This window comes from Chelativorans multitrophicus (genome assembly GCF_011317445.1).
GTDB classification, from domain to species: Bacteria; Pseudomonadota; Alphaproteobacteria; order Rhizobiales; family Rhizobiaceae; genus Chelativorans; species Chelativorans multitrophicus.
Genome location: NZ_JAAAPL010000002.1, coordinates 1 through 57,671 on the forward strand (window position 1 = coordinate 1; position 57,671 = coordinate 57,671).

Sequence of the window (57,671 nt, forward strand, 5' to 3'; positions counted from 1 at the left end):
CCCGGATCGTGAACGGCGCCTGCTCGCCGCGCCGGATGGCGCGCAGATTGGCGATCTTCGCAATCGAGATATTGCTCGCCGCAGCCGGAAGCGTCACCGTCGCTTCGCTACCTTCGGATTCGACCTTGGTGCCCGTGACCTGATCGCCGTTGACGTAGCCGATCGCTTTCGCTTCGTTCTCGACGGCATCCTCAACGCCCGCGCCGTTGTCGATATCGGATTGGCCGAGCGTGTAGGTCGCCGTGAACGCCTGTTCCTCGCCCGGCTCGAGCCTCGCACTTTCCGGGGTGAACTCGGAAAGTTTGTTCTCGGCGGTCTTGCCAGCGAAAGTCGGGCCGGCATCCTCCGGCACCACGTCGTTGACCGGAACATTGCCCGTATTGGTCACCGTGAAGGTGTAGCGGATCGTGTCGCCCGCATTGGCGAAGCCGTTGCCGTCGGTGTCCTCGTATTCACCTTCCTTAACAAGGGTCAGAGAGGGCGCCTGCGGCTCGGTAATGGCGCACTGGTTTGGCCGGGCGGTGCAGTCCGGCTCCGGTTCGCCCTGCCTGAAGGCGATGTTGCGGATCTCCGTCACATCTTCGGGGATCGTGTCGGCGACCGTGACCTGGTAGACCACGTCCAGCGTGCCGTTCGCCGGCACGACAAGATCGTTCCACACCAGCGGATCGCCCGCGGTGTCCGGCTCCTGGGCCGCGCCGCCGACCGTCGCCGAGCCGGCCACATAGGTGGTGTTGTCGTCGATGTTGTCGGCCAGGTCGTAAAGCGTCGGATTGGCGCTGCTGTTGGTAATCGTCACCGTGTAGGTGAGGGTTTCCCCCGGCTCGGCCACATTGTCCGCCTCACCGCTTTCGTCCGTCAGAGCCTTTGAAGGCATGGCCTTGCTCGGAACGGGAAGGATCACGCATTCCGGCGGCGTCGGCGTTACCTTACAATCGGGCTCGGGTTCACCGATCCTGTAGACGACATTCCCGATCTCCTCGACGCCGTCGGGAATAGGATCGACCACCTGCACCTGGTAGACGACCTGGAGTGTGCCGTTCGCAGGCACGATAAGACCCCTCCACTCCAGCGGATCCGTGCCGGTCGGCTCCTGCGCCGCGCCGCCAACCGCCGCCGAGCCGGCCACATAGGTCGTGTTGTCGTCGATATTGTCGGCAAGGTCTTCGAGCGCGTCATCAGCATCGTTGTTGATCAGCGTCACCGTGTAGGTGAGCGTCTCGCCCGGCTCGGCGACGCCGGCGATCGTGCCGGTCTCGCCCGTAAGCTGCTTCACATGGGTGGCCGAGCCGGGTGTCGGCGTCGTGACGCAGGCATCCGGATTGGCCTGGCAGTCGTCCGTCGCTTCGTTACGGATCTCCGTCACGCCGTCGGGCAGCGGGTTTGCAACCGTAACCTGATAGACAACCTCCACCGTGCCGTTTCCGGGAACCGGAAGGTCGTTCCAGACGAGCGGGTCGGTTGCCGTATCCGGCTCCTGCGCTGCGCCGTTCACCGTGGCCGAGCCCGCCACGTAAGTGGTGTTGTCGTCGATATTGTCGATGAGATCGTGAAGGGCGTCGCCCGCGCGGGAATTGGTGAGCGTCACCGTGTAGGTGAGCGTCTCGCCCGCTTCCGCCACCCCGTCGATGACGCCGTCCTCGTCCGTCAGAGCCTTCGACGGAGTCACGATGCCGGGCGTGGGCATGACCACACATGCTTCCGGAGCAGCCGCGCAATCCTGGGTCGCCGCGTTGCGGATCTCCTCCACGTCGGCCGGAAGCTGGGGGTCGACCAGCACGTCATAGGTGATGGTGAGCGTGGTGTTCGCCGCTATTGAAACACCGTTCCAGAGGAGCGGATCGGTCGTCTGATCGGGCTCCTGTGCTGTGCCGCCGACCTCGGACGAACCGGCCACGTAGCTGGTGTTGTCATCGATATTGTCAAAAACGTTGTACTGGACGTCGGAGCCTTGCTCATTGACGAGCGTCAATGTGTAGGTGAGCGTCTCGCCTGGCTCGGCAACATCGTCGATGTCGCCGTCCTCGCCTGTCAGAGCCTTGCTGATGCGCACCAGCGGATAGACGTCGCGGTCCCTCGCCGTGTTGTTGTCGAGGTTGGTGTCGGGCGAGCCGTCGGGCGTAGTAACCGTGACCACGTTGATGATTTCGCCCTCTTTGCCCGGCGGCACCGACATCGTCAGCGTGAAGGTGACCGTTGCTCCCACCGGCAGGTTTACCGGCACGTCCACGATGGCGCCGGTACCGTTGGCCTCGCCGCACACGCCGCCTCCGGTCTCCGAATCGCAGGTCCAGCTCGCCGTGGTTATGTCAGCGGGCAGGGCATCGTTCACCAGCGCGTTCTGCACACCGAACGGGCCGTTGTTCGAGACGACGATCTCGTAGAAGATGTTGCCGCCAGGCAGATAAGTCTCGCTGCCGTCGTCCTTGGTGACGACGACATCAACGGGAAGCGTAACGGGCGAGTTGGGACACTTGGCGCCGTCGCCGCCGCCCGCAGGCGCATCGGATATTTCCGTCGCCGCGCCCGTCGTGGTATCGAACTGGTAGAACGCGCCGGAATTGAGACGCCCAAAAATGCCATTGCTGGCGCTGATCATCGACCCGAAGGCATCGCTAGTGATACCCGTCTGCCCGATCTGGGACACTGTTCCCGTGCCGGGGTCGATCGAGTAAAGCCATCCATCGACATGGTTGTGCGTGTAAATCGTTCCGTTGTGCCAGGCAAAATCTGCCTGCTGAATAGCCTGGCTGAGCGGAATCGCGGTCGCCGCCCGGGTTGTCACATCCACGCGCCACATCATGTCTGTAAGGTGGTTGTGCTTGATATAGAGGTAACCATCTGACCCGATCACGCCGGAGGCGATCTGGGACTGATAATCGGTGCCGTTGATGCCTCCGCCAGTGATGTCGCCGCGCACCTGGACGCTGCCATCGCTGCCGATGCGCAGGAGTTGGTGCACCGACCGATTTGGATTCCAGCGCGGCGCATAGATATAGTTGTCGTCGGGGCTATAGCCGATGCCGTTGTAGCCGCTGCCCGAGGCCGGCCACGGATCGCCGATAGGGGGGAAGGTGAACGGGTTGGTGCTCGTGTCGACACTGTGGAGCTGAGTCGGAGCGCCGCCGATCGCGAGATACATGGTCGACGTGCAGGAACCGAAGCTCGGCTGCTCGTTCGAAATCGTCACCTGGTAGTCTTCGACCTCGCCCGAGGAAGCCGGCCCGGTCGCCCCCAGGCCGGATTCTTCTGCGATTCGGAAGCGGGCGAAAGTGGTGCCCGAGACCGCGTCCACCGGAACGGTGACATCGAAGGTGTTCAGGCCGTCAGTAACCGCCTGGTCGATGAAGATCTGATCGCCCGCCTCGGCGAAGCTGCCGTCGCGGCCCCAATCGATCCACGCCTGCAGCCGGGTTCCCGCGCTGACATTGCCGACATTGACCTCGATCTGCGTCGTGGCACCGCGGTCAAGCACCGGGATGGTGACGCCATCCTCGTCGTCTGTGCCGGTGCCGTTGTCCCCGGTGGCAGTGGCATTGGGTTGGCCGTCCACTTCGAAATCTGGCTGGCCCGATCCGAAATACGAGCCGCCGGTGACGATCGCGTGATACGCTCCGCCGCCCGCACGCTGCGTTCCGTAGCTGTTGGGCGCGTCACCGTAGTCGTAGAAACAGCTCGGCAACACCGGGCCACCCACCCGGGCCATGTCGCCTGGACCGCCATTGTAGAACTCACTCTCCCTATTCGGCGGGTCATACTGTGTGGCTTCCCTGTAGGCGATCGCAGGACTGGCGAAAAACGGGTCGTTGACGTGCCCCAGTTCATCATCGCCGCGGTTCTCGGCGATGTTCAACCGGCAGGAATCGGCGGCAGCATTTCCACTTCGCGCAGACAGATTGCTCGTAAAACCGACACCCACGATTGCATAGGGTGGCGTAAGGCTGCTGTCGAAACCATTATTCTGCGTTGAAATCGGAACATCCGCAATCCAGCCGGCATCCGGATCAAAGGTGCGGAATGCCAACCCGCTATAACCGATGATGCCGATGCCATTGGCGGCAAAGTCCAGGTCGACTGCGAATGAAAACGTGCCGCCAGTCCCGCTCGCAATTGGGCTGCCTACGATCGCTCCGGTGGCAGGATTGATCTGGATTATTTCCTCGGCAACACAGTCGATGGCCCAAAGACGGCCCTGACCGTCGAAGCCCGCACCTGAGATGTGGCGGCCAGCTAGCCAAGAACCTCCAACATAGGTCATCTCGGCGGTGCTGGTGTTGATGGAGACCAGCCGCGAGCGAATATTGGCGGAACAGTAGTCGTCAGAGGCCAGCGGGACGAATCCGGCGGTGGAAGCGTTATCGATGGCGAAGCCATAAAGGGTGCCGGACAGATTGGTCGCTAAGCCATCGACGGCAATCAGCGTGCCGTCGGACAGATGCAGATAGCTGCCATCGCCGCCAATTTGAGTTTGCGTGTTCGAAGCATCGTTCCACAGGAACAGCCCCGTTGCGCTTTGCTCTGAGTCAGCAAGTGCCCGCATGCGGCTGAAGTAGAATGAATCAGCAAAAGCCGGCGCGGCTACGGAGAAAAAGGCAAGGCACACCAGCATGAGAGCCGGCAGATTGCATCTAAAGCGCGGAAGTCCTGACGCTTTTTGGAAAAATCCAGGAAAGCGGCGCCGAAACCACTTGCCTTTAGCTCGAAGGGCCGGCACTCCAGCGGCGGCGGAAATGTTTGCGACGATCTCTGTCGATTTTTCGCAAGAAAAACGCGACGCAGCGGAGTTGAATACCGGCTTGTGCATGAACGCCCCCTCGAAAGTAAACCGTCCGTCGCGGGCGACCGTTGCTGCCTCAGCATCGTGGAAAATCCCTCTCGGATTCCCGCGCGCCGTATGCAAAACCGGGCAGCCCCCCCACACCGGACGATTCCATCGGGGAAGTGAGAGCGCCTAATGTAAGCGCCTGTATTTCGAAATCCTGCCCCTAGTATCAGGATATTGCTCAAGGGGTCGCTTTTCAGAATGTGTTGCAAAATTGCTGCAATCTGATCGTGTACTATCGCAATTATTCAACAATGCTGAGTATACTTCTAGAGATCTTTGCCGCGCCGCCTTATATCTGCTGGTGTTTCTTTCCGGGATCGCTTCATGGCTGCAGTCAGGTGGCTCTGGCTTGAGAACCCGGCGAGATAGGCGATCTCAGCGATTTTTATATTGCCTTCCAACAGAAGTTTCTCGGCAAAGTTCAGCCGTAGATTAAGGATATACTGGTGCGGCGACTGACCGAATGTCTTGTTAAACGCGCGAATGAAATAAAATGGCGAAAGGCCGGCAATATCCGCAAGCTCTGGTATGGACAGTTTACGGGTGAAGTTTTCGTCCAGAAACTCGCGCACTCTTTTTGCGTCGCCGAGGGAAAGACCGGATCTGGGTCTAGGCGACGTGTGTGCCCCCACATAGTTTCGCAGCAAGTGGAGGGCAAAGATTGTGACCAGCGAATCGACATAAAGCTCGATGGCTTCCTCCTGCCGCACCAATTCCACCTTCAGGAGCTCGGCAATGTGGAGCGCTTGAAAATCGACAGTCCCCAATGCGGGGGGCTGGAGAGTGACATCTCCGAGATCAAGTTCCTTCGCCGCCAGTTCGAGCAGGCTCGCGGGCTTGATGACGATGATCAGGCTCTCTTTGAAATGAGACCAGACCGGAGGCCCTTCGACATTAGCAGGCTGAATCGCAAGCGATCCGGCAGGGGCATCGTGCGTTCGAAACTTTTCGCATTGCAACGACGACTGATTATTTGGCGTCGACGGCAGGTTCACGGCCGCAAAATGGGCCTCCGCCGTCAGGCTTCGCAGGCTAGGCTGATGGCGAGCGTAGATCGCGCAACCTTTTGAGGTCGCCACGCGCGGACCGGTGTTCTCGGGGATCACGTGGAGAAACTGGTGGTCTCTTCTGCGTGAGAGCGAATGGCGGGTGCTGCGCTTCAATGTCGCGATATGCTGCATCATTGCCAAAGAAGTTCAGTGCGCGTCACCGGTCGGCCGTATTCCCCGCGAACCCCTGGAAGGTTCGCGATAGAATCGCTCGATGGGATTCTGTTAAGCGGCGGAAGCCGACTTACTAGATTGTCGGGCAAGGGCGATGCAAGCGCCCTCGAAATTAACCGACACGCATGCACAGAGCCGCCCATGGCGACACCGCGGGCAAGCGAAAATGCCGGCGCCATGGTTCTCTGGCACGGCGACGACGCAAAAACGTGCGCTGCTGGCAGCAGCACAGTAAAATAGTGCATGAACGGCCCCCTCGGTTGAACGATCATCCGATGGTCGAGCCGCCTCGCGTGTGGCATCCCCGCCATGAACGCGGATTCCAAGAGAATCCGCCATGCCCACCTCGAACGTGAACGCAAGGTGCCCGCGCACCTGACAGTCCAGCAGCGAAGCTAATAACAATTGTACTCGCGGTATTATAAAATATTGCCCATATTGCCAGAAAATTGCTTTAAAATGACGCTTTAGCGAAAAGACTGCTTCTTTTTGCCTGCGTCACTCCATCAGGGTACCTGACCTGGCTATAGTCCCAAATGCCAGGATACGTTTCGATGCTGGAGCAGAGTCTTGTCGAATTCACGCAGGCTCACATCGAACCGGAACTAAGCCAGGCGGCGCGGGCATTGATCGAGAACTCGCGTTTCTGACCCAGCTCCGGTCGTCAGAACTTTATATTTGTGGAGGACTGCGGCGCTTCCGACGGGCCGGCGGCGCGGCTTTCGAATAGGCGCTTGGCGTAGCCGCGGTGGTCGCTTAGCCAGGTGAGGACCTCATCGGCCATGCTCTCCGAGCCGGGGGCGACCGGATAAGTCGCATATCTTACGCCGAGAATCGGCGGACAGAAGGTCGACAGCGCCTTGTTTTCTCCGGACACCCCCGGTTCGAAATCATACGCGCTTCCCAGCGCCGGGTAGGTGTGTCCCGACAGGAAGGGTGGCGGCGGAATCCCCGTGCCTTGCTGGCCCCGCCAGGGCGATCCATGGTCCAGCCGCTGCAAATTCCAGCAATCGTTCCTATCGGGGGCTGCATCCCACCACGCAAAAACCACTCCCTTGTCCGTGCCGGTCGGGGATACGTCCTTCACCGCGCTCGGCTCTCCGTAGCGCTGCGTCAGCGTGGCTTTGAGACCAGCCGCGTTGACGGATCCCTGCGGGACGCGCAACAGACGCCAGATGCCGAGAACCACACCGGGAGCGGCCGGGGGCTCATCGTAGATCGCAATCAGCTCCCTTTGGTCCCGAGACATGAAGAGCTTGCCCGATGTGTAGGGCAATAGCTTGCCGGTGGCTACTTCCAACTGGCCTGCGCGGTCGGCGGTCATCACGTGGCCGACATCCATATGCTCGCGGATCAGCCCCTCAGCTTCCTCGAACGAGTTCCCCAGCCGGATGCCGAGCACATCAAGATTGAGGATGCGCGAGAGCGGAGCCTGAAGAAGCTCGTCCGGAAGCGGGGCCGGCGTCAGGAGAGGCGGCTCGAGCACGACCTTGCCCGCCTGAACGTCAACGAGGCGGGCGGCAAGAGCCGTCGCATCGAGGAGCATCGCCGTCGCTTCCAGCGGCCTGTCATCCGGTGGGACAACAAGGCCAAGACCGTGTTCCTCGTCGAACGGCTCGGCCTTCCGGCGCGCAGCTTTCCAGATGCTGTCGGGCCACTTCTTCGCCAGGATTGCAGCTTTCGGCGCGACCTCAATCTCTAACCTCAACTTCCCGCCGAGCTCCCGAGCCGCTTCGTCAAGCACCGGCAGGCGGTCCAGGCGGATCAGGTCGAGGATGGACAACTGCGTGTCCATTTCCAGCTCGCTCATCGCGTCATCTATCGCTTCGCAATAGGGATCGGAATTGCACCAGGACCTCGGCCCGCGTGCGGCGGAATGCGGGTAGTCCTGCGGCTGGCTGTAAGTTCCGATGAACAGGATCGGCTCGGGCGTCGCCCAGGCAGCGTCGAGATATTCGCAAAGTGTTGCGCTCAGCACCGTTTTCTCGGTGCGCTCGGCCTGGCGTTCGCCGGATGGCCTGGCGCTGTCGCAGCCGTTCCGGTGCGGCCCCTGGCCAGACCATTCGAACGGAGCGGCGCCGTTGTTCAGTTCGAGCGAAATGGTCAGGTTTGCAGGCACGGCCTCGGCCCTGGCTTCGCTCCAGGCTCTGAACTCCGCGAGCCGGCCCGCCCGCGCGGCTGCGTCGGGATATGTTGAAACATCGGGGAAGAAACGGCCCCACAGGGGTTCCTGGCCGCGCTTCTCCATCGCCGCCTCGTAGGCGAAACGCGAAATCATCATCCGTTCAATGAAAGCATCATCAACGCTTTCGGGAACGAAACGCAGTTGCAGCAGATCGACCATCTCGGCTCCGAGGGGCGCTCCGGCGGGCGCTGCAACCATGTTCCCGGCGGAGGCGGGCTTCGGCAGGGCAGCGGCCACGGCAGCCCTTATGCCAGCGACAGTCGGCAGCGCATCGGCCTCGATCGTGGCAAGGGGCGCGTCATCCGAAGCCCAGCGGAACGACAGCCGCTTCAAACGCGCGCTGATCACCGGCTGGTTGTTCTCCATGCGCGCGCCGAGAAGCTCCATTTCCCAATGGCCGATGATCTCGTCGCGGTTGCTTCCAAATCCGGTGAGCCTCCGCGCCGCCGCCTCTTCAAGGCTGATCGGAATCGGGTCATGCTGCAAAAGCCGGTCGAGTTCCAGATCATAGTAGAAATGAGTCTGTGAAACGATCATGGCCCGGAAGCTGGCAGCTGCCCGGTCGACTTCCAGCTTCCCCTGATAAAGAGGCAGATCCTGGGAGGACAGCTTCACGCCACGCAACGGATCCTCGCCGGGAACGGGGGTGGAGAAGGCCTCCAAGGTGATCCCGGTCCCTTCGCGGTAATAGGCCGTATAACGCCTGTCAGCGGTGACGGTGAGCGGAACTTGCGGAGTGTTCTCGCGCAGCGCCGCGCGCAGGCGCTCCTGGTTGCGGCCGACAACGACCTCGGGCGCGACGCCGCGGATTGCCTCCATCGGGAGCGGCGATCCGGGCGGCGGGTTGCCTTTGTCGATATCATGTGAATGCTGCTGGAAATATGAGAGCGCCGCCTGGTTGAACTTTTCCCTCGCGAGCGCGGGCTCGATGACCGGGCCCAGCAGCGCCGCCTTCAACTCCCCGTCCCATGCCGCGGCAGGGCCGGCAGCCGCCTCGGTTGCGCCGCCGGAACCCTCCTGGCTGATCTCGAACGCGTGCAAGAGCTCGCCGGATGCCGGATCGTGCGCGGAAGCCGCCAGGATCCGGCCCACGAGCGGTCCGCGTCCATGCGGCCGCGGCTCAACGATAAGCCTGGCCTTCACCAGCACCTCGTTGTGGCCCGCCGCCCGGAATGCGCGCGCCCTGTCGGTGCTCATCGGGATGAAATCGGCCCCCGGCACGCCGTTATGTTGCGCGCCCAGACCTGTGAAGCCGGGCGCGGTGTTGTAGTCGATACCGAAAAGGCCCCAATCATTGCCGGCGCAGAAACTCGGGCGCACGCCGCCGGGCAGTCTGACGATCCCTGGTTCAAGGATCCAATTTTCCGGCTTCTGATAGCTCGCAAAGGGAAATCCCTGGCGGTCGAAGTCATATTCGTCGAGCCGGTAGCGCGCCTCGATTGGAATTTCGAAGCGGCGCGGCAGGCTGGGCAGCCTCTCCGCCAAGTCCCGCAGGCGCCGCGCCGCTTCGGCAAGCAACTCGCGCCGGGCGAACTCATCTGTCTGCTGGACGCGGTAGATCCGCTGGCACTCCTTCTCGTCCGCGACCGCCTTCATGTAGGCCAGGCCCGCTACCTCCGCTTGTGCCAGATAGGCTTCCAAGTCGGACATCAGGGCGAGGTGGACGAAATCCGCATGGGTCGGCTCGTATCCGGGGGCTGCGGGATTGCCGGCGATATCTGCGCTTTCCGGCGCAATGGGGAAGCTGTGGAGCAGATCGCCTGTCGAGGCATCCCGGACGGCAAGGGAAAGAATCCGGCCGCGAAGCGGACCGAAAGCCTCTTCCGGAGGCTCCAGCCGCAACTGGGCCACCAATTCCACGTTGCGCTTCGAGTTGCGGCTCTCGAAGGCGCGTGCGGCTTCTTCGCCCAGCGGCAGCAACGGCGCGGCCGGCGCGCCGGTCAGCTCGGCCGAGAGCGAACCGAGGCCGATGCGGACGATGTCCATGGCGTTCTGCGGCAGGGCATGGTGGAGCGGCAGGCCGGCGTCGCATGGCGGTGCGGACTGCCGGTCCCACAATTCGAGACGTCCTCCCCGGGCAAGGGGAATGCCGGGAAGGGGATACCCCTTGGACTGAAAATCGTAGGGACCGAGTGTGACCTCACGGGAAAGCCGCACCTGCAACGTCCGGCGCGCCGGGTCCAGTCCGGCCAGGGCCCTGTCAAATTGATCTGCCGATTCGACGACAAAATCCCGCGCCGCGAAAACGTCTCGCGACAAGCCGCCAAGCCGGGCCGACAGCTCGCGGCAAGCCGCCTGATCGGTCGTCGCCAGGCGGTAGGCCACGCCTGCCACTTCCCGCTGGGCTGCATAGGCGGCCGGGCCGGCAAGAAGCGCGAGATGGACGAAATCGACATAAGTGGGTTCGGGGCCGGCCGCGACGGTGCTCTGGCCCGCTGATTGGCGAGGCTGAGAGCCTGCCCCCTTGATTCCGGATACGGCGCCCCCGAAGAGGGTGGGCTCAGGCACCGAATTCTTCAATATGCAGACCTGCGCTTGCCGGTTGTAGGTGAAGGCTTGACACAGGCCGTCCGCGGCGCAGGCCCGCTGACACTCGACGGTCGAAATGCCCCTCAAGGTCGGGTCGCTCAATCCGGAACGATAGTCGCTGTAGGGAAGGTCATAGCCTTCCATGATGGTGAAGCCGGTTTCGGGTCCTTGCCCTGCGGCCACTTGCGCGGGTGGCCTGCTTCCGGCCGTTGCGCCGTTTCCCCTCGCGTGCACGCCACGCAGAACGGCCAGGAGAACCGGGTCCGGCTGTCCGGTGACGGCTTGGCCCGTCTCGCGCTGAAAATTGGCGATGGCCTGGCGTGTCTTGGAGCCCATTTGCCCGTCAACCGGCCCGGCGGGATAGCCGAGCTCGTTGAGGAGCCGCTGGATCTCCGCGATTTGCGCCCTGTCTTGTGCGGGCGCGCGAGGCTGCTTCTTGACGGGAGGCGCCGCCTGCCTTTCCGGAGCGCGCCTTGGCGCGGCCGGCGGTGGCTGAGTCCCCTGTTGAAGCAGTTGTATGCCGAGGCGAAAGAGATCCTCGCCCCTGACCTGCGCCAGAGCCGAGAAGGAGGTCCAAAAACTGAGTGCCAGGACGGTGACCGCCCCAATCGGTACCTTTCCCATAAGAAAACGATACCAGACTTGATCGGCCCGGCAATTCAGCCGAATAGCGTAGCGCTTCGAACCAGCATAACCCGGATCCACGTCAACGTGGGGGATATTGTCGCGGTGTTAGTGCGTGAACGGCCCATGCGGACGGGCAGGTCAGGTGCGGCCTAGGGATTGCTCCGCGTGATGGTCAGCAGGAAGTCGACGAAGACCCGCACTTTAGCAGGAACGCGGCGATTGGCCGGAAACACGATGGAGATCGGGTCAGCCTCGACCTCGTATTCCTCAAGTACGGGAACCAGCCGCCCGCGCTGCATGTCCTCACGAAACAGCCACCAGGTGGCCTGGGAAATGCCGAGGCCCTGCACGGCGGCCTCGCGCAGGATATCGCCGCTGTCGGTGACGAACTTTCCCGATACGCGCACGATCTCTTCATGCCCGGCTTCATCGCGGAAATGCCAGGCAGGGCCGAAGGCGCCGACGATGCAGTTATGATGGACGAGATCGGAGGGAACCATCGGCCGGCCGTGGCGGGCAAGATAATCGGGCGAGGCGACGGTCTTCTGTGCCCCGCGGACAAGGATGCGGTTGACCAGCAGCGAATCCGCCAGCCGGCCCGAATGCACAACCAGGTCGAAGCCGCCTTCGATCGGATTGGCGGTCTGGCTCTTGAAGCACAGGTCGAGGCTGACATTCGGGTGACGTTCATAGAACTGCGCAAGGGCGGGGATCACCGTCATGTGTCCGAAGGAGGGCGGCAGCGCCATGCGCACCAGGCCGCTGGCCGAAATATGAGCATCGCGGATCGCGCTATCGGCATCATCGAGGTCGGAGAGGATCTGCTTGCAGCGCTCGTAATATTCCGCGCCGAACTCGGTCAAATGCATCCGGCGCGTGGTGCGATGGAGGAGTTGCACGCCCAAGGTTTCCTCCAGCCGCGTCACACGCTTGGTCACGGTCGAGGTTGACGAGGACAGCACCTTCGCTGCGGCAGTGAAGCCACCAAGTTCGGCCACTCTCGCGAAGGCAAGAATATCCTGAAATTTGTTCACGCCTACCGCCTTTGCTGAATTACGCGCCACGATGGCGCCTCATGAGTCATCCAAGCCTTCTCCGTGGCCCTGCGGTGGTGCAAAGCAAGTATCATGCCGATTTTTTGGACTGCCCGAGGAGCTAAAGCCGAAAAAGATTATTTCCGGAACAGCATCTTAACGCAGGCAGCCGGTTGCTGCAAATTAGCCCGATCAATGTCGCTCGTTGGGGACAAAGGCAATCGCGCATGGTTTCTGGTTCGAAAATGCCCTTTGTCTCGCCGACGAGAATGGCCCGGCTATCCGTCGCGAGCGGCACCGCGCAGGCGAAAGCCCATCAGCGCGGCCGTCGGACCGCCCCGCCCGCAGCGTTGCAAGGATGAGCTGATGGCCCGGGCAGGCGATTTCAGCCAGTGCCGCGCGATGTTTCTGCATACGCATGTGCTGGAATCGCGGCTGCGGCGCGATATGGGCAGACGCTTCAGCCGGGCGGGAATGATCTCGCATCTCGATGCGCTCGGCCTGCTCAACGAATGCACCAAAATTGCCAGGACGGGAGCTGCGGCGGTTGATAGCCCGGTCTCGGATGCCCGCCTCGGAAGCGGTTTCGACCGGGGCACCTGCTCATGCCACTGAGCTGGACCCGCCAACCCCTTCGTTTCCTGCAGCACCTGCTGCGCGAGTCCGATGCACGCGATCTTGAAGTGGGCACGCTTATAGCGGAGATGAAGCGCGTCCACGCCGATGCCTGCATTGCGATGGGCGGCGGATTCTCGGCCTGGTATCCGACCAAGCTCGCCTGCCAGACGGTCAATCCGCACCTGAACGGCGACTTTCTCGGCGATTTCCTCCATGCGGCAAAGGCCGAGGATTTCCGCGTGCTGGTGCGGATGGACATTTCCAAGGGCCGTGCCGGCGTAGAACGGGAGAGGCCGGACTGGTTTGTTCGCAAACCGGATGGCGATTTCTCCGCCGTGTGGGGCATGCCGCAAATGTGCGCCACCGGCAATTTCTGGCAGGTCGAGGTCTTCGCCATTCTCAGCGAGATCATGGAGAATTACCCGTCCGGCGACGGGTTCTTCTTCAACTATCTGCATGTACCACGCTGCCATTGCAGCCGCTGCCAGAAGATCGTGTTCGAGGCGACCGGCAAGCCGGTGCCCGCGCTGGGAACACGCGATCCCGCCTATGAACAATGGCGGCAGAACTACCTCGCCGACTATATGGGACGGGTTCGATCCTTTATCCGCGCGCGCAACCCGGCCGCCGCGCTCGTTCCGTACCATCACGTCCGCGACGGCTGGAACATTCGCCGCATGGCGGAAATCGCCGACATTGTCGGGTCGCAGGTTTCCAATCCGATCATGCCCAATCCCGTCGACCCGCAGCCGAGCTGGAACCTGTGGGCGGCGGAGGAAGCACAACTCGCCCGCGCGCTCAAGCCTGATGCCGCGCCGTTGCTGATCCAGACCACATCCGCGGTGTTCGCCAGCCGTCAGACGGCGATGCCGCCCGCGCGTCTCGTCAACAACCTGATGCAGGCGGCGGCGCATGGCGGAAGCACCGCGCCCGCCGTCAATGGACTTCTCGCCCAGGACGATGCGCGTTTCGTTCCGAGTCTCGATCTGGTCAGCGCGCACCTGTCGCGACACGGCGGGTGGTATGCGAACCTGCAGAGCACGGCGAGGATCGCCGTTCTGCGCTGCGAGGCGAGCCGCATGTGGGGCGAGGATGCCGGCCGCAGCGCCGGCGCACCCAGCGGAGAAGGCCATGTGGCCGAATTTCGCGGTGTGTGCGAAATCCTGACGGATCTTCGCTATCCGTTCGACCTCGTCGTGGCGCCGGAGGTGACGCTCCAGGATCTCGCCCGCTACGATCTGGTCGTGCTGCCTGCCGTCAGTTGTCTCAGCGATGCCGACGCCGCCGTTGTCGATGCCTATGTCGAGGCTGGCGGCACTATCATTGCCACTGCCGACTTCGCAGCCGCGGATGGCTGGGGCCGGGGGCGCGCGAACCACGCCACCCGTTGCCTGCCCGCGCTGCCCGGCGAAAGCCGGTCAGCCGTCGGCGCCTATTTCGCGCTTCGAGGCGAGGCCCTGCGCAATGCGCTCGGGGGCATTCCGCACATCGCCGCCGCCGGTCCCTTCTGGGCTCCCTTTGCACAGGGGGAGGTGGGCGACGATCTGCGCATCATCGGCCCCTTCGTCAACAACGCGCCGGAATTCACCACGGTCGAGGGCGAAGGCGTCGAGCCGGGCTTGGTCATACGCACCTTCGGCAAGGGGAGGGCATCATGGCTGCCCTGGCGCGTCGGCGCGCTCTATCATCGATATTCCATGCCCGACTTTCGGGACCTGTTCGGCGCCCTGGTGACGCGCACGGTCGGCGATCCCCCCATCAGGACGAACGCGCCAGCGGCGGTCGAGGTGATCAGCCGTGACCATCCCGAAGGACTGATCCTGCATTTCCTCAACCGGGCCGCTTCCCAGACCAAGGGACTGGCGGAACTCGCGCCGCTGGCCGGCTTCGAGGTCTCGGTGGAGACCGATGCCGAGATTGCAATCTCGCTTGTCAATAACGAGAAGCTGCCCCTGACGAGGGCCAGCCGGACAGTGACCTTTCGCGTGGAGCGACTGGATCATTTCGCCGCAATCGTGCTTCCGCGAAGCGCGACCAAAGGGGAGACGACCGAGGAGTGACAGAATCATCAACCGCAAGGGCCGGTACTGGCCATTATAAAAGAGGGTAACGAAATGACTTTTTCCTTCAAGCGCAGCCTGATGGCGGCCGCAGTGGGTGTCAGCGCGGTGACGCTGATCGCCGGCAGCGGCCTGGCACAGGACAACTCGACCGTCGTCGTTGCGCAGGCCGTGGACGCCTATACGATGGATCCCGCCAAGCATTCCAACTTCCCGACCGCGAACATCCTGTTTCAGATCTATGACGGCCTGATCGCGGAGGGAGAGAATGGCGAGCTCGTGCCGGCGCTGGCCGAATCCTGGAGCAACCCGGACGAACTGACCTGGCGCTTCAAGCTGCGGGAAGGCGTCACCTTCCATAATGGCGAGCCTTTCAATGCCGAGGCGGTGAAGCTCAGCTTCGAGCGCGCGCTCGATCCCGAGTTCAAGGCCCCTTATTTCTCGCGCATCTCGCACATCAAGGCCGTGGAGGTCGTCGACGAGTATACGGTCGACTTCAAGACGGAGGAGCCGTTCCCGACGATGCTGCTGTCGCTGTACGAGGCGTCTTTCCCCGCCCTGATCGTGCCGCCGGCATATGCGAAGGAAAACGACGGCGCATCCATCGCCGCCCATCCGGTCGGCACCGGCCCCTATAAGTTCGTCGAATGGCTCAAAGACGAGCGCGTCGTGCTCGAAGCCAATCCCGATTATTGGGGCGGCAAGCCGGCGATCGACAAGGTCGTCTTCCGTCCGATTGCCGAGACTCGCACCCGCATCGCCGAACTCACGAGCGGCGGTGCGGATATCATTGTCGACGTGCCGCCCGAAGACATCGCCGCGCTCGACGGCGGCGACACCAAGGTCAGCACCATCGCCAGTGATTCCCTCTATTTCCTCGCCTTCGACACGACACGCGACACCCCGCTCAAGGACAAGCGCGTCCGGCAGGCGATCAACTACGCCGTCGATGTCGACGCCATCCAGGCTGCGCTGCTGAACGGCATGGGCACGCGCATCGCGCTGACCTTGCCCACGAACGCCTTCGCCTATGATCAGGCCTGGAAACCCTATCCCTATGACCCCGAAAAGGCCAAGCAGCTTCTGGCGGAAGCCGGGTATCCGGAGGGCTTTGAGATTCCCTTCATGTCGCGCAAGGGCCGCTACATGAAGGACAGCGAGATTATCGAGGCAACAGCCGGTTTCCTCGCCCGCGTCGGCATCAAGGCCAACATCCAGTATCTGGAGCCGGGCGTGTGGGCGCAGGTTTCGGAACGCAAGGGGCGCGAAGGCATCACCTTCCCCGGCTGGGCGGGCCGCGATCCACAGCTTGTCTGGGCGCCTCTGCTGATCACCGGCCAGTACCAGAGCTATTTCAGCAATCCGGAGCTGGATGAACTGCTCAAGGCCGGCGCCTCGATCATCGATCCTGAGGAGCGCAAGGCGAACTACGCGAAGGCAGCCGAAATCATCAAGGAAGAGGCGCCGCACCTGCCGATGATCCAGCCGCCGCTCATCTACGCCATTGATGCGAAACTGAACTGGACCCCGCGCAGCGACGGCATCATCGACCTGCGCAAGGCGCATTTCTAGGCTTTCGCACCGACATCCACCGGCCGGTATCGATCCGGCCGGTGAGCATCCGTACTCGTGTCTGCCATGGAGTGGAGCAGGCGTTGGCCGATTTCCTGATTTCCCGATTGCTATATGCCGCGGCGGTGCTGCTCGGCGTCTCCGTCGCCGTGTTCTTCCTGATCCGGATCGGCGGCGATCCCTCGGCGTTGTTCCTGCCGCCGGAGGCCCCGGTCGAGGAAATAGAGCGGTTCCGTCGGCTGATGGGCTTCGACCGGCCGTTGGCGGTGCAGTATTTCGACTTCCTCGGCCGCGCGCTCCAGGGCGACTTCGGCATGTCGCTTCGATATGACCAGCCGGCGATGAAGCTGGTGCTGGAGCGCGTGCCGGCCACGCTCCAGCTGGGCGCGATGGCGCTGCTGATGTCGCTCGTTATCTCAATCCCGCTGGCCATCCTCGCTGCTGCCAAGCATGGCTCGGCGATCGACAGAGCAAGCCTGCTTGCCTCGCTGCTCGGCCAGAGCTTTCCCGCATTCTGGCTGGCAATCATGCTGATCTTGCTGTTCTCCGAAACGTTCCGGTTGCTGCCGCCATCGGGGCGGGGAACGTGGCAGCAGCTGATCATGCCAGCGATCGTGCTCGCCACATACTCGACCGCCATCATCACGCGCCTGTTGCGCTCTTCGATGATCGAGGTGCTGCAGTCGGACTATGTCCGCACCGCGCGCGGCAAGGGCGTGAAGGAAAGCCGCATCATCCTCTCCCACGCGCTGCGCAACGCGGCCATCCCCACGCTGACAGTGATCGGGCTCCAGGTCGGCGCGCTGCTGGGCGGCGCCGTAATCACCGAGGAGGTGTTTGCCTATCCCGGAGTGGGCCGTCTGGCGATCCAGGCCATCGCCAACCGCGATTTTACCGTGGTGCAGGCGTTCGTGGTCCTGATGGCGGCGCTGATCGTGACCATCAACCTCCTGGTAGACCTCTCTTACGGCCTGCTCGATCCGCGACTGAGGAAGGGCAAATGAGGGACTTTCTCAAACGCTATTCATCGAGCAGCCTCGCCATGGTCGGCCTGGCGATCGTGCTGGTCGCGGTGTTCGCGGCGGCGTTCGGCCCATGGCTGGTGCCTTTCGACCCCAATACGCAGGACATCCTGCAACGCCTCAAGCCACCCCTGTGGCGGGGAACCGATGGAATGCACCTCCTGGGCACGGACGCGCTCGGCCGCGACATTTTCAGCCGCATCATCGTCGGCGCGCGCGTGTCGATCCTCGTCGGTGTCAGCGCCGTGGTCATATCCAGCATCGTCGGCGTCACCTTCGGCCTGATCGCCGGCTACGAGGACAAATATGCCGGCCGCGTGCTGATGATGCTCACCGATATCCAGCTCGCCATCCCCTTCATGGTCCTCGCTCTCGCCGTGGCGGCGGTGGTTGGGCCGAGCTTGTGGAACATCATCGCGATACTGGGCCTGACGAACTGGGTTCAATATGCCCGCGTCGTGCGCGCCGAATGCCTCGTGTTGCGCGAACGCGAATTCGTGCAGGCCGCGCACATGATGGGCATCTCGACGCCCCATATCCTGACGCGCCACCTTCTGCCAAACGTGATGTCTTCGGTGATCGTTATATCGAGCCTGCTGGTCGCGAAGATGATCATCTTCGAATCCTCTCTGAGCTTTCTCGGCCTCGGCGTTCCGCCCGCGACCCCCACCTGGGGCACGATGATTGCCGAGGGGCGCAACTACATCGGCAATGCGTGGTGGGTGGCCACCATTCCGGGCGTCGCCATCTTCGTCACCGTAATGGGCACCAATCTGGTCGGCGACCGGTTGCGCGACCTGCTCGATCCGCGGTTGCGCCAGGTGGAATCCTGACATGACCGAGGCCAGCTATGAGATACTCATGCCGGGCTTTCCTGGGCGCAGCTCCCGCGGTTTCCTCGGCTGGAGCACGATCCTGCTGCTGAAAACCGCCCGCGGGCTGGCGCTGTTCGACACAGGCGCCAGCGGCGACCGCCCCGGGCTGATGGCGGCGCTGCGCGGGCGCGGCATCGAGCCGGACCGGATCGGGACGGTCATCCTTTCGCATCTGCATTTCGATCATATGGCCAATGCCGAATGCTTCCCGAAGGCGGAGATCATCCTGCACGAGGACGAATATGCCTATGTGCGCGAACATGGCGCGGCGGACCCGGCCATATCGGTCTTCCAGGTCGATGGGTTGCTGCGAAGCGCGCAGCTGAGCCTTGTTGCCGGCGAGATCGAGGTCCTGCCGGGTGTGCGGATGATCAGGACACCTGGCCATAGCGGCGGTCATGTCTCTCTGGTGCTGACGGTCGAAAATCGCCGCGTGGTGCTGGCGCAGGACGCAATCAAGCATCGCGGCGAACTGGTCTCCCGCCATTCGGCGGGCTCCTTCGACGAAGCGGCAGCCAATGCCAGTATACGGCGCATTGCTGGAATGGCCGACGTGATCGTACCGGGTCACGACGGTCCCATCACCGTTGAAAATGGCGAATACATCGCCTCCGGCGTCTCTGCCGAGATTTCGCTCACCTTGCGCGAGAAGCGCTTTCCGCTGGAGGCCTGAGATGGCGACGCTGCTCCATAATGCCTTCATCTGCACCGGCCGCCCCGACGGTTTCTTCCAGGATGGCGCTATTCTGATCCGCGACGGCAGGGTCGACTGGATTGGCGATCGCGCCGACCTGCCGGAGCAGGACGGCTCCGTCCAGCGCGAAGATCTCGGCGGCCGCGTCGTGATTCCCGGCCTGATCAACACCCATGCGCATGGCGGACTTTCCACCCACCGCTGCAGTTGCGATGACGGCGACCTGTTTCAGTGGGCGGCAGCCCTCGCGCCGCATACCTCGCACCTGACCGTCGAGGACAACCGGCGCGGTTGCTATCTCGCCATCATGGACATGGTGCGTAACGGCATCACCACCGCCTGCGACTGCACGCGCTATGGAGCGGGCGTTTTTGCCGACGTCGCCAGCGAAATAGGCATGCGCTCGCTAAGCGGCGCGCTGGCGAACTCGCCGGAGTTGCGCAAGACCGGACGGCCGAATTGGCCGCTGGCGCTGGAGGAGACCGTGGCCGCCATGGCAAAGCATGCGGGCAACGGACTCGCGCGCTTCTATCTCGGCGGTCATTCACCCTATAGCTGCACGCCGGAGCTGCTGCGCGAGGTGAAGCACGAAGCCGACCGGCTCGATCTGCCCTTCGTCATCCATCTTGCCGAGAACAGGCGCGAGAACGAGATGATCCAGGAGCGCTACGGGCTGACGCCGACCGCCTGGCTTCATGATCTCGGGGCGCTCGACCGGCGGGCCATCCTCGCCCACTGCGTATGGCTGGACGAGGCCGACATGGACATTCTCGCGCGGACCGGCGCGGGTGTCGCGCACAACCCGGCAAGCAACGCAAAGCTTGCCAGCGGGATCGCGCCCGTGCCGGCGCTCCGCCGGCGAGGCGTGCCCGTTGGGCTGGGCACGGACAGCACCCTCAGCAACAATTGCCTCGATCTCTTTCAGGAGATGAAACTTTCGGTGCTGCTGCAGCGCGCGGCCTCGCTCGACGGTTTCATCATGAACGCCGAGGACGCCTTCACCATGGCGACGATCGAAGGCGCGCGCGTGCTGAACTGGGACAACGAGATCGGCAGCCTTGAACCCGGCAAGCAGGCAGACCTCGTCATTCTCGACATCGAACATCCGCTTGGCCTCACGGCCCAGCGCGTGCTTTCCGACGTCGTCTATCATGCCGGACCGCAGCATGTGTCGGGGGTGATGGTCGCCGGACGCATGATCTTCCGAAACGGCAGGCTGCTGCTCGTCGATGAGCCGGCCATTCGCGCGCAAATCCACCAACACTACGCACAACATTGACCCAGGGACTGGAAACAAGCATGACACAAGCGCCTGTCGGCCTCATTACGAGCGCAGCATCCGAAAACCTTCTCCAGGACCGCCGCACGGAGATCGTCTCGACGCCCTGGGGCGATGCCACCATCCTGATGGGGCAGATCGGCGGACGAGATGCCGCGGTCAACCTGCGCTATGGCGAGAAGCTGACCACGCCAAGCCACAAGATCAATTATCAGGCCAACCTGTTCGCGCTGCACGAGCTCGGCGTGGAATCCATCATCTCGCAAAATGCCATCGGCTCGGTGAATCCGGCCATCCGCCCCGGCGACATTGTTATCTCGGACGATTTCCTCGACAAGACCAAGTCTCGCGCCCAATCGCTGTTCGATGAGAGCGAGTGCTGGGTGCGCGTGGACTTCACCGATCCGTTCTGCCCGCGCCTGCGCACCAACTTGATCGAGGCGGCGAACAGGCATTCCAACCGCGTCATCCACCGCGGCACCTTCGTCTGCACGGAAGGACCGCGCTTCGAGACGCCGGCGGAGATCCGCGCCTATGCGATGGAAGGAGGCGATATCGTCGGCACGCCGCTGGTCCCGGAGGTGATCTTCGCCCGCGAGTTGGAAATGTGCTTCGCCTCGATTGCGCCGGTCATCAATTTCGGCGCCGGAATGGCCCCCGCGGTCGTCCATTTCGGCCCCGGCAGTATGAACGAGATCTACTACAAAGAAGGGCTGCACGACCTGATCGAGAAGACGCTGATCGACGCGATCGCCGGTGTATCGGGCGAGCGCACCTGCGCCTGCGCCCGCGCGCTGGAAGGTGGCTTCCACGGCCATCCGCCCGCATGGCTGAAGCGCAAGATTGCCTGACCTTTCCACGGATACGAGTCCGCCATGAGCAACCAAGACTTGCAGACGCCGCCGGCCGGAGACACCACCCAGCCCGTCCTCTCGGTGCGCGGGCTGACGACATCCTTCCTCGTCGACGGCTCATGGCGGCCGGTGGTCAACAACCTCTCCTTCGACGTGATGCCGGGCGAGACCCTGGCAATCGTGGGTGAGAGCGGCTCTGGCAAGAGTGTCACCTCGCTGTCGATCATGCGGCTGCTGCAGAAGGGATCGAGCCGGATCGAAGGCGAGATCCGGCTCGGCGGACGCGATCTGCTGGCCCTGCCGGATGGTGAGATGCGCCATGTGCGCGGGCGCGGTATGGCAATGGTCTTCCAAGAACCGATGACCTCGCTGAACCCGATCTTCACCATCGGCGAGCAATTGGTCGAGGCGTTGACCTGCCACGGCGAAATGGGGGCGGAAGCCGCGCGGAAAGAAGCGCTGCGCCTCATGGACAAGGTGCGCATACCCAACGCGCGGGCGCGGTTCGATGAATATCCGCATCAGTTCTCCGGTGGCATGCGGCAGCGGGTGATGATCGCCATGGCGCTCGCCGCGAAACCCGATCTGCTGATTGCCGACGAGCCGACGACCGCGCTCGACGTCACTATCCAGGGCCAGATTCTCGACCTCATCAAGACCTTGCAGGCCGAGGAAGGCATGTCGGTGCTGTTCATCACGCATGACATGGGCGTGGTGGCCGAGATCGCCGACCGCGTGGTCGTCATGTATCGCGGCGAGGCGGTCGAAAGCGGCCCGACGCAGGACATTTTCTACGACGGCAAGCACCCCTATACGCGCGCGCTTCTGTCCGCCGTCCCGCGCCTCGGTTCAATGAAGGAGCAGGCATTGCCGAAGCGCTTCCCGGTGGTCGATATCGCGACCGGGAAAAGCACGGAACCGGCCACCGTCGCCGGTACGGTGGTCCGTTCGTCGCGGCCGGTGCTCGAGGTCAGGAATCTCGTCACGCGCTTCCGCACCCGCGGCGGCCTCCTCAGGCGCAGCGAAGGCGCGGTTCATGCCGTCGAAAATGTTTCGTTCGAGCTGTTCCAGGGCGAGACGCTGGCGCTCGTGGGCGAGTCCGGCTGCGGCAAATCCACGACTGGACGCTCGATTACCCGGCTCGTCGAGCCGGATCGCGGCAAGGTCATGGTCGACGGTGTCGATATGCGCAGCCTCGGCAAGCGCGCGCTGCGCCAGACGCGCCGCAATATCCAGATGATTTTCCAGGATCCGTTCGCAAGCTTGAACCCGCGTATGACCGTTGGCGCGGCGATTGCGGAACCCTTTCTCGAGCATAGGCTGGGAACAAGGGCCGAAGCGCGCGACAAGGTGGCCGATCTCCTCCAGCGCGTCGGCCTCTCGCCCGATGTGATGGGCCGCTATCCGCACGAGTTTTCCGGTGGCCAGCGCCAGCGCATCTGTATCGCGCGGGCGCTGACGCTTGACCCGAAAATCATCGTGGCCGACGAAAGCGTCTCGGCGCTCGATGTCTCGATCAAGGCGCAGGTGTGCAATCTGCTGATGGACCTGCAGGAGAGCCTGCGGCTTTCATATCTTTTCATCTCGCATGACATGGCGGTGGTGGAGCGCATCAGCCATCGGGTGGCCGTGATGCATCTCGGTGAAATCGTCGAGATCGGACCGCGCGCTGCCGTTTTCGAGAATCCGCAGCATCCCTATACGCGCAAGCTCATGGCGGCGGTGCCGGTTCCCGATCCGTCGCGCCGTTTCATCAGCCGCAGCGCCGAGGCCGACGAACTCAAAAGCCCGGTGCATCCGGCCGGCTACGAGCCGCCCGAACGCATCTATCGCGAGGTCGGCGACGGCCATTTCGTGCAGGTGGAGTGACCATAAGCGGGAGAAGACCGCCAAGATTGAAGGGGCGATCCGAGGCGCTACTCGAGAATTGACACGTAGCCCCGGTAAGCACAACGGTCGTCTGAATATCCCCCGCCCTGCGCCGCGCCCGGACCGTCCGCCACAGCCGCCGGTCCCCACCCGCTGCGCGTAAGTGGCTGGTGCGCATGAGTGTCGATCCGGAACGGCCGCGCGTCGTTCACACCATCCAGCATGCTTTCTTTCCACCGGTCATTCTCGACTGCTGACAGAGCGAGGCCGGCGCACGCGCCTTCGGAGGGGAATAGGCGCAGCCCTCCAGCAGGTTTATGCATGACTGCATTCCGGTCTGGAAGACAAGTGATGCGCCCCACGCCGGCCCTCTTCCGCCATTAGCCGAAACCGCTGAACAGGGTGCCTCGAACATCCAAGTTTTCGCCCCACGATAATTGGTGAAGTATGCCTTGACAGGCTCATGGATGTGATGACATTTTGTGATCATATTCAGCCCCTCAAGCGGGACGACAAACGAAAATAAGACTATGTTCCACCTTCCTATCTTCACGATGAAACGAGGATCTTTGGTCAACGTACAGGACTACCGCAAGGCCGCCCGGGCGGTGCTGCCGCGAATGCTCTTTGACTTTGTTGACGGGAGTGCCCTTGACGGGCAGACAGCTTCCCGAAACTGCGCAGGCTTTTCAGACTGGTGGTTCAGAGCGCACAGCTTCCGCTCAACGGCTGAGCCTGACATCTCGTGGTCGGCTTTCGGCCAGCGGCATGCCGCGCCGGTTATAATCGCGCCGACCGGCGCCTCTGGGCTGCTCTGGCCGTCGGGCGAGGCCGAGACGGCGGAGGCAGCCGCCCGGCGGGGTCATGTGATGCAGGTCAGCGCCGGATCGCTGCTCTCGATGGAAGAGATCGCTGCAGGCGGGAAGGGTGAGGGCGAACGTTGGCTGCAGCTCTTCCTCTACCGGGATCGCGGCTTGACCCGCGAATTCCTCCATCGAGCCAAGGCAGCGGGATACACGGCGATCTGCGTCACCACAGACGCCCCGGTGCATGGTCGGCGCGAGCGCGATATGCGCAATGGCTTCACCATCGATCAGCGCTTGAGACTGAGCACACTGCTTGACGCGGCCATTCATTGCCGATGGTGGTTCCGCATGCGCGGCAGCGGCAGGCTGACGCTAAAGAACTTTGCCGGCCGCGCCACCGGAAATATGAACGACATGGCTGCCTATATTGCATCGGTACTCGACCCGGACGTAACGTGGGACGATATCTCCTGGTTGCGCTCGGAGTGGGAAGGCCCTTTGATCATCAAGGGAATTCTTCACCCGGACGATGCGTGCGAAGCTATCGCCCGCGGATGCGACGGCGTGCAGATTTCCAATCACGGCGGACGTCAGCTCGACGGCACGCTTTCCGCGATCGATGCGCTGCCTGCGGTGTCGGATGCAGTTGAGGGCCGAGTGCCGATCTTCCTTGATGGCGGGATCGAGCGAGGAACTGACATTCTGAAGGCAATCGCGCTCGGGGCCACGGCCTGTGTCATCGGCCGCGCCCATCTTTGGGGACTGGCGGTTGCCGGCGGAAAGGGCGTCGAAGCGGTTTGCGACGTTCTCGTTGCCGAGCTAAGGAATGCGATGGTGATCGGCGGATGGAAGGCGCTATCTGATTTGGATCGGTCGGCAGTCACACGGCTCCCGCAGTAGAAAGAGAGGCATTCATGAACGATATATCCCGGTTGCCAGGCACGGCCCGCATGAGTTCGGCCGTGATTGTGAACGGCATTGTTTACACAAAGGGGATTACGGCCCGCGGCGGGCCCGTAGATATTGCCGGGCAGACCCGCAACTGCCTGGACCAACTCGATGACCTGCTTGCTCAGGCGGGGACTTCACGCAGCAAGCTTATCAAGGTGATGATCTGGCTCAAGGATATGGCAGACTTCGAGGCAGTGAATGCTGTGTATGACGCCTGGGTTGAACCGGGGCATCAGCCTGTTCGTGCGTGTGTCGAGGCGAAACTTGCTGATCCCTCGCTTCTGATCGAGGTCCAAGCCGAAGCGAGCCTTTGAAAAAATACCTCCCGAGGATGATTTAGGAGTTTTACCGTCATCTTGTTTTTACATCAGACATAGAATTGCGACGGCGGTCAGCCGCTACATGATGCTCTGGCCGCCTTTATGACTAGGGAGATTGCTAATTAACGCGTTCGGAGGGCGCTGCGGCTATTCCACTTGACCGGTATCGGGGCTTCGTTGCGAAGAAGAGTGAATTTTCCAATTGCAATTTTTTGCGGTTGTGATCACACTTTGGGATGGCAACGGGAGGCCTGAACAATAAGGGGAATATGAGATGAAAAGTATTCTGGCCGGTATCGCGTTTTTTGGCTTAGGCTTTTTCGCACTGCTGGGTAACGGCCTGGCCCAGGATTATCCGAGCCGACCTATTACGCTCGTGGTGCCTTGGCCGGCTGGTGGCGGCAGCGATATCCTTATGCGTCTGATCGCCGAAACGGCCCGGAAAGAACTTGGCCAGCCGGTCGTTGTTGTTAACCAACCAGGTTCTGGCGGCTCGCTGGCATTGCGCGAGGTAGCCGACAGTGAGCCCGATGGCTACACGATGAGCATGATTGCGACCGGTTTCATTGCCGAGCAGTACGGCAATCCGAATGCCCCGACTCTCGACGACTATCGCGTGATCGCTCTGGTGGGAACCGACCCTGCGGTAATCGCCGCTGGGGGCAAGACAGGCATCAGCACCCTTGATGAACTGATCGCGGCCGCAAAGGCTCAGCCGGGTGCATTGCGCAATGCCAACGATCAGCCGGGCGGCACCTCTTATGTCGCTGCGTCGCTGATGGAAAACGTGCTCGGCATCGACCTCACTCTTGTCCCTTATGCGGGTTCAGCGCCAGTTGTGCAGGCAATAGTGGTCGGCGAGGTGCAGACGGCCACACCGTCCGTCACGGATCTGATCGCCCAGCACGAGAGCGGTGAGGTAAAAATTCTCGCGGTTGCCGGCGCCGAGCGTCATTTCAAGGCCGTTGATATTCCCACTTTCACCGAACTTGGCTATCCGCTTGTGACGGGAACGGTGCGGGCTCTGGTGTTGCCGGCGGATACTCCCGACGAGGTGTTCGACGTTCTCGAAGCCGGCATCATGAAGGCTTTGAACGACGAGACCTTCCGCGAGACGGCAAAGGCATCCGGCTTCTCCATCAATCCGCTCGGCGGCAGCGAGGCAGAGGCTTTCCTCGAGCAAATGGACGAGAGCATGTACCCGGTGCTTCAGGAGGCCGGGCTCGTCAAGGTTCGCCAAAAGTGAGCCTCAAGCAACGCGGCAGCTTAGTGGGGCGGCAAGACCGCCCTGCCGAGCGGCCCGCAGTGGTCGAAGTGGTTGCCGGCACCCTGTTTGTGGTGATCGCCGTAGTCGGAGGCTGGAGCCTTTTGACCAATCCCTACCTCGAGTTGGGCCAGGTCGGAAGCGATCCCGGGCCCGGCTTCGTGCCCTGGCTCGGCGTCTGGGCAATCGGGCTGGGCGGGCTGGCCCAGATTGCATGGGTATTGATGCGCGCTCGCGCCGCGGGTGGATTGCGGGGGAGGGGCAAGTTTGTTCCTGCACGCCTATGGCTGCCCGTGCTGCTGATTGTCTCGATGGTGCTTTACCATGCAGCCCTGCGGGCGCTGGGTTTTATACCGGCCAGCCTGCTCTTTGCCGTGCCGTGGGTCGCCATCATCCACTGGCGGACGGGCGAGCGGTTCACCGCGCGCCATCTCGTTCAGTTACCGCTCGAAGCATCCCTGATCGTGGCGGCGATCTATGTCGTTTTCCACTACGGAATCCAGATACAGTTCCCCTAGGCCGGTCATGACCGAATTTCTGCCCGTTGCTCTCCAACTTCTCACTGATCCGGGTACGCTGGCATTGGCCTGTCTGGCCACATTCCTGGGAATCGTGCTCGGAGCTCTCCCCGGCATTAGTTCCACGATGACACTGGCCGTGTTGTTGCCGTTCTCCTTTTCCATGTCTCCGGGCGTGGGCATGGTCTTCTTGATCGGGGCGTTCTACGGCAGCGTTTACGGCGGATCGGTCTCGGCAATCCTGCTTAATATTCCGGGCACACCCGGGTCTATGGTCACCCAGCTCGACGGCTACCCATTAGCCCGTCGCGGCGAGGCGGGAAAGGCGTTGACCTATGCTCTTCTAGCCTCGACATTCGGCGGCATTGTGGGTTTGACTGCCCTCGTCGTCTTCGCACCAACGCTTGCCCGCGCCGCCTTCGCGTTTCAGAGCCCCGAATATGCCGTGCTGATGATCTTCGGGCTTTCGATGCTGGCCTATGCATCGCCAGGCTCGACTTTTCTGGGCATTCTTGCGGGTGTACTCGGTCTCTTGCTCGGGACAGTAGGTCTCGACATGATCACCAACCTTTCCCGTTTCGATTTCGGCGTTTCGCACCTTCAGGCGGGGATCAACTTGATACCCTTTGCGGTAGGCATCTTCGGGTTCGCGGAGATCCTGCGCCTGTTGGAACAGCCGATCGTGGTGGAAAAGGCCGCAACCCGCATCGGGTCGGTCTGGCCCAAATTCACCGAGGTCATCAGGACCTGGGCCACCGCGGTCCGATCCGCAATCGCCGGAGTGATTGTTGGCATAATTCCGGCAGCCGGTTCGGCGATAGCCGTATCCATGTCATACGCTCAGGAGAAAAAGCTCTATGAAAAAACCGAGAAATTCGGCAATGGCAATCCGCGCGGCATTGTTGCGGCCGAAACGGGCAATAATGCCGCGGTGGGCGCCGCGCTCATTCCTCTTCTGACTCTCGGCATTCCGGGAGATACGATGACGGCAGTCCTTGTCGGAGCGTTGCTCATCCACGGGCTGCAGCCTGGACCGAAGCTTTTCACGGATCATCCCGACTTCGTGGCGGCCATTTACTTGGCGCTCGCATTGACGATCCTTTTGACATTCCTCCTGGCGCTGCCTCTCATGCGGATTTTCGCCCGCCTGCTTTCGGCGCCGCCACGCTTTCTCTACGTTGGTGTACTCGTCCTTTGCGTCACCGGCTCTTTTGCGGTTCAGAATGCGTTATTCGATGTGCTGCTGATGATATTTTTTGGCGGCGCGGGGTATTTCATGCTCAAGCTGGGTATCCCAACATCACCGATCATGTTCGGCCTCGTGCTCGGCCCTCTGCTGGAAGAAAATCTCCGGCGTACGCTCATCGTTTATGGCGACTGGGCTGTGTTTTTTCAGCGCCCTGTCACCATTGGAATGCTCGCAGTGACTGCAGTTGTGCTGATGCTGCCGCTGGTCGACATTGCGCGGCACCGTTTCTGGCCGTCGCCTGTCGCTCGGCATGACTAGCGATCCGCGAACGCCGCATCATCAGCATTGAGCATTCGTGTTCGCCATCCGGAGGGGCTCAGAACGAGCTTGACAGCGGACTGATGTGATCACAAAATGGAATCACAAGGAGTTTGATCGTGGTAACAATTTCATCGATAGAAACGCGCCTGGTTCGCCTGCCGACCCGACGCGTGCATAAATGGACTGGGCTTACTGAGCCCATCGGACAGTATCTTCTGGTCAAAATGACCGGCTCGGATGGAACAGTCGGCTGGGGCGAAGCCCCTGCACTCAAGGACTGGGGCGGTGAGTTCGGGCGTTATTTCGGGGAAAGCACAGCGATCGTGGAGACGGTCATTTCCCGATATCTCGCCCCCGCGGTCCAAGGCCTGGAGGTGGGCCATCCCGCCGTACTCCATCAGAAGATGGACGCCATCATCAAGGGCTATCCCTATGCAAAGGCGGCGTTGGATTTCGCCTATTATGATCTCACAGGAAAGGTATTGGGCGTGCCCGTCCACGTCCTTCTGGGCGGCAAGCTGCGCGACACTGTGCCGGTGACCCATTCCATTGGCCTTCTCAATATCGAAGAGGCGGTCCGGGAGGTCGGGCAAGTCGTCCGCGACGGCATCCGCACAATAAAGATCAAGATCGGCGTCGATCCAGATCGCGATGTCGCGATCGTTGAAGCCATTCGCCGCGAAGTCGGACCGGACATCTCGTTATGTGTGGATGCCAATGAGGGCTATACGACCCCCGGTCAGGCAATTCAGGCGGTTCGCCGAATGGAGGCCTCACGCCTCATCTATGTAGAGCAGCCCGTCATGGGCATAGAGCGCATTGCCGCCGTAGCGCGTGCCATCGAGGCTCCGGTTATGGCCGACGAGTCGGCATGGAACGCGCACGACGTCATTCAGATCGTTGCCCAGAATGCCGCCCAGATCGTCTCGATCTACACCACAAAGCCCGGGGGTCTTTACAGGGCCATGCAGGTTTCCGCGGTCTGCCAGGCCGCCGGCATCATTTGCAACGTCAACGGCTCGGTCGAAACCGGCGTCGGCAATCTCGCCAATGTCCATCTCGCCGCCGCCGCGCCCGCGGTCACCCTTTCCAACGTCATCCCCGTCTCAATGCCGGCCGAGCATCTCAACGGCCGGATCGGCGGCATCTACTATGCGGACGATTTGCTGGCCGAGCCCATGACCTTCGAGGATGGAGGGATCAGGGTTCCGGACGGGCCGGGCATGGGCTTGCCCATCGATCCGGCCAAGGTGGACAAATATTCGGTCACGATCTGAAGAGAAGCACGATGCGCAAAGCCATTACCGAGAAACTTATTGGGCTCATGAAGAATGAGGGGTTGGATGCGATCGTGACGTCTTCCCCGGAAAATTTTGCTTACGTTATGGGCTTTGTCGTGCCCACCCAGCCCCTGCTTCGGCACCGTCATGCCATGACAATCCTGACGGCCGACGGACGGGCAAGCCTGTTCGGTGTGGACATGGAAGCGAGCACCATCGCCGGCAAGGCACCGGACATGCCGCTGACTGTCTGGCGGGAATTTCACGACGATCCGATGGTTGTCCTTGCCGGCGCACTAAAGGAGGCAGGCCTTGGTGAGGCAGTGATCGGTCTCGAAATGGATTATCTTCCGGCCGGAGATTTCACTCGGCTCGTCGCACAGATGCCTAAGGCGCGGTTCGTTGCTTGCGAGCGTCAGCTGTCTCGCGCGCGCCAGATCAAGACTCCGGAGGAGGTGACGCTCATTCACCGGCTGTCCCGGATCGCCGACCAGGCCATCGCCGACAGCTTCGCCGGCGTGCGTGCCGGCGACACTGAACTTGATATCGCCGCCATCCTGACCCGGCGCATCTATGAAATCGGGGCCGAGAACTTCAAGCTCCTCATCGTGGCGACGGGAGAGCGCAGCCAGCTTCCCAATGTGGGTCCGACAGACCGTGTGTTGACCAAGGGCGACATCTGCCGGGTGGAGATCTTTTCCGTTATCAACGGATATCAGGCTGGTGTTTGCCGCACAGCCTATGTGCAGGAGCCTCCAGCAATGGCCGATGAGATCTGGAAGCTCATGATCGAGTGCAAATACGCGATCCTGGAAAAGATCCGGCCCGGTGCGAGCTGCCTTGCAATTTATCAGGATTTCATCGCCCGGCTGTCCCGGCTCAATCTTCCGCCGATCTCCTTTGTCGGCCATGGCATCGGTCTTCATCTGCATGAGGATCCCTATTTGGGCACGACGCCGATACTCGGGCATCCGGGTCAGGACGCCGTGCTGGAGGAAAACATGGTGCTCGGCTTCGAGCCGCTGTGCTACCGCACGGGCTTCGGCTTCGGTGTGCAGAACAAGGACGTGTTGCACGTTACCGCGACGGGTTCTCAGCTCCTTTCCGACTATTCCAACACCGACGTTCTCATCCGGATCGACTAAGTGGAAGGAGCGTTTGCAATGGGCAGCCAGGTCGACATCCTGTTTTCAGGAACGGGCTACTTCACTGAGATCATGCTTGGCGACATCGCCGCGACTGCGAAGTCTCCGCTGCGCATTGTTATCGGCGGGCGTAATCCCGTTAGAATGAAATGGCTTGTGGATGCCTGCCAGTCGCGAGCGACGATCTACGGTACCAGCGCCACGTTCGAGAGCGTTCATCTCGATTCGAGTTCGCCTGAGGCGTTGGCCGAGCCGCTCTCAAAATTGCGGCCGCGAGTCGTTGTCCAGTCGGCCTCGATCCAGTCACCGTGGCGCGTCGACAACGGAGAAAGCCGATGGTCCGACCTTGTGGCGAGCGCCGGGTTTGGGTCGACAATTGCCTTCCACACGCTGCTCGCTTGGCGAATGGCCTCCGCGCTCGAAATGCTGGGCTTAGATAGCCTTTTCGTCAACACGTGCTATCCAGACGGCGTCAACCAAGTGCTCGCCGCCGCTGGAAAGCCGCTCACCACCGGGGTGGGAAATGTTGGCATTTTCCCGGCGCTGATCGGCGGGCGGCTGCCTGTGGAGCAACGTGCTGATTTGCGTGTGCTTGGTCACCATCGGCACCTGGTCGAGTGGCGCAAGCCCGTTGGGACCCGCGGGGGCAAGCCTGTGCGCGCGTGGCTCGGTGACGAGGAAATCGCGGACACGGAAGCCATAACTCGTGATATCCAGCTTCCTTACCGTGATTTGAACCTAATTTCGGGGGCGAGTGCGGTGCCGGTGCTTCTTGCCCTGGCTGGAGAGGGGCGGCGGCGCGCGCATGTTCCCGGCCCGCAAGGCCGACCCGGCGGGTATCCCGTCATGGTCGATCGAGACGGGGTCACCCTCGATCTGCCCAAAGGACTGACCGAGCATGAGGCGATCGCCTGGAACCGTCAGTTCGAAGATGCCGATGGCGTCAGTGTGAAAGAGGGCAGGGTGGTTTACGCCGAGCATACTCAGGAGGCGCTTCGCGCCCATGATCCGGATATCGCGAACGGCTTTGCCGTGACGGAGGTAGAGGACGCGGCAGCAGCCATTGGAGCATTGCGCGAGCGGCTGGGAGGCTGACCGGCGAAAAAGGAAACCTAATATGAAAGTGCTTGTAATAGGCGCCGGCAATGGAGGCGCGGCCGCGGCAGTCGAGCTGACGCAAGCCGGTCACAATGTGACGCTTTATGCGCGTTCAGAAGAAACGCTGGCCCCTTTTCGCCGGGACGGCATTCGTTTTGCGGGTGTGCTGGGGGAAGGGCGCGTGCGACCTGCTGCCATTACCACCGGTCTTGGCGAGGCTGTGCGGGACCAGCATGCGGCAGTCGTCGCGCTACCTACTTTTGCGCATGCCGGAGTTGCCCAGGCGCTCCACGCGGCGGGCTGGGACGCTCGGCGCCCGATCATTCTTAATCCGGGGCATACTGGGGGAGCCCTCGAGGTTGAGACTGTGTTCCGACGGCTTAGCGCCGCCGTTCCTCCGATCGTGGAATTTGCGACCCTGAGCTATGTCGCGCGCAAGCCGGAACCTGATTTCGTCAACGTCACCGGCCGTGCGAAGGCTTTGCGCGCAGCGGCGCTGCCCGGCTGTTCCGACGCGCTTGAAATTGCCTGCGCGCTTTTTCCCGGCGCCTACGATACAGGCGACGTAATTGCCAGCGACCTAAGCAACGTCAACATGGTCATCCATCCGCCAGGGGCGATGCTTGGGGCAGCCTGGGTCGAGGCGACGGGGGGCGACTTCACCTTTTATGTGCAAGGCATGACGCCGGGGGTGATCGGGGTCATGCGCGGACTGGACGCGGAACGCAGAGCAATCGCACGCGCTTTCGGTCACGAATTGCCGACGATAATCGCAGAGATGCGTGCGATCGGGACCGTGCCGCCCGACGCCCAGGACGACGATTACTTGGCGATCGCCGCTGGAGAGGCCAACCGGAAGATCAAGGCGCCTGATAGCCTGCGCCATCGGTACTACATGGAGGATTTTGCGCACGGGCTCGTGCCGCTGCTGGTTTATGCGCGATTGGCCGATGTCCCCACGCCGACGGCGTCGGCGCTTGTGGAACTCCACGCAAGCATGACAAGGGACCTGCCCAAACCAGCAATGCGCGATGCGGCGGCAATGGGGCTTGAGAACGCGACGATGGATATGTTGCAAAGGCGCGCCGGGATCAGGTGAACCGCCGATCATCACTTGAGGCCGTGCCGGTGATTTGTGACGAGGAGTTGGAACCATGTCCCTTGCACTAAACGAAGCACGGTTGGGCAAGGCTGCCCACCCCAGCCTCGTGGAGGCCATGTATGAGCCTCTCATCGCGCAGGACATCGAGATGTTCGATGCTTATCTGGCCGTCGATCTGGCCCATGTCATCATGCTTGCCGACAGAGGCATCATAGGGCCTGATCCGGCACGTGCCTTGGTCGGCGTCCTCTCGAAATTGCGGTCCGATGGGCCGGCATCGATCAAAATCGACGCATCGTTCGGGGGCTTTCTGCTGCAGGTCGAGCGGCATATCGCGTCCGTATCCGGTCCGGATGCGGCGGGAATGCTTCAACTGGGACGAAGCCGGATCGATCAGAACGCTGCCGTGGCCCGCGTCTACGCGCGCAATTCGCTCATCTCAGTCATGAATCAGCTCGTCGACCTCCAGGGCGTGGTGCTTGATCGCGCGCGGGAGTGGAAGGCGGTAATCATGCCTGGTTACACGCATTTGCAGCACGCGCAGCCCTGGGTGCTCGGACACTATCTTCTAGGCCAGCATGATGTCTTTCAACGCGATTTCCAACGGCTGGTCGGGGTCTACGGACGAACCAATCTGGGATCGCTGGGTGGGGTCGCCCTTTCAGGCACATCCTGGCCGATCGATAGGCGCTACACGGCAGAGTTGCTGGGCCATGCGGGAATAGTTCGAAATTCGAAGGACGCGGGCAATTTCGTGATGGATCACCAGCCCGAGCTCGCTGCCATGCTCTCGATCCTGATGAGCGCGCTGGGACGTTTGGCATCGGAACTCTACATATGGTCGTCTTGGGAATTCGGCCTCGTGGAACTGGATGAAAGCCTTTGTGGTACCTCCAGCATCATGCCGCAGAAGAAGAATCCCTATGCCCTGGAGCGTATTCGCGCCTTGGCGGGAGAGGCGATTGGTTGGCTGCCCGGCCAACTGGGGCTGTTCAAGACACCCACGACCAGCGATTGCGACCGCTCCTTCTCGTCCGGCATCACGCCCTGCTTCAAGGCCACGCGATGGGGCCTCCTGCTGATGAGCGAGGCGCTGCGCACGATGCGAATCGACGAAAACCGGATGAGGGAGCGCGCAGGGGCTTTCTGGAGCACAGCGAGCAACCTTGCCGATCTCATCGTACGTGAAAGGGGGCTGGATTTCCGTCGCGCCCATCATGTGGTCGGCGCCCTGGTCAAGACGGCCGTTGCGGACGGGCTTCGGCCGAGCGATGTCGGAGCGGCAGAGGTCGACGCAGCGGCCAAGGCTGTGCTTAGCCGATCCCTGGACTTTACCGACGAGCAAATATCGACGGCTCTCAACTCCGCCGAATTCGTTGCCACGCGGGTGAGCGAAGGAAGCATCGGTCCGCAGGAAATAGAGAAGCAACTGAACCTGGCGATGGAGGATCATGCTGCCGCCCGTTCATGGATGGAGGAAGAGCGCGCCAGGCTGAGCGCCGCGGAAGACAGGCTGGCGGCGGCTGCGTCCCGCATCATAGCCGCTGCTTGACGCTCACCGGGGTATGGTCTCGCTTCGCTGGCCTACATAGCTCGCGCGCGGCCGGATGACCCGGCCGTCACTGTGCTGCTCAAGCGCGTGCGCGATCCAGCCGACGCTGCGCCCCAGGAGGAACAGGAAAAGCGCCGTATCCTGCGGCAAGCCCAAGGTATGGCGCAGGCCAACAAGCGCGAAATCTATGTTGGGCCGATGCCCCGATAGCTCGAAGACAACATCGCTCAGCTCCATGCGGAAGCGGTCTTCAGGGAGCCAGTGCAGCAGTTCGTTGGCCCGAGGATCGGCAACAAGGTAAAGCGGATGGCCGAAGCCCGGCAGTCGTTCACCTAGGCGCAGCTTGGCATCGATGAAAGCGCGCAGGTTCCCGGCCTGCCGGGCCTGCTCAAAGAGCGCTTCCACCATCGGAATCTGCCCGCCGTGGCGAGGACCGCTCAGGGCGGCCAGTCCGCCCGTCACAGCGGCGGCCAGCGAGCCTCCCGTGGAAGCCACCACACGGGCCGCGAAGGTCGAGGCATTGAGTTCGTGGTCGGCGACAAGAACGAGAGCGCGGCGGAACAGGTCTGCGGCCTCCACCCTGTCCCAATGGCGGGCAAGCGCTTCATGTACCGGTAGCTCTGCAATCGGACAGCCCGCGCCGGCCCATTCCAGCATCCGGACGATGCTGGCGGCACTCGGCCAGAGATTTCTTTGATCGCGCCGCCAGATGGTGGGAAGGTCTGAGGCATGAAGCGCCAGAATAAATTGGCACTTGGCGACAAGCGAAAGCTCATGCGGCGGCTGAAGCATTGCATGCGTGAATGGCAGGGCGAACGGATCGGTACTCCCGCATCCCCACAAAAGGCGAGCCGTGCTCTCAAGTGTAGCGTGGCGAGAGAATTCAATGGCATCGATACCGCGATAGAAGAGCGTGTCGTTGCTGATATGGCTGAGCGCCGAATTCAGCACCGGCAGTCCCCAATCAAGTGCGTTTGCCGCGGCCTCGCGCGGCTTGCGCCCCAACGCCTTGCGCGCGGCGATCGCCTCCAACTCTCGCGCGTCGTAAAGCTGACGCCGCGGGTCCGCCGGGTCCACTTCCGCTCTGATCTGACCCCGGCTGACATAAGCATAAAGGGTTTGCCGGCTCACGCCGAGAATGGCCGCGGCACGTTCGGAACTTACAAGGCGTTGTGTCACTGCTTTCTCATGTTGATTATATGTATCAATCTTGACGATATCATCAACTGGCCATTTCTTGAACAGGTAACCAGCCAGGAGAAAGTAATGGCCACACCTTTTACGAAGGCGCGGTTGGGTAAAGATGCTCGCGCAACGCTGATCAACGCCGCCCATCTGCCGGTTCTCAAACGCGAACTCGACATGTTCGATGCCTATGTTCGCGTCGATCTCGCCCATATCACCATGCTGGCAGAGCAAGGCATCATCCCGATCAAGGTTGCCAAGGCTTTGCTTGGGGCACTACAGGACCTGCGGCGCGCCGGTCCCCAGGGGCTGGATGTGAAGGGCGAGCTTGGCAGCATTCTTTTGCAGGTCGAGCATTATCTGGCCGAAAGGGTAGGGGCAGAGAGCGCAGGCTACCTGCAGCTCGCGCGAAGCCGCATCGATCAGAATGCCACGATTTCGCGCGTGCATGCACGGGACGAGCTGCTGCACGTCGCAGAGCGGATCGTCGATTTCCAGAAAGTTATTCTGCAGCGTGCCGAGGAATGGGCCGACGTACTGATGCCCGGCTATACCCATCTGCAGCACGCGCAGCCCTGGATATTGGGTCACTACATGATCGGCCAGCACGACGTGTTCGCGCGCGACCTGCAGCGGGTTATCCAGACCTATGATCGGGTGAACCTCAGTTCGCTCGGCGGACTTGCCCTGGTCGGTACCAGCTGGCCGATCGACCGTGAGCGGACCGCTTTCCTGCTTGGACACAGCGCTCCCATCCGCCACTCCAAGGACTGCGCCGGCTTTGCCATGGATTATCTGGCTGAAGTGGGCAGCTCGCTGTCGATCCTGATGTCGGGGCTCGGTCGTCTCGCGTCGGAGTGGTACATCTGGTCCACCTGGGAGTTCAATCTCATCGAGCTTGACGAAGGGTTGTGCGGCACTTCGAGCATCATGCCCCAGAAGAAAAACCCCTATGTCCTAGAACGCGTCCGCGCACTGGCGGGCGAGTCCATCGGCTGGACGGCTGCGCAGCTTGGAATGCTGCGCACGCCAACGACGGTGGATGCCGACCGGTTCTTCTCGACTGGCAATGTGGAGTATTTCCGCGTGGCGAATTGGGCGCTCGACCTGATGCAGGACTGCGCCGCAACAGTCCGTATCAATCGGGAACGCATGCGCGAACTGGCTGGCGCCAACTGGAATACCGCGAGCAACCTCGCCGACGCCATCGTGCGCGAATGCGGTCTTGACTTCCGCAGCGCGCACCAGATTGTCGGCGCCTTGGTCAAGGCTTCGATCGAGAGCGGCACGCACTCGCGTGATGTCGGATTGGCCGAAGTGAACGCGGCGGCAAGAGCCACGATAGGGCGCGAAATTTCCATGACAGACCAGCAGATTCACGACTCCCTCGACCCTGAGCAATTCGTGGCCACCCGCGTGAGCCAGGGGTCTCTCTCCAAGGCCGAGCTGCAGAAACTGTTTGATATGGCCCGAACGGACATTGCGGCGTCCGAAAAACAATTGGCATCGGAACGGGCGCGGCTGGCACGCTCGGAAGCCGCACTTAACGAGGCTATAACGGCGATCTCTATGCGAGGGTAGAACCCTCCGGGGCGGGCTCGCTGCCGTGGTGCGCCCGTCTTCCATTCGATCTGGAGCGGATACACGCGCCGTCAAACAAGAGGAGTCTCATCTTGATCACATGATGTGATCACGATATGTTGTGATCGCGGGCAGCGACAGTGATCGCGCTTGGCTCACCAATATCGAATGAATGCCTTCGCGCTTCAAGCTTCACAAATAAGAACCAGAGGGAGATTATTAAATGTTATCGACCACCATATCGAAGGCCATTGCGCTCACACTTGCGGCAGTGGGGTTACTGCTGCAGGTCGAATCCGCAGCGGCCCAGGGATATCCTGAGAGGACAGTGCGCCTCATCGTGCCCTTCGCTGCGGGCGGCGGTGTCGGAGTCTTCGGCCAGCAGCTTGTTGCCCATTTGGGGCCCGAACTGGGACAGGAGATTGTCCTTGAATATCTTCCGGGTTCAGGCGGCATGATCGGAGCTGCAGCAGTCGCTCAGGCAGCCCCAGACGGCTATACGCTGTTGCTGTCGACCGCCGGGCCGATCGAGGTCAGTCCCGTTACCTATGAAAACGTGCCTTTCGACCCGATCGAGGATTTCGAGCACATCACCCGGCTGGGCAGCGTTCCCTACATTCTCGTCGCGCACAAGAAGCTGGGTGTCAAAACGCTTGAGGAGTTCATCGAACTCGCGAAGAAGCAGCCGGGGGCGCTGAGTTACGGCTCCTCCGGATCAGGCACGATAAATTTCCTGGCCGCAGAACTGCTCAAGATCCGTGCCGGTATCGATCTGGTTCATATCCCCTATCAGGGCAATGGCCCCCAGATGGTTGACCTTGTGGCAGGACGGCTTGATGTCTCCATGCTGGTACCCAACGCCATTACTCAATATGTCGACGACGGCACGTTGATTCCGCTTGCGACCACCGGCAGCGAACGCTCCAGCAATTATCCCGATGTCCCCACCTTCAAGGAACTCGGGGTCGATGTCGAAGTCAGCAGCTGGTATGGCATCTCCGCTCCCCGCGGCACGGATCCCAAGATTATTGCCGCTCTTGACGAGACCTCCCGCAAGCTCATGCAGGGGGATAGCCTGCCTGCCGAGCTAAAGGGCCTGGGCATCGATGCCGATGTCAGCGCTTCGCCCGAGGAGTTCGAGAAGGATATAGCCGCTCAGCTTGCCCTCTGGGCGCAGGTCATGAAGCAGGCTGGTATCGAAAAGATCAAATAAACCAGGTGAAAACGGCCGGCAGCCCTGCCGGCCATCCCGCCTTAACGCTTGCCCATTCGAAAGGGGCGACGATGCGATACAAGATCAACAAGAACACGATCTCCGGCTTGGTTTTGTCGGCCCTGGGACTGTTCTTCATGCTGTATAGCATGTCCAACTACAGGATCGGGACTCTGCAGCAGATGGGGCCAGGCCTTTTCCCGATCATCATGGGATCGATTCTCTTCGTGCTTGGAATGATGAACTTTCTTCAGGGCCTCTCCGAGACGAATTGGGGCAAGATGGAGTTTGAATTCCGCAGCTTCGTGACGATCATCGGATCGATCGTTTGTTTCGGCATCGTTGTTCCTGTTTTCGGCGTCATTCCGGCTGTCGTGTGCATGCTGCTGCCGGCAGTGATGGCCGAGAGTAGGCTTAGTCTATTGGAATCCGCTCTCATCATTCTCACCATGTCGGTCGTCGTCTATATCGTATTCGAGGTCCTTCTTCACATGCCGCTGCGCCTTTTCCGCTATCCGTTTTAAGGAGAGCTGGGATGCTGGACAACGTGATCCTTGGCCTCAGCGAAGCGCTGACGCTCAACAATCTTTACTGGTGTTTCGTCGGAGTGTTCTTCGGAACCTTCCTAGGCGCTCTTCCCGGCATCGGCACCATGGTGGCGATGTCCCTTCTCTTTCCACTCACCTTTCACCTCGACCCGGCCGCCGCCATCATCATGCTGGCAGGGATCTACTATGGTACGGCGTATGGCGGCTCCACCGCTTCAATCCTACTCAATCTACCCGGCACGCCCGCTTCGGCGGTCGCGTGTTTTGATGGACATCAGATGGCGAAGCAGGGGCGCGCCGGAATCGCCTTGATGGTTTCGGCCATTGGCTCTTTCGTTGGCGGGAGCATCGGCATCATCCTGATGATGACGTTCTCACCCCTGATCAGTTCCCTGGCGCTGTCGTTCGGCCCCTCCGAATATGTCGCTCTCATCGTACTCGGACTCGTGGCGGCATCGTCCATCAGTTCCGGTTCCCCGATAAAGGGAGTAGCGATGATCGTGCTCGGCATTCTTCTGGGGCTTGTCGGCATTGACGTGAACAGCGGCGTTCCGCGGTTTACGTTCGGGAGCATCGAATTCTTCGATGGCATTGCCTTGGTGGCGCTGGCGATGGGTCTGTTTGGAGTCGCGGAAGTCGTGGTCAGCATACGGGAGGCTGCCGATATCCCGGCGGCGGCGAGACGCGTGCCGTTGCGTTCCATGGTGCCGACCCGCGATGACGTTTCACGATCCTGGAAGCCGATGCTCCGCGGATCCGGCATTGGCGCCTTTCTTGGGGCGCTGCCGGGGACGGGCGCCACCATCGCCTCCTTCATGTCCTACGCGGCGGAGCACTCTCTGGCCAAGGATCCGTCCCGTTTCGGGAAGGGGGCTATCGAAGGTGTCGCCGGACCCGAGACCGCCAATAATGCGGCTGATCAGACCGCCTTCATTCCCACACTCACCTTGGGTATTCCCGGTACTGCCAGCATGGCGCTGATCCTCGGCATCCTGATGATGCATAATATAACGCCGGGCCCCAATCTGATCGTTAACCACCCGGACCTCTTCTGGGGCGTGGTCATGAGTTTCTGGATAGGCAATATCCTGCTCGTGATCCTCAACCTGCCGCTCATCGGCATCTGGGTGCGACTGCTGACGGTGCCTTACAGGTATGTGTACCCGGCGATCCTAGTCTTCGTCTGCGTTGGGATATACAGCGTCGAGAGCAAGGGATTCGATGTGCTGGTCGTAGCGGCCTTCGGCGCCGCGGGCTATATCATGCGTCTGCTTGGGCTCCCGCCAGCACCCCTCTTGCTCGGCTTCGTTCTTGGGCCAATGCTGGAGGAGAATTTCCGAAGAGCGCTGCTGATGTCGCGCGGCGACTTGGCAACATTCATAAGCCTGCCGATCAGCGCTCCGGTCCTCGCCTGCGCGGGGTTGATATTGACAACATCCCTGGTGCTCTGGGTCAGAAAGCTGAATTCGGCTCGGTGAAAAATTGAAGCTTACGTTAAAAGAATTATGACCTCAGCCGCGCCGAAGAAGGCGCGGCTTATTCTTCGAGGGAGGGGATCTCCAGCTGGAAAGCCTAGATCTCTCGAACGGCTTGAATCTGTGCCAGGCTAAGTCCGTTTAAACTCATCGAGCAACCACTTGCGGAACGCTGCGGCCGCGGGCGGCAACCTGAAATTCTCGTTGCGGGTCAGGTAGTAGTGCTTATTCGTTCTGGTGGTGATGCCCCAAGGGCGCACTAAATCTCCCGTGGCCAACTCTTTCTCGATGAAACGTGGGTGGACGAGTGCGATTCCGTGGTCGCTCTGCGCCGCCGCAAAGGCGGATTCGCTGCTCAAAAAAACAATTCGCTCTTTTGGGTCGACTTGCTGAAAGCCGGCCGCCTCCTTCCAGAGATGGAGATGGTCGGGAGTGTTGGAGCTGTCCAGAACGACAAAATCCGAAAAGCTGTAGGGAGCACCAATTTTTTCACGCTTCAGATATCGTGGGGTGCAGACCGCGGTTATCTCTTGGGAAATCAGCATTTCCGATTTCACTCGTGGCCAGTCACCCGAACCGAGCCGTATCGCGATATCTGCGCGCGGAGAAATGGCGTCGCTCGAATCTCCGGTCAGCACGTCCAATTGTATCTTCGGCGAGCTTGATCGAAAGCGTTCGAGCCGGGGGAGCAGCCACGCTCTAAGAAACCAAGGCGCGCACCATAGAACCAGGCGCTCACCGTCCGGCCTAATGGCAACTGCCTTTGTCACTGCGCGAATGTCTTCGAATGCTTGGCTAATCCCCTTGAAAAAGATCTGCCCGGCTTTGGTGAGCCGCACCTGTCTGTGGTTCCGTTCGAAAAGAGGCTGCCCGAGGGAAAGCTCGAGCTGCTTCACCTGCTTGCTTACGGCACCCGGGGTGATGTTCAGTTCTCCCGCGGCCAGCAGGAAGCTCTGGTGTCTCGCCGCAGCCTCAAAAATCCGAAGTGTGGTCAGCGGCGGAAGCTGCGTTTCGCTTGGCACAGCAAAGGGCCTTAGATGAATTCAGTTCACTTGAAGCGGAGCATTTGTCGTTTGTCAATCCAAACCCTCCTGTTGTTATTTCGAGGCGACAAACCGTGGAAGAGCAATGATATCGACCAACGAATTCAAAGCAGGGATGCGGCGGCTTGTGTCCGGCGTTTCGCTAGTGACCACTCTGAGCGCCGAGGAAAAACATGGTACTATCGTGACGTCTGTCACCTCCGTTTCCGCCGATCCTCCGACGTTACTCATCTGCCTGAACCGAGGCAATTCCTGCCACGACGCCGTGATGAGCTCCAGAGTCTTTTGCGTGAATCTCCTGGCGCGGCGTTCGGAAGAAATTTCGAGAAGGTTTGCGTCTCCGCAGAATCGGGAGCAACGTTTCCAGATTGGCAACTGGACGACGCTGGTCACGGGGGCTCCGGTCTTGCAAGACGCCATGGCTAGCTTCGACTGCCGGGTTTCCCATTCCATTGAAGCTCATAGCCACACGATCTTCTTGGGACATATCGAAGACATAAGACTGGCTGAAACCTTGCCGCCGCTTCTTTATGGAAGCGGCATGTATGGCGATTTCACACCAGCCCCTATGTGAGGTAGGCGCTTACTCAGAAAGCACGTTTTAACGGGCTCCAACCGTTGGAACTCTAGCGGTTGCGCAGCTAGGAGAATGGGCGGATTGCTTGCCGTTCCATTCCCTCATAGCTCCCTGTTTCAGCAAACCAGCAGCGTGCGAACCGCGAGGGCGAAATCCCGGTGAGCCCGGGCTCGGCGTGGCAGCCCTCTTGGGCTTGGGGGCAACGGTTGCGGAAAGTGCAGCCAGCCTCCAGACGCGCCATGTCGGGTACGGTTCCCAGAATGGCGTTCAGGAATTGCTTGGGCGCCATTGCAGGATTCGGTACCGACGCCAGCAGGGCCTTGGTGTAGGGGTGCCTCGGGTCGCGCAGCAACTCGGCGCGGGGGCCGCTTTCCACCACCTGCCCGGCATACATCACTGCGATCTTGTCTGCGATCTGTGAAACCACCCCAAGATCGTGTGAGATGAAGATCATGCCCATGCCGACCTTTCTGTTGAGATCGGCCAGCAACTTCACGATCTGGGCTTGGATGGTTACATCCAGAGCTGTGGTCGGCTCGTCGGCTATGACGACTTCCGGATTGCAGGCAAGGGCAATGGCGATCACGACCCGCTGGCGCAACCCCCCGGAGAGCTGGTGTGGAAATTGGCGGACTCTGAGTTCGGGATCATCGATGCCGACAAGCGTGAGAAGTTCGTTGACCCGGGTCCTTAAAGCGACGGAGGAGAGATCGAGATGGCGTCGCAGCGCCTCTGCTATCTGTTCGCCGATGCGGTAGAGCGGGTCGAGCGCCGTCATCGGATCCTGGAAGATCATTGCGATCCGCCGGCCGCGTATCGTCTCCCATTCGCGCTCGGGCAGCGAGAGCAGGTTTCTTCCGTCGAACTCAACGCTCCCGCCCACCCGGGCATTTCGGGCAAGGAGCCCGATTAGCGCGAGCGCGGTGGCCGATTTGCCGCATCCGGACTCGCCGACCAGAGCAAGGACTTCGCCGCGCCGCAGATCAAACGACAGCGAGCGAACTGCGGGAGCCAGACCTCCGTCCTTGCGTGCGAATTGCACAGAGAGGTCCCGCACTGACAGCAGCGGTGCGCTTGCAGATGGTTTTGAGCTGGCTGTCGTCATCGCCGCACCTCGGGGTTTACATAGTCTTGGAACCAGTCGCCCAGCACGTTGACGGCCATGATCACGAAAAAGATCATCAGCGACGGAAAGACGATGGGCCAGGGATTGTTGTAGATGTAAGGCTTCAGGCTGCCGACCATCTGGCCCCACGAGGTGTTCGGGGGCGGCGCACCAAGGCCGAGGAAGCTAAGGCTCGCCTCCAACAGGAGCGCCGACGAGATGGTCAGTGTGAACTTGACCACGATTATGGGCAGGATGTTGGGGAGAATGTCGCTGAAGATGATGCGCGTGCCGCTGGCGCCCATCGATCGCGCGGCGGTGACATAGTCGGCGTGCCGGGCAGACTGGACCATCGCGCTGACGATCTTGGTGAATTGGGGCATATAGATGATGCCGATCGTGATCGTCAGGATGGTTGGGTTCGGCGCCACAAGCGACATGACGAGGATGGCGAAAAAGATGTCGGGCAAAGCGATGAAGATGTCGGCCGCACTGCTGACGGCCGCCTCGAGCCTTCCTCCGATGTAGGACACCAGGAGCCCGATCAGGGAGCCGGTAATGGCTGCAAAAAGGGTGGCACCCAACGCCACGGCGACGGAGGTGCGGGAGGCGATTATGAGGCGACTGAGAATGTCGCGCCCCAGTTCATCGGTGCCAAACCAATGTGCCGCGGTGGGCGAAGACAGGATGGCCGTATAATCATAGCCGGTCACGGAATAGGGTGCGATCCATTCACCCAGCAGGGCGAACAGGCCCGCTACCGCCAGAACGGGGATGGCGAACCAGACCCGCCAGTCGGACTGCCGAGTGAAAGTGAGACTCGAATCAGACATCGCGGCGCCTCGGATTGATGATGCCCATGAGCACGTCCATCGAAAGACTGACCAGGGAGAAGACAAAGAAGATGACGACAAGGCAGGCCTGTATGGCTGGATAATCGCGGGCATAGCAGGCCTCGATCAAATAGGAGCTGAGGCCAGGCCAGTTGAATAGGTTCTCGATCACGACCATGCCGCCCAGCATTGAGCCGATACGGATACCCACGACGGCAATAACGGGAATCATGGCATTCGGTAGGGCATGTCGATATACGGAGGCGTTTTCGGAAACGCCCTTGGCTCGGACCGTACGGACGTAGTCTTTACCTAGCGTTTCGGCCAAGCTCGCCCGCGTTATCCGCTGCACGACGCCAGCAAAACCCAATCCCAGCGTGAGCGAGGGCAGAATAAGGTTTCTCAGATTGGCGGCCGGATCCTGAGTGAAGGGCGTAAAGCCGGATGACGGCAGAAGGCCGAGTGTGATGCTGAAGATGATGATCAGGATCAGGCCTTTGACGAAGGTTGGAGCCGACAGGCCGATCAGCGCCAGAACCGAGGCCGCATTGCCGATGAAGCTGTCCGGCCGCCGCGCGGCGACCACACCCAGCGGGATGCCGATTGACAGGCTGACAAGAATGCCGCCCGCCATTAGTTCCAACGAGCGCGGCAAACGTTTGATCAACTCATTCGCCACCGGCAGGCCTGTCCCGATCGACGTCCCGAAGTCGAGCTGCAGCAGATCGGTAAGCCAGCGGAAGTATTGCACATGGAGCGGCGCGTCCATGCCCAGCCGCTCCGCCATACGCGCGATGACCTCCGGTGTTGCAGCGCTTTCCCCGAGCAGCATCATGACCGGATCGCCTGGGAGAATGCGAATGGCGAAGAAGACCAGGCTGGACGAGATCAGCACTGTGGCGATCGCGACAGCCAGTCTGCGGAGATAGTAGTTCATTGGGCGGCTGTCTCCACCAGAGCCGCGTCAAGATATCCGAAGATGCGGTCCAGATCCTCGCGCAGATCCCTTTCGTCCTCGAGCCCGATGCTCAGCCGGATGTAAGTCGCTCCGGGAACCCGCGGCCACTTGCGCGTGTCATCCACCGTCATCGGGGCGATCAGGCTATGGGTGCCGCCCCAGGAGGCGCCGATGGCGAAGAAGCGCGACAACCCGATCGCCTCGTCGAGAACCGCGGGGGAGGGGACGCGCACCTCGGCGCTGAAGGTGCCCGTATAGCCCTGGGCCTCCCGCTCCCAGATCTCGTGTCCCTCACACTCGGGGAATGCGGAGTGAAGTACGCGGGAGACGCTGGCAAACGCCTTGAGGTGCTGGGCCAGATTTAGCCCCGTCCGTCCCACATGCGCGAGCCGCACCCCCAAGGTGCACAGGCCACGCAGCACCAGGCTGCAATCATCCGGGGACACGCCGATTCCCATTATGGTCCGGGTTTCCTTTAGTTTGGCGTTGAGCGCGGGGTCGTTCACCGCGACCGAACCCATGAGAATATCGGAATGGCCGCTGGCATATTTGGTCAGCGCCTGCATCGAAAAATCAATGCCCAAAGCCAAAGGCTGCAGCAACAGCGGCGTGGCCCAGGTATTGTCGCATCCCGTGAGGATGCCGTGTCTGCGACCCAATGTGGCGATCGCCCGCAGGTCCTGAACTTCCATTGTCGTCGAACCAGGAGATTCCGCCCAAATCAGCCGCACGTCCGGGCCGATCAGGTCCTCAAGATCGCTGCAGTCAGCGTGGTAGATGTCATGTGCAATGCCGATCCCCGCCAGAAATGTGGCGCAAAAGTTTTTGACCGGCGGATAGACAGTATCCGGGATGAGAATCCGGTCTCCTTGCTTGAGGACCGACAACGCGATCAGGCTGATCGCCGACATCCCGGAAGGCATCAAGGTGCAATGAGCGGCCCCTTCCAGCGCTGCGATCTGAGCTTCCAGCGTGCGGCTCGTCGGCGTGCCGTTCAGCCCATAGCTGTAGCCGTCCGGGCCTCGCCTCTTGCGGTCGCGATAGTCCTGCGCCGTTTCGAAAACGATCGTGGAGGCGCGATGGGTCGCTGGCATCAGGCTGACAAAGCCATCATGCAAAACGGCAGGCTGATGAACGCAACGGCTCAACTTTCTCATCGTGTGATCCTTGGATTTACCTGAGCGGTCACTTATGTAACTATTATCGTAACGCTGTTTCTCTCTTGTACGGATCGCTATTTTCATTGTCAACGGCAGTTGCTTCCGTGCATGGATTGCAAAAGGATTCGCGGGTATCGGGTAAGAAAATGGCTGGAAGTCAATCGCTGGAACGTGGCCTTGAAATCCTTGAAGTTCTCGACAAGGCGGCGACGCCGCTTGGTGTTCGCGAGATCGGGCGCCGTCTGAACATCAGCGCGACGATCGTCCAACGACTGGTTAACACCCTGGCGGCGCTGCATTATGTCGTTCAGGATCCCGAGACGAAACGCTATTCCATAGGGTACCGCGTCCTCGGTCTCGGATGGACGCTGATGAAGAAGGATCCGCTGATCACCGCCAGCCAGCCGCATTTGGAGCGGCTGGCGAGGTCGCACCTGCTGAACGGCTACCTGGCGAAACTGCACGGAAGTCGGGCGGTCTATCTGCTGTCGATGCAGAGCGAGGGGCCAATCGCCATCCGCAGCGCGCCGGGCAGCCTGGCGTGGCTGCACAGCACGGCGATGGGGAAGGTGCTCCTCGCGGCGATGCCGCCCGAACAGGCCTACGCTGTGCTTTCGAGCGAACCGCTGCCCCAGCTTACCCCCAACACGATCGTCGATATCGACGCTCTGATGAAGCAGATGGAGGAAGTTCGCACCTCCGGCGTCGCGATATCCAACAGCGAGAATTTGGTCGGAGTCGTTTCGGTCGGTGCGCCATTGCGCGACGGCTCCGGCCAGGTCGTGGCGGCGCTCAGCGTGGCCTATACCCCTTGGTCCGCGCCTGAAATGTCCACCGAGAAGGCGGCAGAGCTCGTTGTGGATAGTGCGCTTCAGATCTCTTCCGCCCTTGGCTATTCGCCTGACCGGTAAAGGCGGCGCGGCATCGCATCCTCTATCCTGCAAGCGATGGCAAATAACAGCTCCTCCGCCCGCATCGGCCCCACAAGCTGGAGACCGATCGGCAGTCCTTTCCGGTCGAACCCGGCGCGGATGGTCAGGGAGGGGCTGCCTGTCAGATTGGTCGGCTGAGAGAAGGAAGATGGGCGTGCAGCTTCGGCCAGCGGGTCGAGCCCGGTCAGCAGAGGGGCCGTGGTGGCCGTGGCAGGCATCAAAATGAAGTCGCATTGTTCAAAGAGGGCATTAAACGCGGCCGAAAGACGGGTTTTGGCCGCAATCATGGAAGCGTGGTCGGCTTCGTCCAGCAGCGCGGCGGGGGCGACACGCCGGCGGAAGACATCCGAATAGCGAAGGAACTGGCGTCCGAGGTCAACCGCGTGGATGCGATATGCCTCCCACGCGGTAAGCAGGGACACGGCGGCACGAAATTCGGACAGGGGAGGTGGCGCAAGATCAACTGTTGTCGCGCCAAGATCGCGGGCCAAGTCCTCCATTTGTCGCAACGCCCGGCGCACCGCCGGTGAGAGCTCGGCCTGGTTGTCGATCCAGTCCCGCGGCAGACCGGCCGTCAAGCCTTTCAGACCGTCAGCAGGCATCCGCGGTTCGACAAGCCCGTCGACGGCGAGCGCTTCAAAGAGAACGGCGCAGTCCGCTGCATTCGCCGCGACAGGGCCGACGTGATCGAGCGAGGGGGCGAGCGGAAAAACCCCTTCCGTGTTGATGCGCCCGCGACTGGGCTTCATCGAGACTACCCCGCAAAAGGAGCTTGGGATGCGCAACGAGCCGCCGGTATCGGTTCCGACGGAACCAAGCGCCATCCTCGCTGCGACGGCGACGGCCGCGCCGCTGGACGAGCCGCCGGCATAGCGTTCAGTATCCCAGGGGTTTCGTGGTTGCGGGAAGGGTGTGTCGTCGGTCGGCCCGCCGAAGGCGAATTCATGCGTCGCGCTCTTGCCCAATAAAACGCCTCCCGCTGACTTCAGACGTGCGGCGGCGTCGGCGTCCCGGACGGGAACGACATCGGTCCTAAGACGAGAGTGGCAGGTCGTGCGGATCCCGGCCGTGTCGATTATATCCTTGAGGTTATAGGGGATGCCGTCGAGCGGGCCGCGCGGCTGCCTCCGCATCATTCGCACTTCGGCCTCACGGGCCTGCGCCAGGGCGGCTTCAGGCAGCACGGTGATATAGCTGTGGAGCGTCCCGTCCAGTCTCTCAATCCTCAGCAGCATGTGCTTGACCAGCTCGACCGGAGAAAGATCGCGTGCGGCATATGCCGCAGCCGCCGCAACGATCGTGTCTTCATCCGGAGCGGGGAGGGCGAATTCTATATCCTCTTCATCTCCCGGACAGGGAGGCAGACTGCGGGGCGCCGCCAGTTCCTCCCGCCAGCCTTGCATAATCTGCCGGCGTCGAGTGATCTGGATGATCTCTTCATCGGGAAGTGGGCCGAAGAGCTGCCTCAGGCGGGCAGCGTCCGAGGTCATGAAGCCAGCCTCTTACGCTGCGCCGACCGAACGGGCCCTGATGGCGCTGAGACAACGTGGGTGGACCCATTCTGGAGCTTGCAACGGTAAAAGCAGTGCAAGTTGAACTTCTGGGGCTCGCGGGGCAATGCTCCGACGTCACGCATCGTGCGGGATCCTAGACGTATCGGCTTTTCGGGCGCGGCACGCCGAGATTGTCGCGGAGGGTCTCACCCTCATATGCCGTGCGATAGACACCGCGATCCTGCAGTTCCGGCACGACATATTCAACGAAGTCCTCGATGCCTCCGGGCAGGATGGCCGGGATTATGTTGAACCCGTCCGCCCCGCGGCCGTCGACCCATTCCTGCATGGCATCCGCCACTTGCGATGGAGTGCCGATAACGGTGCGATGCCCGCGCCCCATCGAGGCTGCCAGGTAAAGATCGCGAATCGTCCAGTTGTTGCGCTCGGCCAAATCGAGCAGAACCTTGGCGCGGCTTCGGTGCTGGGGATCATTGGGCACTGGCACCGGTCCGTCGAGCGGGTAGGCGGACAGATCGCCCATCGGGCCATAGACGTGGGCCAGCCCCACCAGGGGGTGGATCAACTGTTGCAGTTCCTCATATTTATCGCGTGCCTCCGCTTCCGTCGGCGCGACGATGGCCAGCAAACCGGGCAGGATTTTCAGCGAATCCTCATCGCGACCGAACTTGCCAAGCCTCGACTTCACCGAACGATAATAATCCTGCGCGTCACGCAAGTCCGTGTGGGCGACGAAACAGACATCCGCACTTGCCGCCGCGATTTCCTGTCCAGCTTCGGAGCTGCCCGCTTGGACAAGCAGGGGATATCCCTGTATCGGACGCTCCACCGTTAGCGGTCCTCGCACCTGGAAGTATTTGCCGACATGATTGAGCACGTGCATTTTCTCGGATTCGAAGAAAATGCCCGTTGCCTTGTCCCGAAGGAACGCATCTTCATCCCAAGAATCCCAAAGGCCTTTCGTCACCTCGACGAACTCCGCCGCGCGGGCGTAGCGTTCGTCATATTCGAAGTGTTTGTCCCGGTTGAAGTTCTTGGCTTCTTCCTCCGACCAGGAGGTGACGATGTTCCAGCCGGCGCGGCCGCCGCTGATATGGTCCAGCGAGGCAAATTTTCGCGCGATGTGAAAGGGTTCGTTGTAGCTGGTCGATGCCGTCGCAACGAGGCCGATGTGTTTCGTCACCATGGCAAGCGCGGAAAGCAGCGTCAGTGGCTCCAATTCCACATTGCGGTCCGATCGCGCCAGGGAGCCGGCGGGGTTGTCCCTTTGCCGTAAGCCCAACCCATCGGCCAGGAACAACAAATCGAAGAGGCCGCGCTCTGCGGTCTTGGCGATGTGGACAAAATGACCGATCCGCATCGCTCCATCGGCCGGTACCGAAGGATGACGCCAGCCTCCGGCATGGTAGCCGAGCTGCCGCATAGATAGTCCGAGCTTGATCTGGCGCTTGGGCATCTGGAACTCCTGATGAAATCGCCTGGCGGGCACGCGATGGAATAGCGGGTATGTTTTTGCTGGGCAGAGGAGGGGCGTGGACCGCTCATCCAGCAGTCCAAGTCTCCTCATTTTCATGCGAACAAACATCGATGGGCTCGGGTTGACAAACGACTCCTCCTCTGGTCAGGTGAGCAAAATTCATCTGAACTCCGATCATGTCGGCCCACCGCAACCTGCCCCCCCTTCCCGCCCTGCGGATCTTCGAAGCTGCTTCCCGACGTCAGAGTTTTCTCCTCGCGGCGAGGGAGCTGAATTTGACGCCCGGTGCCGTGAGCAAGCAAATCCGGCAGCTGGAGGAGCATCTGGGCTTGCCTCTCTTCGAGCGACTGCATCGCGAGGTGCGCCTGACCGCGGCAGGAGCGATTTATGCTCGGGCCATCGGCCAGTTGTTCGAGGACCTGCGGGCGGCGACGGCCGAGGTGATGGTCTCCCCGGCGGCGGACAAGCTGGTCGTGTGGTGCGCGCCGTGGTTCCTCAAGGCTTGGCTGCTGCCGCGCCTCGAGCGGTTTCGCGCTTTGCGTCCCGGTCTGCAGATGGATCTTCGCACCGGCGAAAGCAGCGAGGCCATCGATCCCAAGGCGGACATCGCCATCCGCTTGGGTCTTGGCACTTGGGCGCGTATGCGGTCGGAATTCCTGATCCCGCAGGAGATCGCGGCCGTCTGCACGCCGGCTTATCTGCGGCGGGAGGGGTTGTCGCAGCCTTTTGCCTTCGGGGATTTCGTTGTTCTGGATAGCGCGAACACCCCCCATCACCTTGAACTTTGGAAGCAGGCGGCGGGGATGGCCGGTGTCGAACCGCGCGAGCGCATCGTCTTCCAGAGCAATGAAACCGCCTTTGCCGCTGCCCTCACAGATCACGGGCTAGCGCTCGTGAACCCGTATTTCGTCGAGGCGGAGCTAGCGAATGGACGGCTCGTCTGTCCTTGGCCAGCAAGGACGCGGACCGATCGCAGTTATTGGCTGACATGGCGGGATCGTTTCAACCTGCCGCCGGCCGCGAGCGCATTCCGCAGGTGGATTCTGGCCGAGTTCCGACGCGAGTGACTATACTGCGGACGCGATTAACCGGCGGGTGTACTCGTGCTGCGGATTGGCGAAGACATCGGCTGCGGGGCCGGCCTCGACGATCTCGCCCTTGTACATGACACAGACATCGTCGCTGATGTGCCGAACCAAATGCAGGTTGTGCGAGATGAAGAAGTATGTCAGCCCAAGTTCGGCCTGCAACTTCAGCAACAGATTGACGATCTGGGCTTGAATCGAGACATCGAGCGCACTGGTCGGCTCGTCCAGTACCAGGAGTTCAGGTTCGAGAATTAGCGCTCGCGCGATCGCGATGCGCTGGCGCTGCCCGCCGCTGAACTCGTGAGGGTAGCGACCCCTCTGATCTTCGCGCAGGCCGACGAGCTGCATCATCTCGACCACGCGGGCTTAGCGCCAGGCGCGGTCGCCCTGGCGATGGATATCGAGCGGCTCGCGGATCAGGCGAGCCACGGTTTTGCGGGGGTTCAGAGAGGAGTAGGGGTCCTGGAACACGGTCTGGAAGCCGCGTCGCAGCACCGCGAGCCGACGATGGTCGGCGGACAGGAGGGATTCGCCCCTGAACAAAACCTCGCCGGCAGTCGGCCGAAGAAGCAGCGTGGCGCAGCGCCCGAGAGTGCTCTTTCCGCTGCCGCTTTCGCCGACAAGACCAAGCGTCCTGCCTTTGCGGACCGCGACCGACACCTCTCGAACCGCATGGACCGCCGACTCGCTTCGTCCCAGGAGGGATCCGCGGGAGCCGTAGGTCATGCTCAGGTTCTTGACCTGGAGAACTGTTTCAGATGCAGTCATGGTCACTCTCGCCAAAGGAACCGGACGCACAATGCGTCCGGCCCTGTCGGGGTCATTATGACCAGAATAGGTGCGGTGCGGAAATGGAAACGCTGACGACGTTCAGAGCTCCCTCGAGATGTGCCATTCCCTGCAGCGATGATTTGTATGCCATGGCGTCGTCGCGCCAGGTGATGAAGATCCAAGGGCTGATCTCCAGCAGGTAAAGTTCGAGCTCCTTGTAGACTTCCTTCCGCTTCTCGGAGTCGAGTTCGGACCGGCCCCTCGCCAGGAGATCACTCACCTTGGGGTCCTGGAACTTGGCGCCGTTAGCCCAGAAGCCGGTACCAGGCTCGAAGAAATAGGAATAGGCAAGGTTCGGGTCTGGGCCGCGGATGTTCGTGCCATAGATAACGAGATCGTAGTTGCCAGAGTTCTTCCGCTCGACCACGGTGGGGAAATCAACCAACTGGATATTCGCCTTGATGCCCACCGCAGCCAGATTCGCGGCGACGATCTGCCCCACCACCACATAGACTGCCGGAGCCTGAGAGACGAGGAATTCGATCTCCAGTCCTTCCGCGCCGGCTTCCTTCAACAGAGCACGTGCCTTTTCCGGATCGTAGTTGAAGATTTCTGCCGATTCCGGATTATGAAAAGGCGACGTCTCCGGCATGGGAAGCCCGCCCAATGGCGCGCCGTAGCCAAAAAAGGCTGCCGTCGACACTGCGTTGCGGTCGATCGCATAGGCGATTGCGCGACGGACTCTCGGGTCGGCCATTACCGGACGAGAGACGTTGCACCAAAGGCTCATGAATGCTGCCGGCGCCGAGAACACAGTTAATCCGGGCGCATTCTTCAAACCATCGATCTGATTCCATGGGACTGTGTCGATCAGATCCACACTGCCGGTCTTGAGCGCGTTTATTCGAGCGCTGTCGTCGGCGATCGAGCGGAAGATGATGCTTTCCAGCTTGGCCGGACCATCATAGAAGTCGGGATTGCGCTTGACCACCGTCTGGACTTTCGGATCGAAGCTTTCGAGCATGAATGGACCGGTTCCGTTCGCTTCAACCGAGACGTTCGGCGAACCGGCCATCCATTCGGCTGAAACGATCGCCACCTCTTCCGAGGCGAGCAGGCTTGGAAAACTCACGTCGGGTTGCGGCAGCTTGAAGACAACGGTCGCGTCATCACGCGATTCCACTTCGACGCCCTCCAGCGGCTTTGCTAACGTCGCACCCACCGCAGGATCCTGTATACGCGAGAACGTGTAAACGACGTCTGCGGCACTGAACCGCTGCCCCTTGTGGAAGGTCACGCCCGGTTTCAGCTTGACGACGAAGGTGGTCGGATCGCTGAACTCCCAGCTTTCGGCGAGCTCGCCCTGCAACTTTCCAGTCGTGTCGTAGCCGAGCAGCCGATCGTAAATCATCGTCGTGGTCTTGCGCCACACCGAGCTGGCGGCAACATGCGGATCAAGCCCGGCGAGAAGACCAAGCGTTCCGAAAGTAAGTGTGCCTTCGCCTGCCGCTGCACTCTGAGCGTAAGCCCGAAATGCGAGCGAGCCGGTTAATCCCATGGCTGCGGCCCCAAACATCAGTTGCCGGCGATTCACCATTTGAAAGTCCCCTACCTGGCATATTGTTGCTATTATCGTTACAGTGTTTCTATTAATGGATGAGTGGTGCTGTTGTCAAGGGCGCGATCGAGAGGTCAATGCCCGGCATGTGCAGTATTGACAGGCACCAGTCGACACCATAATCGTCACAGCGTACCGTTATTTGAAACATTGATGCGGAAGGCGACCAATGCAACTTGAACCCTCCCCGACTTCCCTTGTGGAGCTTGCCGGCATGCGTCTGGCAAAGTTGCGCGCGGCGCTCGAAAGATCGGAAAACGATGCTCTCCTCTTGTTCAGCCCGGAGAATTTTCTTTACGCATCGGGCTATGAGAGCATGCCGGCAGCAATAAACCGTCGCTACGTCTACTGCGCGGCGGTGACGCCCGACCGGTTGCTGCTGGTTGTCCCGGCGGCCGACTTCGCCGCGGCCATCGCGTCGGGCGTGCCGGCCACCGACATCATCACTTTCGGCACTTTCTATTTCAGCGGCGAGACGAATTCGGCGCATATCGATCCGCAGAACGCCGATTTCGCCGGCGCGTTGGACAAGGCTCTGTCCGCGCTGGCCGCCCGCCGGGTGGGAATCGATGTGGACCACGCGCCGGCGGTCGCGTTCGATATTCTGGACAGGCGGGGGATCATCCATTCTGACGCCGTTTCCTTCATGCTCGCTGTCCGCTCGACAAAGCTGCCCGGCGAGATCGCGCTCATGCGCTATGCCGCGCGCATCACGGAAGCGGCGATCGAGGCTGGCATGGCGATGGCTCGTGCGGGCATTACCGATAAGGAAGTGGCAGCCGTCGTCGCCGCCACCATGTCGCGCGGTGGGGGCTATCCCCGCAACGTCACGGTCGTCGGCGGCCTTGACAGCGCTCTCGCAGATGCTTTCGCCGCGGAGCGGCCTCTTGCGGCCGGCGATCTCCTGCGCTTCGACGTCGGCTGCAGTTATTACGGGTACAAGTCCGACCTGGCGCGCACGGCGGTGGTGGGGGAGCCGACAAGGGTGCAGGCGCGGCGCTACGAAGCTCTGCGTATCGGGCTGCAGGCGGAGATCGACCGAGCCCGGGCGGGCGTTGCGGCGAAGGATATTTACGAAGCGGGAATGGACGCGGTGGAAGCAGCCGGTTTTGAGGGATTCCGCCGGCACCATCTGGGCCATGCCATCGGCCTGGCTGTCTATGAAGCGCCCGTGATCACCGCCACCAGCCAGGCCGTGCTGGAGGCCGGCTCCACCTTCTGTTTCGAGACCCCCTATTATGAGCCGGGCTGGGGCGGCATGATGTGTGAGGACACCGGTGTCGTGACCGAAGCAGGTTTCGAGCTCATCTCTTCGATGGACCGCAGCCTTCGGGTCCTGAATTAAACTGGAGGCCACCAGTGAACCTAGCCGAAGCCCGCAGTGATTTCCCCATCGTCTATCGCCGCGCCTATCTGAATGCCTGTTCGCTCATGCCGCTGTCCAATCGCGTGGTCGGGGCGGTCCACGCGCAACTCGGCGATCTGCAATTGAACGGCCGCAACAACTCACCGCACCGGATCCGCTTTGCCGAGGAGCACATCCGGCCCGCCATCGCCCGGCTGATTGGCGCCGTGCCCGCGGAGATCGCCTTCGTGAAGAACACGACCGAGGGGCTGAACATCGTCGCCAACGGGATCGACTGGAGAGAGGGCGACAATGTCGTCATCGCCAATATAGAATATCCGTCGAACGTCTATTGCTGGCTGAATCTGGCCCGGCGGGGCGTCGAAATCAGATGGATCGATGCCAAAGCGGCCGGCGGACGTGTCACCGTGGACGACGTCGCCCGCCAAATCGACAGCCGGACGCGGCTTGTGTCGGTGAGTTGCGTCCAGTTCTCGACCGGATTCCGGCAGGACATGGAGGCGACGGGCGACCTCTGCCGCGAGCGGGGCGTTCTTCTGAACTATGACGCTATCCAGGCGGCGGGGGTGCTGGAGATCGACGCGAGCCGCACGCATTTCGATTTCATGTCGGCGGGCGGGCACAAATGGATGGGTGGCCCTATGGGAACGGGCTTCTTCTATTGCAGGGCGTCCTCGCTTGAGCGTCTACATCCCCACGGCATCGGGCCCGGGTCGATGACGAATGAGGAGACGGACATCGACTATGACATCGGCCTGATGCAGCCGGATGCGCGCCGCTTCGAAGAGGCGCTCCCGAACTATCCCGGTCTGTGGGGCCTGCACGCCTCGCTCGGTACAATTTTGGCGCTGGGGCCGCAGGTGGTCGAGGCGCACTCGCTCCGCCTCATATCCCGGGCCATCGAAGGGCTGAAGCGAAAGGGTTATCTGATCCACAGTCCGCAGGAGGAAAGGCACCGCTCCGGCATCCTGACCTTCCGCCATCCCGAACGGAGCAGCGAGGAGCTGAACGAGCGCCTCGTTGAAGCCGGAGTCGACGTCACCGTCAGGCAGGGCAATCTGCGCATCGCGCCGCACTTCTACAATGACGACGGCGATATCGATTGGCTGCTCGAGGCATTGCCAGCTTAGCTAGCGTTCCGGGGTGGCGGGAAACTGTGCCCATGGCGGGCCAGGTTCGTCCGGCAAATCGCTGCGGCACCGCCTGTGTCGGAGATCCGAACGGCGTGTGATGTGCGCCATGCCGGTCGAACGACGCGTCGGGCTTCCCCTGCCGGCTGCAACAAACCATGCACATTTCCCACGAAAGCCGTTGACAGGCAGCAGCAAGAGCGTGATAAATATAGGAACACCGTTCCGAATAATAGCAAAGCTTGGTTGAACTCTAAGGGGAAGTTCTATGGTCGACAGGGAGACGACAAAAAACTCACGCCTGGATTTTACGCGCCGCCAGTTCTTGACCACCGCCGCGGGCGCAGCGACCGCCGCGGTGGCCGGTCCATTGGTGGTAACGCCGGGCAAGGCGCAGGCAAGTGCGGTCGTGCGCGTGGCCGACGATGGCGGCACGCTGAGCAAGGCGCGGGAACGGCTATTCTTCAAGCCGTTCATGGAGCGCACGGGCATCGAAGTGCAGGTCCATGTCGGCCAGCATGACCTGTCCAAGATGAAGGCGATGGCCCAGACCGACAACCTGGAATACGATATGGTGCTGGCCAGCGGCAGCATCGCAGCGGCGGCAACGAAGAGCGGGCTGCTCGCTGAGATCGACAAGTCCAAGCTGGACCTTTCAAACTACATGGTCGAGGAGTGGAACCAGCCGACCTGGATCGCCTGGCAATATTACACGGCAGGGCTGACCTACAACACCGACACAGTGGCGGAGGACAAGGTGCCACGTTCCTGGGTCGATTATTGGGATTCGGAAAAGTTTCCCGGTCGCCGCGGATTTCGCACCAGTCCCTATGAGACACTCGAACAAGCGCTGCTGGCCGATGGCGTCCCGATCACCGATCTGTACCCCATCGACATGGACCGCGCTTTCGCGTCGCTCGACAAGATCAAGGATAAGGTCAACGTTTGGGTCGCGGAGACATCACAAACCGTTCAGTTGCTTCAGCAGAACGAATTGGACTTCTGCGTGTCCTACAGCGGTCGCGTCGAGCAGGCGCGCGCCAACGGCATCCCCGTCGGCTTCGTCTATGATTCGGCGATCTCGTCCCCCACGGCGATCTGGGTGATGAAGGGCACGCCGAACTACGATGCCAGCTTGAAATTGATGCAGTGGTTCCTGACAGGCGAGCCGGGGGTTGCGTGGTTCACCGAATTCCCCGGCAACGGCCCGACCGACAGGAAAACCTTCGAAGCTCTTCCTGACGACATCAAGGCCAAGCTGCCGAGCTTCGACAATCCGTCGGCA

The 57,671-nt window shown here is 61.4% G+C and carries 42 protein-coding genes and 1 pseudogene (1 of these 43 running past the window's edge); 29 read left to right on the forward strand and 14 right to left on the reverse strand.

The genetic code is table 11. The features are described from left to right. The 4 genes from GNP00_RS10675 to GNP00_RS23365 all read right to left on the reverse strand — a co-directional run. Window positions 1-4,609, reverse strand: a 4,609-nt coding sequence (locus tag GNP00_RS10675; RefSeq protein ID WP_166016044.1) for a DUF6923 family protein, incomplete at its 3' end; no start/stop codon positions are given. A gap of 482 nt (window positions 4,610-5,091) precedes the next feature. Then, window positions 5,092-5,820: a helix-turn-helix domain-containing protein gene (locus tag GNP00_RS10680; protein WP_049764939.1), complete on the reverse strand. Its 729-nt coding sequence runs from the start codon at window positions 5,818-5,820 to the stop codon at window positions 5,092-5,094. Between the two features lie 892 nt (window positions 5,821-6,712). Continuing rightward, complete coding sequence (locus GNP00_RS10685) at window positions 6,713-11,386, reverse strand: peptidoglycan-binding protein (RefSeq protein ID WP_166016046.1); 4,674 nt, start codon at window positions 11,384-11,386, stop codon at window positions 6,713-6,715. Window positions 11,387-11,538: 152 nt separating this feature from the next. Continuing rightward, window positions 11,539-12,423: a LysR family transcriptional regulator gene (locus tag GNP00_RS23365; RefSeq protein ID WP_343037184.1), complete on the reverse strand. Its 885-nt coding sequence runs from the start codon at window positions 12,421-12,423 to the stop codon at window positions 11,539-11,541. 366 nt (window positions 12,424-12,789) lie between these two features. On the opposite strand from GNP00_RS23365, the gene GNP00_RS10695 reads away from it, so the two are divergent. The 19 genes from GNP00_RS10695 to argH (GNP00_RS10785) all read left to right on the forward strand — a co-directional run bounded on the left by GNP00_RS10695 (window position 12,790) and on the right by argH (GNP00_RS10785) (window position 34,812). Beyond that, entirely contained in the window at window positions 12,790-13,038 is a 249-nt protein-coding gene (locus tag GNP00_RS10695) for a hypothetical protein (protein WP_041544758.1), read from the forward strand. Continuing rightward, window positions 13,029-15,101 carry an alpha-amylase family protein gene (locus tag GNP00_RS10700; RefSeq protein ID WP_011581736.1) on the forward strand — a complete coding sequence of 691 codons (2,073 nt, stop codon included), beginning with the start codon at window positions 13,029-13,031 and terminating at the stop codon, window positions 15,099-15,101. Before GNP00_RS10695 ends, GNP00_RS10700 begins: the two co-directional genes overlap by 10 nt. A 54-nt stretch (window positions 15,102-15,155) precedes the next feature. Then, window positions 15,156-16,673 carry an ABC transporter substrate-binding protein gene (locus GNP00_RS10705; protein WP_011581735.1) on the forward strand — a complete coding sequence of 506 codons (1,518 nt, stop codon included), beginning with the start codon at window positions 15,156-15,158 and terminating at the stop codon, window positions 16,671-16,673. 83 nt (window positions 16,674-16,756) lie between these two features. Then, window positions 16,757-17,677, forward strand: a complete 921-nt coding sequence (locus tag GNP00_RS10710; RefSeq protein ID WP_011581734.1) for an ABC transporter permease — start codon at window positions 16,757-16,759, stop codon at window positions 17,675-17,677. Continuing rightward, window positions 17,674-18,528: an ABC transporter permease gene (locus GNP00_RS10715; protein ID WP_011581733.1), complete on the forward strand. Its 855-nt coding sequence runs from the start codon at window positions 17,674-17,676 to the stop codon at window positions 18,526-18,528. Before GNP00_RS10710 ends, GNP00_RS10715 begins: the two co-directional genes overlap by 4 nt. A gap of 1 nt (window position 18,529) precedes the next feature. Continuing rightward, window positions 18,530-19,243 carry an MBL fold metallo-hydrolase gene (locus tag GNP00_RS10720; protein ID WP_011581732.1) on the forward strand — a complete coding sequence of 238 codons (714 nt, stop codon included), beginning with the start codon at window positions 18,530-18,532 and terminating at the stop codon, window positions 19,241-19,243. A 1-nt stretch (window position 19,244) separates the two neighbouring features. After that, on the forward strand, window positions 19,245-20,543 hold the full coding sequence (locus GNP00_RS10725) for an amidohydrolase family protein (RefSeq protein WP_011581731.1): 1,299 nt from the start codon (window positions 19,245-19,247) through the stop codon (window positions 20,541-20,543). Between the two features lie 20 nt (window positions 20,544-20,563). Beyond that, complete coding sequence (locus GNP00_RS10730; RefSeq protein ID WP_011581730.1) at window positions 20,564-21,394, forward strand: phosphorylase family protein; 831 nt, start codon at window positions 20,564-20,566, stop codon at window positions 21,392-21,394. 24 nt (window positions 21,395-21,418) lie between these two features. Beyond that, window positions 21,419-23,266 carry an ABC transporter ATP-binding protein gene (locus GNP00_RS10735; RefSeq protein WP_011581729.1) on the forward strand — a complete coding sequence of 616 codons (1,848 nt, stop codon included), beginning with the start codon at window positions 21,419-21,421 and terminating at the stop codon, window positions 23,264-23,266. 569 nt (window positions 23,267-23,835) lie between these two features. Beyond that, complete coding sequence (locus tag GNP00_RS10740; protein WP_166016051.1) at window positions 23,836-24,972, forward strand: alpha-hydroxy acid oxidase; 1,137 nt, start codon at window positions 23,836-23,838, stop codon at window positions 24,970-24,972. 14 nt (window positions 24,973-24,986) lie between these two features. Next, window positions 24,987-25,337: a RidA family protein gene (locus tag GNP00_RS10745; RefSeq protein WP_011581727.1), complete on the forward strand. Its 351-nt coding sequence runs from the start codon at window positions 24,987-24,989 to the stop codon at window positions 25,335-25,337. A gap of 280 nt (window positions 25,338-25,617) precedes the next feature. Beyond that, window positions 25,618-26,589 carry a Bug family tripartite tricarboxylate transporter substrate binding protein gene (locus GNP00_RS10750; RefSeq protein ID WP_011581726.1) on the forward strand — a complete coding sequence of 324 codons (972 nt, stop codon included), beginning with the start codon at window positions 25,618-25,620 and terminating at the stop codon, window positions 26,587-26,589. Next, a complete protein-coding gene (locus GNP00_RS10755; protein WP_011581725.1) occupies window positions 26,586-27,125 on the forward strand; it encodes a tripartite tricarboxylate transporter TctB family protein in 540 nt (179 codons plus the stop codon). The genes GNP00_RS10750 and GNP00_RS10755 overlap by 4 nt, the downstream gene beginning before the upstream one ends. 7 nt (window positions 27,126-27,132) lie before the next feature. Then, a complete protein-coding gene (locus GNP00_RS10760) occupies window positions 27,133-28,632 on the forward strand; it encodes a tripartite tricarboxylate transporter permease (protein ID WP_011581724.1) in 1,500 nt (499 codons plus the stop codon). Window positions 28,633-28,751: 119 nt separating this feature from the next. Then, window positions 28,752-29,912 (forward strand): enolase C-terminal domain-like protein, encoded by a 1,161-nt coding sequence (locus tag GNP00_RS10765; protein ID WP_011581723.1) that lies wholly within the window; start codon window positions 28,752-28,754, stop codon window positions 29,910-29,912. Between the two features lie 11 nt (window positions 29,913-29,923). Further along, window positions 29,924-31,060 (forward strand): M24 family metallopeptidase, encoded by a 1,137-nt coding sequence (locus tag GNP00_RS10770; protein WP_011581722.1) that lies wholly within the window; start codon window positions 29,924-29,926, stop codon window positions 31,058-31,060. Window positions 31,061-31,078: 18 nt separating this feature from the next. Then, window positions 31,079-32,155: a hypothetical protein gene (locus GNP00_RS10775; protein ID WP_011581721.1), complete on the forward strand. Its 1,077-nt coding sequence runs from the start codon at window positions 31,079-31,081 to the stop codon at window positions 32,153-32,155. Between the two features lie 22 nt (window positions 32,156-32,177). After that, window positions 32,178-33,257: an NAD/NADP octopine/nopaline dehydrogenase family protein gene (locus tag GNP00_RS10780; protein WP_011581720.1), complete on the forward strand. Its 1,080-nt coding sequence runs from the start codon at window positions 32,178-32,180 to the stop codon at window positions 33,255-33,257. Window positions 33,258-33,312: 55 nt separating this feature from the next. Next, on the forward strand, window positions 33,313-34,812 hold the full coding sequence (argH, locus tag GNP00_RS10785) for an argininosuccinate lyase (protein WP_011581719.1): 1,500 nt from the start codon (window positions 33,313-33,315) through the stop codon (window positions 34,810-34,812). Between the two features lie 3 nt (window positions 34,813-34,815). Here the strand turns inward: argH (GNP00_RS10785) and GNP00_RS10790 are convergent, their stop codons facing one another. Beyond that, a complete protein-coding gene (locus GNP00_RS10790; RefSeq protein ID WP_011581718.1) occupies window positions 34,816-35,991 on the reverse strand; it encodes a citrate/2-methylcitrate synthase in 1,176 nt (391 codons plus the stop codon). On the opposite strand from GNP00_RS10790, the gene argH (GNP00_RS10795) reads away from it, so the two are divergent. From argH (GNP00_RS10795) to GNP00_RS10810, 4 genes are all read left to right on the forward strand, one after another. Then, the gene (gene argH, locus GNP00_RS10795) at window positions 35,932-37,578 is read left to right on the forward strand and encodes an argininosuccinate lyase (protein ID WP_343034317.1); all 1,647 of its coding nucleotides are present in this window, start codon (window positions 35,932-35,934) and stop codon (window positions 37,576-37,578) included. The genes GNP00_RS10790 and argH (GNP00_RS10795) overlap by 60 nt on opposite strands. 223 nt (window positions 37,579-37,801) lie before the next feature. After that, entirely contained in the window at window positions 37,802-38,791 is a 990-nt protein-coding gene (locus GNP00_RS10800) for a Bug family tripartite tricarboxylate transporter substrate binding protein (RefSeq protein ID WP_011581716.1), read from the forward strand. Window positions 38,792-38,862: 71 nt separating this feature from the next. After that, window positions 38,863-39,315 (forward strand): tripartite tricarboxylate transporter TctB family protein, encoded by a 453-nt coding sequence (locus GNP00_RS10805; RefSeq protein WP_011581715.1) that lies wholly within the window; start codon window positions 38,863-38,865, stop codon window positions 39,313-39,315. A gap of 11 nt (window positions 39,316-39,326) precedes the next feature. Then, window positions 39,327-40,817 carry a tripartite tricarboxylate transporter permease gene (locus GNP00_RS10810; RefSeq protein ID WP_011581714.1) on the forward strand — a complete coding sequence of 497 codons (1,491 nt, stop codon included), beginning with the start codon at window positions 39,327-39,329 and terminating at the stop codon, window positions 40,815-40,817. A gap of 128 nt (window positions 40,818-40,945) precedes the next feature. On the opposite strand, the gene GNP00_RS10815 is transcribed toward GNP00_RS10810, so the two are convergent. Beyond that, complete coding sequence (locus tag GNP00_RS10815) at window positions 40,946-41,836, reverse strand: LysR substrate-binding domain-containing protein (RefSeq protein WP_011581713.1); 891 nt, start codon at window positions 41,834-41,836, stop codon at window positions 40,946-40,948. A gap of 106 nt (window positions 41,837-41,942) precedes the next feature. Between GNP00_RS10815 and GNP00_RS10820 the strand changes: the two genes are divergently transcribed. Further along, entirely contained in the window at window positions 41,943-42,431 is a 489-nt protein-coding gene (locus GNP00_RS10820; RefSeq protein ID WP_011581712.1) for a flavin reductase family protein, read from the forward strand. 67 nt (window positions 42,432-42,498) lie between these two features. Here GNP00_RS10820 and GNP00_RS10825 read toward each other — a convergent pair whose 3' ends face one another. From GNP00_RS10825 to GNP00_RS10840, 4 genes are read right to left on the reverse strand one after another with little or no spacing between them, the layout of a single operon-like run. Further along, entirely contained in the window at window positions 42,499-43,539 is a 1,041-nt protein-coding gene (locus tag GNP00_RS10825) for an ABC transporter ATP-binding protein (RefSeq protein WP_011581711.1), read from the reverse strand. Next, window positions 43,536-44,372, reverse strand: a complete 837-nt coding sequence (locus GNP00_RS10830; protein ID WP_011581710.1) for an ABC transporter permease — start codon at window positions 44,370-44,372, stop codon at window positions 43,536-43,538. Before GNP00_RS10830 ends, GNP00_RS10825 begins: the two co-directional genes overlap by 4 nt. Continuing rightward, window positions 44,365-45,309 (reverse strand): ABC transporter permease, encoded by a 945-nt coding sequence (locus tag GNP00_RS10835; RefSeq protein ID WP_011581709.1) that lies wholly within the window; start codon window positions 45,307-45,309, stop codon window positions 44,365-44,367. The genes GNP00_RS10830 and GNP00_RS10835 overlap by 8 nt, the downstream gene beginning before the upstream one ends. Further along, window positions 45,306-46,487 carry a trans-sulfuration enzyme family protein gene (locus tag GNP00_RS10840; RefSeq protein ID WP_011581708.1) on the reverse strand — a complete coding sequence of 394 codons (1,182 nt, stop codon included), beginning with the start codon at window positions 46,485-46,487 and terminating at the stop codon, window positions 45,306-45,308. Before GNP00_RS10840 ends, GNP00_RS10835 begins: the two co-directional genes overlap by 4 nt. 149 nt (window positions 46,488-46,636) lie before the next feature. Here GNP00_RS10840 and GNP00_RS10845 point away from each other — a divergent pair, with 149 nt between their 5' ends. Next, a complete protein-coding gene (locus GNP00_RS10845) occupies window positions 46,637-47,401 on the forward strand; it encodes an IclR family transcriptional regulator (protein ID WP_011581707.1) in 765 nt (254 codons plus the stop codon). On the opposite strand, the gene GNP00_RS10850 is transcribed toward GNP00_RS10845, so the two are convergent. Both GNP00_RS10850 and GNP00_RS10855 read right to left on the reverse strand, forming a co-directional pair. Beyond that, window positions 47,383-48,912 carry an amidase gene (locus tag GNP00_RS10850; RefSeq protein WP_049764786.1) on the reverse strand — a complete coding sequence of 510 codons (1,530 nt, stop codon included), beginning with the start codon at window positions 48,910-48,912 and terminating at the stop codon, window positions 47,383-47,385. The genes GNP00_RS10845 and GNP00_RS10850 overlap by 19 nt on opposite strands. Window positions 48,913-49,069: 157 nt before the next feature. Next, window positions 49,070-50,392 (reverse strand): LLM class flavin-dependent oxidoreductase, encoded by a 1,323-nt coding sequence (locus tag GNP00_RS10855; protein ID WP_011581705.1) that lies wholly within the window; start codon window positions 50,390-50,392, stop codon window positions 49,070-49,072. A gap of 197 nt (window positions 50,393-50,589) precedes the next feature. Here GNP00_RS10855 and GNP00_RS10860 point away from each other — a divergent pair, with 197 nt between their 5' ends. Then, window positions 50,590-51,480: a LysR substrate-binding domain-containing protein gene (locus tag GNP00_RS10860; protein ID WP_011581704.1), complete on the forward strand. Its 891-nt coding sequence runs from the start codon at window positions 50,590-50,592 to the stop codon at window positions 51,478-51,480. Here GNP00_RS10860 and GNP00_RS23375 read toward each other — a convergent pair. Next, a pseudogene (locus tag GNP00_RS23375) lies at window positions 51,481-52,269 on the reverse strand (ATP-binding cassette domain-containing protein). It lies immediately after the preceding gene. 55 nt (window positions 52,270-52,324) lie between these two features. After that, window positions 52,325-53,869 carry an ABC transporter substrate-binding protein gene (locus GNP00_RS10875; protein ID WP_011581703.1) on the reverse strand — a complete coding sequence of 515 codons (1,545 nt, stop codon included), beginning with the start codon at window positions 53,867-53,869 and terminating at the stop codon, window positions 52,325-52,327. 190 nt (window positions 53,870-54,059) lie between these two features. On the opposite strand from GNP00_RS10875, the gene GNP00_RS10880 reads away from it, so the two are divergent. From GNP00_RS10880 to GNP00_RS10890, 3 genes are all read left to right on the forward strand, one after another. Further along, window positions 54,060-55,235, forward strand: a complete 1,176-nt coding sequence (locus GNP00_RS10880; RefSeq protein WP_049764783.1) for a M24 family metallopeptidase — start codon at window positions 54,060-54,062, stop codon at window positions 55,233-55,235. Window positions 55,236-55,249: 14 nt separating this feature from the next. Further along, the gene (locus GNP00_RS10885; protein WP_011581701.1) at window positions 55,250-56,386 is read left to right on the forward strand and encodes an aminotransferase class V-fold PLP-dependent enzyme; all 1,137 of its coding nucleotides are present in this window, start codon (window positions 55,250-55,252) and stop codon (window positions 56,384-56,386) included. A gap of 268 nt (window positions 56,387-56,654) precedes the next feature. Further along, window positions 56,655-57,671, forward strand: partial view of an ABC transporter substrate-binding protein gene (locus tag GNP00_RS10890; RefSeq protein WP_011581700.1) — the 5' portion only. 78 nt of this gene lie beyond the right edge of the window; the window shows 1,017 of its 1,095 coding nt (coding positions 1-1,017); its start codon is at window positions 56,655-56,657; its stop codon lies beyond the right edge, outside the window.

Coding starts and splice junctions, on each gene's coding strand:
- GNP00_RS10780 (WP_011581720.1), top strand. CDS start 32,178: ATGAAAGTGCTTGTAATAGGCGCCGGCAATGGAGGCGCGGCCGCGGCA.
- GNP00_RS10770 (WP_011581722.1), top strand. CDS start 29,924: ATGCGCAAAGCCATTACCGAGAAACTTATTGGGCTCATGAAGAATGAG.
- GNP00_RS10700 (WP_011581736.1), top strand. CDS start 13,029: ATGCCACTGAGCTGGACCCGCCAACCCCTTCGTTTCCTGCAGCACCTG.
- GNP00_RS10750 (WP_011581726.1), top strand. CDS start 25,618: ATGAAAAGTATTCTGGCCGGTATCGCGTTTTTTGGCTTAGGCTTTTTC.
- GNP00_RS10725 (WP_011581731.1), top strand. CDS start 19,245: ATGGCGACGCTGCTCCATAATGCCTTCATCTGCACCGGCCGCCCCGAC.
- GNP00_RS10720 (WP_011581732.1), top strand. CDS start 18,530: ATGACCGAGGCCAGCTATGAGATACTCATGCCGGGCTTTCCTGGGCGC.
- GNP00_RS10685 (WP_166016046.1), bottom strand. CDS start 11,386: ATGGGAAAGGTACCGATTGGGGCGGTCACCGTCCTGGCACTCAGTTTT.
- GNP00_RS10695 (WP_041544758.1), top strand. CDS start 12,790: ATGGCCCGGGCAGGCGATTTCAGCCAGTGCCGCGCGATGTTTCTGCAT.
- GNP00_RS10855 (WP_011581705.1), bottom strand. CDS start 50,392: ATGCCCAAGCGCCAGATCAAGCTCGGACTATCTATGCGGCAGCTCGGC.
- GNP00_RS10805 (WP_011581715.1), top strand. CDS start 38,863: ATGCGATACAAGATCAACAAGAACACGATCTCCGGCTTGGTTTTGTCG.
- GNP00_RS10840 (WP_011581708.1), bottom strand. CDS start 46,487: ATGAGAAAGTTGAGCCGTTGCGTTCATCAGCCTGCCGTTTTGCATGAT.
- GNP00_RS10845 (WP_011581707.1), top strand. CDS start 46,637: ATGGCTGGAAGTCAATCGCTGGAACGTGGCCTTGAAATCCTTGAAGTT.
- GNP00_RS10835 (WP_011581709.1), bottom strand. CDS start 45,309: ATGAACTACTATCTCCGCAGACTGGCTGTCGCGATCGCCACAGTGCTG.
- GNP00_RS10760 (WP_011581724.1), top strand. CDS start 27,133: ATGACCGAATTTCTGCCCGTTGCTCTCCAACTTCTCACTGATCCGGGT.
- GNP00_RS10875 (WP_011581703.1), bottom strand. CDS start 53,869: ATGGTGAATCGCCGGCAACTGATGTTTGGGGCCGCAGCCATGGGATTA.
- GNP00_RS10775 (WP_011581721.1), top strand. CDS start 31,079: ATGGGCAGCCAGGTCGACATCCTGTTTTCAGGAACGGGCTACTTCACT.
- argH (WP_011581719.1), top strand. CDS start 33,313: ATGTCCCTTGCACTAAACGAAGCACGGTTGGGCAAGGCTGCCCACCCC.
- GNP00_RS10810 (WP_011581714.1), top strand. CDS start 39,327: ATGCTGGACAACGTGATCCTTGGCCTCAGCGAAGCGCTGACGCTCAAC.
- GNP00_RS10745 (WP_011581727.1), top strand. CDS start 24,987: ATGAACGATATATCCCGGTTGCCAGGCACGGCCCGCATGAGTTCGGCC.
- GNP00_RS10880 (WP_049764783.1), top strand. CDS start 54,060: ATGCAACTTGAACCCTCCCCGACTTCCCTTGTGGAGCTTGCCGGCATG.
- GNP00_RS10825 (WP_011581711.1), bottom strand. CDS start 43,539: ATGACGACAGCCAGCTCAAAACCATCTGCAAGCGCACCGCTGCTGTCA.
- GNP00_RS10730 (WP_011581730.1), top strand. CDS start 20,564: ATGACACAAGCGCCTGTCGGCCTCATTACGAGCGCAGCATCCGAAAAC.
- GNP00_RS10735 (WP_011581729.1), top strand. CDS start 21,419: ATGAGCAACCAAGACTTGCAGACGCCGCCGGCCGGAGACACCACCCAG.
- GNP00_RS10830 (WP_011581710.1), bottom strand. CDS start 44,372: ATGTCTGATTCGAGTCTCACTTTCACTCGGCAGTCCGACTGGCGGGTC.
- GNP00_RS10820 (WP_011581712.1), top strand. CDS start 41,943: ATGATATCGACCAACGAATTCAAAGCAGGGATGCGGCGGCTTGTGTCC.
- GNP00_RS10800 (WP_011581716.1), top strand. CDS start 37,802: ATGTTATCGACCACCATATCGAAGGCCATTGCGCTCACACTTGCGGCA.
- GNP00_RS10850 (WP_049764786.1), bottom strand. CDS start 48,912: ATGACCTCGGACGCTGCCCGCCTGAGGCAGCTCTTCGGCCCACTTCCC.
- GNP00_RS10715 (WP_011581733.1), top strand. CDS start 17,674: ATGAGGGACTTTCTCAAACGCTATTCATCGAGCAGCCTCGCCATGGTC.
- GNP00_RS10705 (WP_011581735.1), top strand. CDS start 15,156: ATGACTTTTTCCTTCAAGCGCAGCCTGATGGCGGCCGCAGTGGGTGTC.
- GNP00_RS10860 (WP_011581704.1), top strand. CDS start 50,590: ATGTCGGCCCACCGCAACCTGCCCCCCCTTCCCGCCCTGCGGATCTTC.